Annotated in this window: 46 protein-coding genes and 2 pseudogenes (1 of these 48 running past the window's edge); 27 read left to right on the top strand and 21 right to left on the bottom strand. The window is 45.8% G+C overall.

Going from position 1 to position 57,671, the window contains the following annotated elements:
- Positions 1-8 precede the first annotated feature (8 nt).
- Together KHO06_RS25870 and KHO06_RS25865 are read left to right on the top strand one after the other, a co-directional pair.
- Positions 9-866 carry a hypothetical protein gene (locus KHO06_RS25870; RefSeq protein ID WP_212582892.1) on the top strand — a complete coding sequence of 286 codons (858 nt, stop codon included), beginning with the start codon at positions 9-11 and terminating at the stop codon, positions 864-866.
- An 88-nt stretch (positions 867-954) separates the two neighbouring features.
- On the top strand, positions 955-2,286 hold the full coding sequence (locus KHO06_RS25865) for an ATP-binding protein (protein WP_212582891.1): 1,332 nt from the start codon (positions 955-957) through the stop codon (positions 2,284-2,286).
- A 77-nt stretch (positions 2,287-2,363) separates the two neighbouring features.
- Here the strand turns inward: KHO06_RS25865 and KHO06_RS25860 are convergent, their stop codons facing one another.
- Together KHO06_RS25860 and KHO06_RS25855 are read right to left on the bottom strand one after the other, a co-directional pair.
- Positions 2,364-3,254, bottom strand: a complete 891-nt coding sequence (locus tag KHO06_RS25860; RefSeq protein ID WP_212582890.1) for an N-acetylmuramidase family protein — start codon at positions 3,252-3,254, stop codon at positions 2,364-2,366.
- A 202-nt stretch (positions 3,255-3,456) separates the two neighbouring features.
- The gene (locus tag KHO06_RS25855) at positions 3,457-3,702 is read right to left on the bottom strand and encodes a DUF3297 family protein (RefSeq protein ID WP_005374689.1); all 246 of its coding nucleotides are present in this window, start codon (positions 3,700-3,702) and stop codon (positions 3,457-3,459) included.
- 350 nt (positions 3,703-4,052) lie between these two features.
- Between KHO06_RS25855 and KHO06_RS25850 the strand changes: the two genes are divergently transcribed.
- On the top strand, positions 4,053-5,819 hold the full coding sequence (locus KHO06_RS25850; protein WP_212582889.1) for a hypothetical protein: 1,767 nt from the start codon (positions 4,053-4,055) through the stop codon (positions 5,817-5,819).
- A 30-nt stretch (positions 5,820-5,849) separates the two neighbouring features.
- Positions 5,850-6,854: a glycosyltransferase family 2 protein gene (locus KHO06_RS25845; RefSeq protein ID WP_212582888.1), complete on the top strand. Its 1,005-nt coding sequence runs from the start codon at positions 5,850-5,852 to the stop codon at positions 6,852-6,854.
- A gap of 20 nt (positions 6,855-6,874) precedes the next feature.
- On the opposite strand, the gene KHO06_RS25840 is transcribed toward KHO06_RS25845, so the two are convergent.
- The 9 genes from KHO06_RS25840 to KHO06_RS25805 form a co-directional block, all read right to left on the bottom strand.
- Positions 6,875-7,744, bottom strand: a complete 870-nt coding sequence (locus tag KHO06_RS25840; protein WP_212582887.1) for a hypothetical protein — start codon at positions 7,742-7,744, stop codon at positions 6,875-6,877.
- On the bottom strand, positions 7,737-8,378 hold the full coding sequence (locus tag KHO06_RS25835) for a methyltransferase domain-containing protein (protein ID WP_005429106.1): 642 nt from the start codon (positions 8,376-8,378) through the stop codon (positions 7,737-7,739). The genes KHO06_RS25840 and KHO06_RS25835 overlap by 8 nt, the downstream gene beginning before the upstream one ends.
- Positions 8,379-8,646: 268 nt before the next feature.
- The gene (locus KHO06_RS25830) at positions 8,647-10,122 is read right to left on the bottom strand and encodes a hypothetical protein (RefSeq protein WP_212582886.1); all 1,476 of its coding nucleotides are present in this window, start codon (positions 10,120-10,122) and stop codon (positions 8,647-8,649) included.
- Positions 10,123-10,144: 22 nt separating this feature from the next.
- Entirely contained in the window at positions 10,145-10,390 is a 246-nt protein-coding gene (locus KHO06_RS25825; protein WP_212582885.1) for a hypothetical protein, read from the bottom strand.
- Positions 10,391-10,675: 285 nt separating this feature from the next.
- A complete protein-coding gene (locus KHO06_RS25820; RefSeq protein ID WP_212582884.1) occupies positions 10,676-13,795 on the bottom strand; it encodes a hydrogenase expression protein in 3,120 nt (1,039 codons plus the stop codon).
- A gap of 522 nt (positions 13,796-14,317) precedes the next feature.
- A complete protein-coding gene (locus KHO06_RS25815) occupies positions 14,318-14,704 on the bottom strand; it encodes a hypothetical protein (RefSeq protein WP_077262672.1) in 387 nt (128 codons plus the stop codon).
- A 42-nt stretch (positions 14,705-14,746) separates the two neighbouring features.
- Positions 14,747-16,738, bottom strand: a complete 1,992-nt coding sequence (locus KHO06_RS25810) for a peptidase U32 family protein (RefSeq protein ID WP_212582883.1) — start codon at positions 16,736-16,738, stop codon at positions 14,747-14,749.
- 175 nt (positions 16,739-16,913) lie between these two features.
- A complete protein-coding gene (locus tag KHO06_RS26860; RefSeq protein WP_348638093.1) occupies positions 16,914-17,852 on the bottom strand; it encodes a hypothetical protein in 939 nt (312 codons plus the stop codon).
- 234 nt (positions 17,853-18,086) lie between these two features.
- Complete coding sequence (locus KHO06_RS25805; RefSeq protein ID WP_212582882.1) at positions 18,087-19,973, bottom strand: methyl-accepting chemotaxis protein; 1,887 nt, start codon at positions 19,971-19,973, stop codon at positions 18,087-18,089.
- 318 nt (positions 19,974-20,291) lie between these two features.
- On the opposite strand from KHO06_RS25805, the gene KHO06_RS25800 reads away from it, so the two are divergent.
- Positions 20,292-23,042: a M16 family metallopeptidase gene (locus KHO06_RS25800; protein ID WP_212582881.1), complete on the top strand. Its 2,751-nt coding sequence runs from the start codon at positions 20,292-20,294 to the stop codon at positions 23,040-23,042.
- A gap of 63 nt (positions 23,043-23,105) precedes the next feature.
- Here KHO06_RS25800 and KHO06_RS25795 read toward each other — a convergent pair whose 3' ends face one another.
- On the bottom strand, positions 23,106-23,432 hold the full coding sequence (locus KHO06_RS25795) for a 2Fe-2S iron-sulfur cluster-binding protein (protein WP_212582880.1): 327 nt from the start codon (positions 23,430-23,432) through the stop codon (positions 23,106-23,108).
- Positions 23,433-23,638: 206 nt separating this feature from the next.
- Here KHO06_RS25795 and KHO06_RS25790 point away from each other — a divergent pair, with 206 nt between their 5' ends.
- Both KHO06_RS25790 and KHO06_RS25785 read left to right on the top strand, forming a co-directional pair.
- Positions 23,639-24,067 (top strand): Spy/CpxP family protein refolding chaperone, encoded by a 429-nt coding sequence (locus KHO06_RS25790; RefSeq protein ID WP_011999098.1) that lies wholly within the window; start codon positions 23,639-23,641, stop codon positions 24,065-24,067.
- A gap of 224 nt (positions 24,068-24,291) precedes the next feature.
- Positions 24,292-25,035 carry an oligogalacturonate-specific porin KdgM family protein gene (locus KHO06_RS25785; protein WP_005429124.1) on the top strand — a complete coding sequence of 248 codons (744 nt, stop codon included), beginning with the start codon at positions 24,292-24,294 and terminating at the stop codon, positions 25,033-25,035.
- A 68-nt stretch (positions 25,036-25,103) separates the two neighbouring features.
- Here the strand turns inward: KHO06_RS25785 and KHO06_RS25780 are convergent, their stop codons facing one another.
- The gene (locus tag KHO06_RS25780) at positions 25,104-25,751 is read right to left on the bottom strand and encodes a MurR/RpiR family transcriptional regulator (RefSeq protein WP_038890412.1); all 648 of its coding nucleotides are present in this window, start codon (positions 25,749-25,751) and stop codon (positions 25,104-25,106) included.
- 172 nt (positions 25,752-25,923) lie between these two features.
- Here KHO06_RS25780 and KHO06_RS25775 point away from each other — a divergent pair, with 172 nt between their 5' ends.
- The 12 genes and pseudogenes from KHO06_RS25775 to KHO06_RS25720 all read left to right on the top strand — a co-directional run bounded on the left by KHO06_RS25775 (position 25,924) and on the right by KHO06_RS25720 (position 42,302).
- Positions 25,924-27,330, top strand: coding sequence for a fructose-specific PTS transporter subunit EIIC (locus KHO06_RS25775; RefSeq protein ID WP_045416206.1), 1,407 nt, complete (start codon positions 25,924-25,926; stop codon positions 27,328-27,330).
- 68 nt (positions 27,331-27,398) lie between these two features.
- Positions 27,399-30,026 (top strand): glycoside hydrolase family 38 C-terminal domain-containing protein, encoded by a 2,628-nt coding sequence (locus tag KHO06_RS25770; protein ID WP_212582879.1) that lies wholly within the window; start codon positions 27,399-27,401, stop codon positions 30,024-30,026.
- Between the two features lie 9 nt (positions 30,027-30,035).
- A pseudogene (locus KHO06_RS25765) lies at positions 30,036-31,732 on the top strand (alpha-amylase family glycosyl hydrolase).
- Positions 31,733-31,742: 10 nt separating this feature from the next.
- Positions 31,743-32,342, top strand: a complete 600-nt coding sequence (locus KHO06_RS25760) for a fructose PTS transporter subunit IIA (RefSeq protein WP_212582878.1) — start codon at positions 31,743-31,745, stop codon at positions 32,340-32,342.
- A 151-nt stretch (positions 32,343-32,493) separates the two neighbouring features.
- A complete protein-coding gene (gene manA, locus KHO06_RS25755) occupies positions 32,494-33,687 on the top strand; it encodes a mannose-6-phosphate isomerase, class I (RefSeq protein ID WP_212582877.1) in 1,194 nt (397 codons plus the stop codon).
- Positions 33,688-34,154: 467 nt separating this feature from the next.
- The gene (locus KHO06_RS25750; RefSeq protein ID WP_005429132.1) at positions 34,155-34,955 is read left to right on the top strand and encodes a tyrosine-type recombinase/integrase; all 801 of its coding nucleotides are present in this window, start codon (positions 34,155-34,157) and stop codon (positions 34,953-34,955) included.
- A gap of 391 nt (positions 34,956-35,346) precedes the next feature.
- Complete coding sequence (locus KHO06_RS25745) at positions 35,347-36,081, top strand: helix-turn-helix transcriptional regulator (RefSeq protein ID WP_005429134.1); 735 nt, start codon at positions 35,347-35,349, stop codon at positions 36,079-36,081.
- 332 nt (positions 36,082-36,413) lie between these two features.
- Positions 36,414-36,947: a fimbrial protein gene (locus KHO06_RS25740; RefSeq protein ID WP_005429136.1), complete on the top strand. Its 534-nt coding sequence runs from the start codon at positions 36,414-36,416 to the stop codon at positions 36,945-36,947.
- A gap of 68 nt (positions 36,948-37,015) precedes the next feature.
- Positions 37,016-39,481: a fimbria/pilus outer membrane usher protein gene (locus KHO06_RS25735; protein WP_212582876.1), complete on the top strand. Its 2,466-nt coding sequence runs from the start codon at positions 37,016-37,018 to the stop codon at positions 39,479-39,481.
- Positions 39,482-39,498: 17 nt separating this feature from the next.
- Complete coding sequence (locus KHO06_RS25730) at positions 39,499-40,254, top strand: molecular chaperone (protein WP_005429140.1); 756 nt, start codon at positions 39,499-39,501, stop codon at positions 40,252-40,254.
- Positions 40,254-41,294 carry an adhesin gene (locus KHO06_RS25725; protein WP_212582875.1) on the top strand — a complete coding sequence of 347 codons (1,041 nt, stop codon included), beginning with the start codon at positions 40,254-40,256 and terminating at the stop codon, positions 41,292-41,294. Before KHO06_RS25730 ends, KHO06_RS25725 begins: the two co-directional genes overlap by 1 nt.
- A gap of 12 nt (positions 41,295-41,306) precedes the next feature.
- A complete protein-coding gene (locus KHO06_RS25720; protein WP_212582874.1) occupies positions 41,307-42,302 on the top strand; it encodes an OmpA family protein in 996 nt (331 codons plus the stop codon).
- A gap of 112 nt (positions 42,303-42,414) precedes the next feature.
- Here KHO06_RS25720 and KHO06_RS25715 read toward each other — a convergent pair whose 3' ends face one another.
- A complete protein-coding gene (locus tag KHO06_RS25715) occupies positions 42,415-42,801 on the bottom strand; it encodes a DUF2541 family protein (RefSeq protein WP_005429145.1) in 387 nt (128 codons plus the stop codon).
- A gap of 125 nt (positions 42,802-42,926) precedes the next feature.
- Between KHO06_RS25715 and KHO06_RS25710 the strand changes: the two are divergent.
- Together KHO06_RS25710 and KHO06_RS25705 are read left to right on the top strand one after the other, a co-directional pair.
- A pseudogene (locus KHO06_RS25710) lies at positions 42,927-43,079 on the top strand (VOC family protein); the annotation flags it as partial.
- Between the two features lie 163 nt (positions 43,080-43,242).
- Positions 43,243-43,959 (top strand): GntR family transcriptional regulator, encoded by a 717-nt coding sequence (locus KHO06_RS25705; RefSeq protein WP_212582873.1) that lies wholly within the window; start codon positions 43,243-43,245, stop codon positions 43,957-43,959.
- Between the two features lie 53 nt (positions 43,960-44,012).
- Here KHO06_RS25705 and KHO06_RS25700 read toward each other — a convergent pair whose 3' ends face one another.
- A complete protein-coding gene (locus tag KHO06_RS25700) occupies positions 44,013-45,212 on the bottom strand; it encodes an enolase C-terminal domain-like protein (RefSeq protein WP_005429150.1) in 1,200 nt (399 codons plus the stop codon).
- Between the two features lie 286 nt (positions 45,213-45,498).
- On the opposite strand from KHO06_RS25700, the gene KHO06_RS25695 reads away from it, so the two are divergent.
- The 4 genes from KHO06_RS25695 to KHO06_RS25680 all read left to right on the top strand — a co-directional run bounded on the left by KHO06_RS25695 (position 45,499) and on the right by KHO06_RS25680 (position 49,911).
- Complete coding sequence (locus tag KHO06_RS25695) at positions 45,499-46,905, top strand: PTS transporter subunit EIIC (protein WP_224726968.1); 1,407 nt, start codon at positions 45,499-45,501, stop codon at positions 46,903-46,905.
- 73 nt (positions 46,906-46,978) lie between these two features.
- On the top strand, positions 46,979-47,944 hold the full coding sequence (locus KHO06_RS25690; protein ID WP_079401513.1) for a sugar kinase: 966 nt from the start codon (positions 46,979-46,981) through the stop codon (positions 47,942-47,944).
- A gap of 16 nt (positions 47,945-47,960) precedes the next feature.
- Positions 47,961-48,590, top strand: coding sequence for a bifunctional 4-hydroxy-2-oxoglutarate aldolase/2-dehydro-3-deoxy-phosphogluconate aldolase (locus KHO06_RS25685; protein ID WP_212582872.1), 630 nt, complete (start codon positions 47,961-47,963; stop codon positions 48,588-48,590).
- A gap of 196 nt (positions 48,591-48,786) precedes the next feature.
- Entirely contained in the window at positions 48,787-49,911 is a 1,125-nt protein-coding gene (locus KHO06_RS25680; RefSeq protein ID WP_212582871.1) for a carbohydrate porin, read from the top strand.
- 80 nt (positions 49,912-49,991) lie between these two features.
- Here KHO06_RS25680 and KHO06_RS25675 read toward each other — a convergent pair whose 3' ends face one another.
- Both KHO06_RS25675 and KHO06_RS25670 read right to left on the bottom strand, forming a co-directional pair.
- Positions 49,992-50,435: a polymer-forming cytoskeletal protein gene (locus tag KHO06_RS25675; protein ID WP_077201366.1), complete on the bottom strand. Its 444-nt coding sequence runs from the start codon at positions 50,433-50,435 to the stop codon at positions 49,992-49,994.
- On the bottom strand, positions 50,339-51,292 hold the full coding sequence (locus KHO06_RS25670) for a M23 family metallopeptidase (protein WP_038890476.1): 954 nt from the start codon (positions 51,290-51,292) through the stop codon (positions 50,339-50,341). The genes KHO06_RS25675 and KHO06_RS25670 overlap by 97 nt, the downstream gene beginning before the upstream one ends.
- Positions 51,293-51,388: 96 nt before the next feature.
- On the opposite strand from KHO06_RS25670, the gene KHO06_RS25665 reads away from it, so the two are divergent.
- Positions 51,389-51,568, top strand: a complete 180-nt coding sequence (locus KHO06_RS25665) for a hypothetical protein (protein ID WP_212582870.1) — start codon at positions 51,389-51,391, stop codon at positions 51,566-51,568.
- Between the two features lie 182 nt (positions 51,569-51,750).
- Positions 51,751-53,484, top strand: coding sequence for a hypothetical protein (locus tag KHO06_RS25660; protein WP_212582869.1), 1,734 nt, complete (start codon positions 51,751-51,753; stop codon positions 53,482-53,484).
- A gap of 85 nt (positions 53,485-53,569) precedes the next feature.
- On the opposite strand, the gene KHO06_RS25655 is transcribed toward KHO06_RS25660, so the two are convergent.
- The 4 genes from KHO06_RS25655 to KHO06_RS25640 form a co-directional block, all read right to left on the bottom strand.
- Complete coding sequence (locus KHO06_RS25655) at positions 53,570-54,754, bottom strand: multidrug effflux MFS transporter (RefSeq protein ID WP_212582868.1); 1,185 nt, start codon at positions 54,752-54,754, stop codon at positions 53,570-53,572.
- On the bottom strand, positions 54,751-55,380 hold the full coding sequence (locus KHO06_RS25650; protein WP_212582867.1) for a recombinase family protein: 630 nt from the start codon (positions 55,378-55,380) through the stop codon (positions 54,751-54,753). The genes KHO06_RS25655 and KHO06_RS25650 overlap by 4 nt, the downstream gene beginning before the upstream one ends.
- Positions 55,381-55,572: 192 nt before the next feature.
- Positions 55,573-56,580, bottom strand: a complete 1,008-nt coding sequence (locus KHO06_RS25645) for a LacI family DNA-binding transcriptional regulator (RefSeq protein WP_038890472.1) — start codon at positions 56,578-56,580, stop codon at positions 55,573-55,575.
- A gap of 257 nt (positions 56,581-56,837) precedes the next feature.
- On the bottom strand, positions 56,838-57,671 hold the 3' portion of the coding sequence (locus KHO06_RS25640) for a porin (RefSeq protein WP_212583446.1). The gene runs 252 nt beyond the window's last position; 834 of the gene's 1,086 nt are visible here — the last part of the coding sequence; the start codon falls outside the window, past its right edge; its stop codon occupies positions 56,838-56,840.

Below are 57,671 nucleotides of genomic sequence, written 5' to 3'. Positions count from 1 at the left end.
CTAAATGTATGTTTGCACAAAAAAGAATTAATATGACAAAGAATAGCTCGGTTAAAAATAAAAGGATGTATTGTGATCTTTTTAGTGTGAAGTATGGAATACAGAGATGTAATAGACTTGGAGGGGTTACTCAATTAAGGAAAATCCCTTCTGGTACAGAAACTATTATTGTGTGTCCAGCAAATCTTCACAAAAGCAAGCCTAATATTTATGACAAGATTGATGGTAGCTTGACAAGTAAAATATACAAAGAGTATCAATATGGTATTGGAACACATGTAGAGATAATCAGCAATCGCGATGGTGGGTACTATAAGGTTAAAATAGTGAGCAGTGGAGAAGAAGGATGGATGAAAGCTAAGGCGTTAGAGGGGGAGGATGATAACATTTCAGTTGATGGTTACAATGAATTTTCAATTTATTGTGATGCAATTAGGGATATATACGATAGCACGCTTTTGGTGTTGAATGATCGTACCAAAAGTTATTGGAATCAAACACTATTACAGTTTGCAAAAGAAGCTAGCTTGACTATAGGTGGTTTTTTTCTTCCTCCTGGTTTGGGTACTGCACTTGGACTTATACTACCAAAAAGCAAAAAAGAAAATGCACTTGAGAGAGCACATAAATTTAAAGCAAAGAATCAGAATGTATTAATATCTTATTACAACAAGGGTGACAAAATACTTAACCCCAAGCATGATACCGAGAGGGCTATAAAGGAGGTTTGGGGTGGCATGACTAAGGAGATTGAAAAGGTGACAGAGGGAGGCTCTAAGAATGCAGAAATTACACTAAGTATTTTTAATAGATTTAAAAGTGAGGTGGTGATGATGATTGATGCAATTGTAGATAAAGAGAAATAGAAATAGATATACTTTCTATGCTAGGTGCATGATGAGTTTTAAAATGCTCAAGGCGATTCTAGCCCAACGGTTATCTTTGGAGAAAAATATGAAAACCTCCACGGCACTCACGCAGTGCCGTTCTTTAATTCGTTTGCGATTAGAACAACGGTTCCAATTTGAACGCGAACCTCACAATACTTTAGCTATTGACGAGTTTCCGAAACTTCACCAACCCCATTCTTTATCTGGTGAGCATCTCGATATTGAACAGATTGCGATTGGTTTAGCGCTTATTCCTCACCTTCAACCCGAAACCTTTGAAATACTGATGCCGCCGAATGAACACACGCATCGGTTATATGTTGAGTTTGGGCTGTTGGAAAATGAAGGGGTGGTTTGGGCGACGGGGCAAACCTTGGCATTTTTGCTCGGTGAAAGTTTCGTTGAACACCGCCAAAACGTGTTTCAATGGTTGTCTGGTGTGAATGAGTCCAAGGCATATGAGCTGTTAAATCTGGATTTGGCTTCAGATTCATCGCCTTTAATGTGGCAACCACTGAAGTTAAAACCGGAGGTGCTAAACCGATATCTGCTTGGGGAGAATGCCAATCCACCTGCAATGGTGAATAATCTTGCCAGTTTGCTGACCACCTCTTTAGAGTGGCATTCCTTGGTATTGGCTGAATCTGTCTACGATGAGCTAGATGAAATCGAACTTTGGCTACAGCATGGCAGCGCATTGGAAAGGGAATGGCAACTGGAGGGCAAGCTAAGGCCGGGGTTTCGCGCCCTATTTTATGGCCCGCCGGGCACTGGAAAAACACTTACCGCGACTTTATTGGGAAAACGGACTGAGCGGCCTGTGTATCGGGTAGATATCGGTGCGGTTACGTCTAAGTACATCGGTGAGACTGAAAAGAACTTGGAGCAGGTTTTCGCCATGGCGGAAAAGTACAACTGGTTACTGTTTTTCGATGAAGCGGATGCGCTGTTTGGTCAGCGGGTGCAAACTAGCGGTGCCAACGACCAATTTGCTAACCAGAACGTAGCCTATTTGCTGCAACGCATTGAAGCTTTCACAGGCATTATTATTTTAGCGACCAACTTGCAGGATAATCTCGACGAAGCCTTCTTTCGCCGTTTTGAAGCCACGGTCTATTTTCCTAAGCCAGAGGAGAAAGTACGTCTGGCGCTGTGGAAAAACGCGTTGCCCGAAGATGAGCGTTTAGAACCCGATATACAGCTCACTCAATTAGCGTGTGATCATGAGTTAACTGGTGCTGAGATTATCAATGTGGTGCGTTATGCAGCACTTAAGGCTAGCAGTAAAGGCGTAAAGCAGATACTCGCGAGTGACTTGACGTTCGGCATCGAGCGGGTCAAACGTTTGCAACGCAGCCTCGAAGGCAATGCCGCGCGTCACTCCTTTTTTCGTTGAGATACTCTAGTGGGGTATATCAGTCTCGAAAAGACTGCTAGCTTGCCGACGAGGCAAGCTAGCAGTGTGATTGGAGATTAAGCGTAATTTAGGTAGGCCCGCTCAAGCTTTTTATCGTAGCTATTTTGCGCATAATCAGGGCCGTTATACAGACACGCGAAATATGGCCAATTCTTGGCTTTGAGCGCACGGTGAAGCTGAGAGTTAGATTGAATAAAACTAACGAACGATTGTAAGTGCTTCGATTCAGACAGAAACATATTACTGACGAAATCTTCGACATTATTGTAACCCGCAGCTTGATAATTGAAGCCCATAATTTGGTAGCGACCAAATGAGGTGGATAGAAGTGCCGCATGGCTATCAAGCTCAATTGCTTCTTGTAAACGCCCGTACTCTTTTTCTCCGCCTAAATACAATCCGCGTTGCCATTTTTTCGATGAAATCTTGGGGTGGGAGTCGTCAAATTTGTGTTGGGTGTATTTGGAAAACTTGTGTGCTTCAAATAAAATTTGCGGCTTGCCGCACTTCAAAAAGCCACAGCCGTTAGACTCTACGTCGGACACGGCTTTGATTGCTGCAATGCCGAAACCGAGCGACATAGAGGCATTTTCGAAATCCTGATCACAAAGCCCAATTTGAGGTGTGACGTCTGGCCAGCTGAAAGTAGGTGCAACGACTTCTTTTTCTTTTTGATATAAATGCTGTAGAGCTAAATGGCTTTTCCCACCGATATCTATTCGATAGTCGGGGTGCTTAAAATGCAAAATGTTACTTTGCAGTAGCCCAATAGCCAGACAAGTGGGGGAGTGATTGACGTCACTGTTTACCTCTCCATCCTCTCTCAATGGGGTTTTAAGGCCAATATGCTTGCTGACAAGGTTAAGTGCGTTTTGAATGCTAAGTACGTCTTGCCTTGCATTACTGGCTGATTTCCCAACTGACCAGACGAGTTTTATTGTGTTCATAATGATTCTCTATGTTAAGTCGAACCATAGAGAATGTATTATTGGTAGGTATGAATACCTCGGGGGGGGGGGGGGAGAGGTTGGAGTTTTAGCCGTTAGTGATTAAATGAAACAGAAACCAATGGTTTCTGTTTCTATCAAAACGAATACCCCATGTCGCTTGAGAGCAAAGTGATTAGTAGCATTCGTTTTATGAGTATGCTTACACGTAGTACGCTTCAACTTCGCCTTTTAGCTTGATAAGCATTGGGTTACCGAAACGGTCTTTTGCTTTAGGAGAAGCAATTTTTACCCAACCTTCGCTGATGCAGTATTCTTCTACGTCAGTACGCTCTTGGCCGTTGATACGAATACCGATTTGGTGCTCGAAGCATTCTTTGATGAAGAATGGGCTACGTGGGTTACCCGCTAGGCGATCTGGTAGAGCTGGTTTAGCTGTATCTGTCATTTTGTGTGACCTTGAAGTCATTAGAAAAAGTGCGCCATTGTAGTCAGTGCAAGGCGAGTGTTCAAGAATTGTTGGTGCGAGTTTGAAGCACATAACAATCACAACCATTCAAAATGCTCGTTTGGGTGGGCTTTTACCTCGTTCAAGCTGAGAGAGAGTAAACACGTGATTTCTGATGAGGTTGTCGCTTAATCTTGTTGTAACCAAGAGAATCCTTCGTGGATGTTTAGGAGCAACTATACTGACAACGGGTTTGGTCAAAATTGTTCAAGTACTTATGCGCCTTCAAACGGAAAGAGTCTTGTAACAAGAGGATGAATGATAAGTAGGTCAACAAGGAATGTGTACCTATGGAAACAACCGAGCAAGTAGACGAGTGCAACCAATCAAAGAGCAAGGTTCTCCCTCGCTCCGCTCTGATATTAGGGACGTTGCTTTTCGCTGCCGTGGTTGCACGTTTTTATGTGGCCTTTCGTTACGAAGTTAACTGGGATGAATTTTATTACCTTTCTTTTGTTCACCAATTGATTAACGGTGAAGCAATCAACAGTTTTCAAACCTTTCATATCCACTTCTTCACTTGGCTACAGCATGTGTCTAGCAATGAAGTTGATCAAATTATTGCCGCTAGATTAGTCATGCTCGTGTTTCAGTTGGGAACTGGTCTGTGCATTTATAAGCTTTGCCGACTTCAGTGCAGTGTCACGGGGGCTTTGTTTGCGGTACTTGCTTACTTTGCGTTCTCATTCAACGTCCGAATGGGGGCGAGCTTTAGAACGGATCCTATTGCGACCTTCCTCGTCATGATCTCTTTGTTCTATGTCTTTCGGAATCAACTCACTTGGCGCCTTTCGGTTGTCTGTGGAGTGCTTACCGCCGTCGCTCTGCTCATCACACTTAAGACTTCTTTGTATATTCCCATTTTCTTAATGACGGCAGTGGTTTGTTTTTATTGGGCACAAGATCGCGTGGGATACGCTAAACAAATTTTGATTTATGGCTGCTCGGTATTGGTGTCATTTGCGATTCTCTACAGTTGGCACTATTTCACCATTAGTGGTTTGAGTAGCGGGGCAGACGCGGGTTCTATGTTGAGTGCAGCGGATAAGACCATGAATCAAAGAGAGTTCTTTCCACGATGGTTTTATTTCCAGCATTCATTGGTGACGGACATTGGTTATTGGATCGCTTTACTGCTCGGTATCGCCTTTGCGGTGTTCTCTTGCTTTAATCAAGTTCAAATTGACCGTGCTACGTCTCTGAAGTTACTGAGTTTGGTACTGTTGCTCGGTACCTTATTGTTGTATCGAAATGCCTTTCCGTATTACTACGCCTTTATGTTAGCGCCGGTATGTGTGTTGTTTGCCGTTGCATGGGATGGGGTTCATCATTATCTGAATGATAAGGCCAGCCACATTTTTTCCATTATGATCCCAGGCCTATTCGCGGTTTCTATTGCGGTCAATGGCTTCGTTTTTCCGACGAAAAGCACGCTGGATTATCAACGCGACTTTATCGAGGCAATTCATAAGATCTTTCCTGAGCCTGTCGCTTACATCGATCGCTGTTCCATGATTTCCAGCTTTTCAAAGCAGGGATTCTTTATGAGCACTTGGGGCTATGAGGATTATCAAGCCAGAGGCATCCCTGTGATTCAATCCGCGATAGAAAATGCGAATCCCGTGTTTGTTGTGGCTAATACGCACTATTTAGATGTGCTTGGTGTAAATGCGCTTAACGTTAATCAGTCTAAAGAAGATGAACATGGCGGCTCGGAGCCAAAAGACTGGTTACTCGCGCAAGATAGTGAGGCATTGAAATCGAATTATATTCATCACTGGCAACAACTCTTTGTCGCAGGAAAAGTGCTGCATTTTACTCAGGCAGATGAGCTACAAGTGATTCGAATTCATATTGAAGGTGAATACACCCTTGAGGGAGAGATCGATATTTTGCTCGACGGACAAACATGGAACAGTGACCAAGTTCGTTATCTATCGAAAGGTTCATACCAAGTAAGTTCGGCCTCTGCTGGCGAGGCTGTGATGCGTTGGGGGGATCATTTACATCGGCCAGCGAGCGTCTCTCAATCACACGTATTGTTCACCGGGTTTTGAGCTTTGCTCTAGCATAAGGAAGGGGATTTGATGAAGCTGATAGTCCAGATACCGTGCTACAACGAAGCGGATAACATGGCCGCGGTCGTCCATACCATACCGCGAGAAATTGAAGGTATTGATAAGGTCGAAATTCTTATCATCGATGACGGTTCGACCGATGGTACGGCAGAGGTTGCTAAGTCATTAGGTGTCGATCACATCGTGATTAACCACAGCAACAAAGGGCTTGCGTACACCTTTCGTAAAGGGCTGGAAGAATGTCTACGTCAGCATGCGGACATCATCGTAAATACCGATGGCGACAACCAATACAACGGGGAAGATATTGCGTTGTTGGTCAAGCCCATCTTAGATCAGCAAGCTGAGATTGTGGTGGGCGATCGCGGTGGATACAGCAATAAACACTTTTCTTTTTTTAAGCGTTGTTTGCAAGTGTTTGGCAGCTTCGTGATTGCTAAAGCTACAGCATTACCAGTCAGTGATGCGGTGAGTGGCTTTCGTGCCATTAGCCGAAGTGCAGCGCAGCAAATCAATATTGTCTCTGACTTCAGCTACACCATCGAGATGTTGATTCAAGCCAGCGCTAAGCGTTTACATGTGGTTTCTGTCCCGATTCGAACCAATGAGAAGACGCGAGAGTCCCGTTTATTCAAAAGCATTCCGCAGTTCTTAAAAATGTCGGTATCGACGTTAGTGCGAGTCTACACCATGTATCGGCCATTGCAGGTGTTCCTGTTTATCGGTCTTGTGGCCATGGTTTGTGGTGTGATTCCTATTATGCGCTTCTTGTACTTTTTCTTTCATGGAGCAGGCGATGGTCATGTGCAGTCTTTGGTGCTTGGCTCAACGTTATTGATTCTCGGCTTCATCACGCTATTAATGGGGTTAGTTGCTGATTTAATTGGTTTCAACCGGAAGTTGACGGAAAAGGTATTGCACCGAATTGAAGTCTTGGAAGAGAAGCTAGAAAAGCAAGAACACACCAAAGAGGAAAACGAATTCGAGCACCGGAGAAAGCGCTCGGGAGAGTAGTCTGAGTAAGGGTATAAACGTTAATCGGTCGAAATCTTATGTCGTGGCCGACAGAAAGAAGCGATGACAAAGAAAAGCAGCTCGCCAAAAACAGTGATGATGCGTGAAAGCAGCACGGCGAGTAATAGTGTTTCTTGATGTGCTGTCGTGCCCAATAAAACAAGCAATACGGCTTCTCTCACTCCTAACCCTGCAGGTGCGCCAGGCGTAAGAAAACCGACGAGCCAAGCGATAACAAAATAAGCAATAAGCAGACTCCATTGTCCAGCCCCATCGTGAGTAGATAGGCTCAAATATACTGAAGAGAATAAGCTACCGGACAACGTAAAAAAGATCAGGTACAACCCAAACGCTTTTACACAGTCGATGCTCGATATTCGCAGCAAAATACCGGCTAGAACGGTATTTAAAGTGAAAAAAGACACAACACTGAGCCACGTTAGGCTAGGGAAGTAATAAGTGATGAGAAAGGTGCTGAAGGTACTCGCCGTCACTATCATTAGCCCGACTTCCCAAGCTGAGGATTTCAACAAGGTATGGTTGTTGATGCCTTGTTCCACGCCAAGGATTTGCCGATTGGCGAAATGAAAAACATTGCCCGGTAAGTATTTGGCGAGTTGGGACAATCCAAATACCCAAATCATGGAGTCACGCTTTAGCTGAGAGCCTAAACCAGACAACAAGAGCCCCCACGCTCGGGCTAAAAGTAAGTTACCGAACGCATAAAGTAAGACGCAGAAAGCCGTAATGAAGTAAGTTTGAGCGGAAAGGGACTTTATGTTTATTTGCTGAGAATAATCAGTGATTTTCGCAACGACGAACGCGATGGCAAACACAGTAATCAACCTGCCGAGCCACTTTAAGATGAGTTTTATTTTTCCCTTACTCATGTTCGACTCGTTGGCAGAGTACCATTGTCCAAGGAATCGGGGATCGCACTTCAAGAATCTCGAAATGCTGGGACAGCAGTGCTTTGAATGTCCGTTTTGACCAATGCTGAATATGTCCTGGCGTATTACCACCATCTTGTAGGTATTTTCCTCTCGCCATATTCAGTACTCGCCACAGTGGCTCTCGCGGGACACTGAAAATATAGTGGGAGGCGTTAAGTTGTTGGAGTGCGATGAGGGCTTGTTCTGGGTGCTCTAAATGTTCAAGTACTTCGCAGCAAACAATCATCTCAGCAGAGTCATGCGCTGCCTCAACGTCATAGACACTCTTCTGTTCAAATAGGTTTTCTTTTAGGTGACTAGACAGAGCATTTTCTTTCGCGAGTTGAATGACTTGATGAGAGAAGTCACTGCCCTTGGCATCAATACCTTGCTGCTGCCATTTGAGTACCCATACGCCCTCCCCACAACCTACTTCGTGTATTGATTGTGGTGCTACGTTGTTGACCAGTTCCGTTAAGTTACGGTCGAAGCCTTGCATCAACTTTCGAGCAATAGGGTTTTGAGTGTTGTACTTGTCGTAATAATTGCCAACGGGGATGCCTTGTTCTTCAATGCCTTTTGAAATCTTCATCCTTTGCCTTTCTGAGTGTTAAGCATGTTAAAAGTGCCTAGTAAAAGCATTAGCTAACAAGGCGTTACACGGCTTCTTATTAGTCTAGGACAGAATGGCAGTATTAGTGCACTGAGTGTCAAATTATCGAGTCGTATAAGTAAAGGATTTATCTCGGTAGGAGGATTGATGAGCCTAGGTAGAATTGAATATAGTTATCGCTTATTGGTGCGAAACTTATTGTTCGAGCTCGATGATGTGGCGATTGGATGCCACATCATCTTTTCTATTATTTTATGTGAATAGTTTTATTAAACTCGTCTTTGTGCATTAACAATATACCATCAGTCAATTCAATTTCCGTTGCATACGCTCTCACCCATGAGCCATCTTTTGATAATACGTTGTCTTTCAATGTGTTCATTACTGAGCCGTAATAACCAACAACCACACCTTTAAATTCTGGCCATCCTTCTGCTAATTCTTGGGTAAACTCTCCGAGAAAGCTATTGCTAGGGTCACCAAATAACAATTCCAACTCACCATTTTTTATATGTTGAATTGCTTTTTCTCTGGTAATGTTTTCTGGTCTTAATTGACAAGCACTCCAACAAAAATCAAGTTTAATTATTGATGATGGAGGTAACTTAAGATCTTTTAATTTCTTCACCAACTCAAAGGTGAATATCTCTTCACTCTCGTCAGGGGTTGATGCAAGACTGTCACCTTCAGGCCTTCCATGACCAACGACATGAACGATAGGTGACAAATCGGACGTATTGTCGTATTTGATTTGATAGTGGGTTTGATAAAACTCATCAACTTGTTCAAAGAAGGTTTGCGATTCTTCTTGTGAAATACCTCTGTTAGTCGCGTTAACTGCGATAATGAGATCCTTTTCTGTTTCCAAGATACTTGCGAATTTTTTTGCCTGATTGGCATTATTAAATAGGATGCTGGCGTTATTGTCGTTCGTATTGAACATGCCAAATGCTTCTGAAATAAGGACATCGAGATTTTTAGTAAACGGTGTGTAATAAAAGCGTGAGGTATCTATAAGCTCTGTGCTTGTCGCTTTGACGTTAACTATTGGTACATAGTCTGAGATGGTTTTGTCTTCTAAAATATGTACGCATCCATCTGATAGTTCGCTCGTTTGATAATCTCCCCAAGCATCCCCCGTAAGGTGCACTGTACCAATACTTTCTATCGGAGACGTCGCTGTGTTGCACTCAAAATGCTCTTGTCGGTGCCTTACAAGTAGGGGCTGGTGGCGGGTTTTTACGATGGTATCGAGTTCGAGTCTTGAGGCATTTTTATCTAGCCATCCCGCATCAATCTGACTAAGCGTTTTCACGGTTAGCTTTTCTTTTTGGTAGAAAACGTATTGGTTAGCAACCAGTGTTTGATTGACTTTATATGGCAGCACGCATGATGTGTAATGATGGTCAGAAACAAGCTCATTACTTAGATTGTCATCTCGGGAAAAAGTCACTTGAAGAGACCATTTTCCGTTACCTGTGACTTGATATTCCATGTGAAGCTTTTCATCTATGAAGTGATAGAAATAGCCTTCTGTTGCCCAAGCAAGGTGCGCCTCTACAGGTTGAATTGCGAGCTTGATTGGGACGAACTCTGCCTGAATACTGCTATTGCCTTTTGATGATGGCGTAATAATGTATGACTCAGCATGGCCCGCTTGAAAAAAGAGGTCTCGATATAGTCTTCTTTCTTCTTCGTAGAGGCACATTGCTGTTAATTGCACAGTTTTGTCCTCTTCAGTCGACTTATTCCATCGAGAGATAGCGTCTTCTTTTTTTTGTTTTGCTTAAACTAAATACACCTACGGTCAATGTATTTAGTTCTTCAAGTGAACAATGGATTTTAATATTAAATTCAAACTCAGGGGTAGGTTCTTCTTTTTCTTTAATGACTTGAGGAGAGGCGTGTTGAGCAGGGAGGGTTTCAACAGGTCTGTAACCACCACCAGAGCTTGTCGATGGTCTTTTTATTATTAATTTTTCTAAAGGCATGTGGATGTAATTGTTTTTATAAAAACAAAATATAATACTGTAATTTGTGTTTGTTACCTATGAAATAATATTCTGCTTAATGGGTTTTATTAAGTTATATTGATTTTTAGTTTAAAGTTTTGTTTTAAATGTTAGGGGTGTGAATTGTTTGTGAATAGAGGGTGGGATTTTTTTAATAATGTAGTTTCAAAGAGTAGTATGTATTATTTAAACAAAAAGATACCGCCTATCAAGACGGTATCGAATGTTATGAGTTTAGATGGTTAACGCTGATTAATCAGACTGTTACGAGCAACTGTCAATCAATGTCCAGCCTGAGTATGGGTCAGCAGGAGTGAGAGTCGAATCCGTCCAACGGTCGGCTTGATACAAGTTGCCTTGGTAGGTCACTTGTTCGCCCGGTTGATATTGTCTTTGCTCGAACTCTGGAATATCGGCACAAATGCCATCACCACCACCGCTGTTATCGCCAATCACTTTCAATGATGTTGAGTCTGAGGCATTTAGCTCGCCATCAGAAACCTGCAACGAAATCGTGAAGGTGAGGTCTGGGTCTGTGACCGGAGCCGTTACCACTAGCGTTTCGCTATTGGCGTCGCCGACAACTGTCAGGTCAGAAGGGACACTCCATTGATAGCTAATCGCGTCGCCATCTGGATCAGAAGCGTTAGCGGTGATGGTTACGCTTTCGCCGCTGTTTACCTGATAGTTCGGAGACAGTGAAACGCTTGGTGGATTATTGTCGACTGGTGGCTTATCGCCGCCGTCACCGCCCCAAATTGAGCCGTCACAATCGTTCCCAACCAAACATGTTGGGTTTTGTGCGTAAGCGTCGACTTTGTTGTCTAGCCAGCCGTTGTCCGTGCCGTTCGAGCCAATGGTAACGACCGCCGTAGTTGAGCCACCACCCCAAAGTAAGGCAAACACGTTGCTCGCTGGTAGATCTTGCATAGCCACATGAGACCAGTCGTAGCCCGCATCTTTTTCTAGCAATTCGCGAACGTTACTCGCACCGTTGTAAGTGGTTGGATTGAGCTGCTTGTCGAGTAGGCCACTGCGTACGTTATTGATGTCCGTTCCGATGCGCGCATCCCCCATAAAGTAAGAGCCGCCAGACGCTTCATGCTCTACGTTGATCAGTGTATTGCCTTCATCTTGAGTCGGCATGTGGCCACCTGGGATTTGCCAAATCATGGCCGGAGACTCAACGCCATCACTGATGGTTTTCACATACGATAGATAACGCGTCCAGCTGGTGGCGTTGTAAGCGTAGTTCGCGATCGCTTCTGAGCCGAAACCATCGCGCTCATACTTATCGAACACGATGTAATCTGGTTGGTAAGTGCCAGTGTAAACATCCAGCGAGTTGACGAAGTTCGCCACTTCTTGGCCTTTGTCAGCTGATTGGTCGTCTGTCTGGTGAATCCAGTTGGCAGAGCCTACCGCCCACAAGTTGATTTGCCAGCCGTAAGTTACGTCTTCTGCCAAGCCATTCATGATGAAGTTGAGTGACGCAATGTAGCCTTTCAGCGTGTTCTCGAATTGAGGCACGGCCACTGGTGGTTGATAACCGTAGGTCGTCTTCATGTAATCCAACGCACGAGCCAGTTGGTCATTCACATTGACCGCGCCAGCTTGGTTTAGGTCGTCCACATGACTTGGGTTTTTCTGTAGTTCACCGAGGAAGTCTGGGTTAAGCACAAACGACATTGGCGAGCTGCCATCACCAGCCGCGTAGTCTTGCGCCGCGATAGCTTGAGTAATGAAGGTCGCGTAATGTTTGTAGAGCAATTCATCATCAACTAAGTCTGTCCAGCTTGCACCACCACTTGCGTTTGCGGTGTAAACCACCATCACTGGTAGTACGTGATGGCCTGAAAGCTCTGAAGCGCTTTGTGCGTTCGCGTAGGTTCTATGCAGCGGAAGCTCGTCTTTCGGCAAGATCACGCCCGGATCACCAGAACCACTCAAGCCAGCATACTTGAAGATGGCATTGACCTTGGTTGCGCCGATTTCATTAGTGGTTTGTTCGCTGTCGTTCGTCACCGTGCCGTTTGCTACGTAGTCTGGGAAGCCTTTGACTGCAAGGCTCATCGCTTCGCGGAATGGCAGCGTTAGCAACAACGGAGCATCACTTTGCGTGACAGAGACAGATTCATCCCCGTCATAGGCGTAACGTGTGTCTCCAGCAAACACCGAATCGATTTGGATGTCGTACTCACCCGGCTTAACGTCGTCAGGTAAGGTGAATGGCGAGCTAGTAATCTCGTAGCTGTAGCGACTAGAGCCATCTTTCGCGACAAGGTTGAGCACAATTGGCATCGCTTCTTGAGGTAAGTCGACAATACTCGCTTGAACGGTAGTGAAGTCGTCACTCGCGATAGGCGTTTCAACGATGTTAGTGCTGATTTCCGTCGCCGTGTCTTTGTTGACCAAGACATCGAGGTTGTCGCTCGGTTGGTAAAGCACGTTGTTTACCGTAATAGGTGAGTAGGAGAGATCGTATTTGTGGTTATCAAGCAGTTTGCTGATGTCGATCTCGCCGCCAAATGGCACCACTAGGCTGCGTTCAACGTCTTGTGTGCCTGCCGCTTTCACGGTGGCATCTGTGGTTAGGCTTGCCGTAATGCCCTCCAGTGCAGGCATGGTGAGCGAGATGGTCGCGTAGTAAATAAACGCATCGTACTGCACGGAAACACTCGGCTGCGTTGCATCGCTATCGACCGTCACGGTTGAGGTTGGTGAGGAGGCGTGGGCAATCCCCATTTCGCTCGTTACATCTTGAGCGGTGACTTGATATTCGCCATCTTGGAGGTGCTCCAGAACAAAGCTTCTTCCCCACGGGACAGACACGGTCTCACTGTAGTTTTCACCTTCGACCAAAATCGATGCCGCGGCTAGGCTGGCGTGTGGTGCATTTGGTGCTTGTAGGGTGATTTTGCCTTGAAGTGCAGGATCATTCTTGATGATCACCTTCTCGACGTGCACGTCGTTTCCATCGATGTAATCACCATTGCTGGCATTGAGACCAAAGAAGATTTGAGCCGTTTGACCATCGTTTAGAATTTGTGACGTGCTGTCATGAGTAAAGACAAACGTATTGGGAGCAGGGCTGCTGACATTAAAAGGTGCGCCCCATGAACTATTCACCGTCGCGTCTTTGTCTGACGTTACCCAAATCTCTGCGTCCGCTAAATCTAATTGCTGGCCTGAGATATTTTTCAAATCGATCTGCGCTTGTGAGTACCACTGGTCAACCTGTGGCACGGTTATCGTGGCAGAGACCGACTCGCTTTGAGCGGCTGTTATAACGTTTTCTTGCGTTGCACCAAGAGCAGAGGTGGCCATGATTGGGGAACCCATGAGCACCGCTGTTACCATCAAACTGATTGTTGTTTTCTTCATTGTTGAATCCTCATCACTCGCTTTAAAAAAAGCTAAGTGACTGTCCTTGTTGATTTTCTATTCGTGAGGGATTTCCGGCGAGGACTTCAAACACTAAGCAAATGTCACAAAGAGAGGGAAGGCCCTTGATCTAACCACTGCCGAAATCATTTATATTTTTTGCTTACATCCAGTTACAAATGAAAAGAAACAACTCAAAATTTGAAGGCCGATTCAGAAAAAAATCACCATATGCACATGGTTTTATAAATTCAGCTAATTTATTGATTGGGATGAATATTGGTGTCGATTATTGGTGGCTAGAGTATTTACTTGATTAATGCTTTTGGTTGGGTAGGAGAGCATTGTTGGGGCGAATAAAATGAATTGCTAATACGATGAGAAAAAGTGGATCTTGAGCCCAAAAATAGGCTGGTACAGAGTCAGAATAAGCGGGATAAAGTGATAAATTGGATGGCGATTTTGGTGTTCAAAACGGCCATCCAAGAGGTAAAAATCAAGAGCAAAATCGCCTTGAAAGGGTTAAGGGCGATAAAACTTACTGTCGTTGAAAACATCACGATCACGCGGATCGTTCGATAGGAACATCCACATCTCTTTCATGCTTTGTTCAAAGAACTCTTCTTCAAATACCACCATAGAGCAATGTTCACCAAGTCCAACCGCGAAAGGTTCGAGTGCTTCAAACCCAATGCGTTCGATGTCTTCAATATCAATGAAATACAGCTTCTTATCGGTTCTTTGTTCGCTCTCTGTGGGCAATTTGCCTTTACCAAGTACAGAGAAGTTAAGCTCAACGGTTAAACCCGTACGGTTTTGTTTTAGCTCATAAACTGCTTCCGTTTGCGCTATCACGCTGTAGTTCAAATCATCAAAGTAGCTCAGTGTTTCTTGCTTCATTGGGTGCATAAGTCTTCCATAAATTGTGCAGTTGAATCTGATGAGATTCCGTTACAAGCCTTTCAAGTATTGAGCGTTTGCCGTTGGGTGAATCGCAGTATTAAGTGCTTCAACATGCTGCTCATTGTGTTCATTCAGTAGAGCGGTAAAGGCATCGATCAATTCAGGTTTGGTCATCGTGACTTTGGTTTCTGTCTGGATGTCGCGCAGGTCGATCAATACGTCAGTTAACAGTTGAGGCAAATCTTGCAGAACTTTTAGGTTCAACACGTTGTGCTCGCTGTAGATCGAGTTGTGACTGCCTTTTTGTTTTTGCACCACATACGGGTTGTCTTTTAGGTTGATGATCGATGTGCGCTTGTCACAACGCTTCAAACAACCTTTGTTGACCTTAATCTTGCGGCAACCTTCGGTTTGTTGGAACAAACACTGGCGACTGGTCAGCAGAGTGTTCGGGTGGTAAATGCTGTAGTAGCTGCGGATGTTGTGCGGGCGCTTAATGTGGCGCATCTGCTTCATGTTCAGCTCGTTAGAGATAAACGCACCGCTTGCGGCGAACTCTTCTTGCAAACATTTGAACGAGTAGGAGTTCACTGTGTTCATCTGCGGGCCTGCAACCCAACCTAATCCCAGCTCTTGAGCCAAAATGCCCACGCCAGAGTTGTTGGTGATCGACAATTCTGGCTTCACGGCTTCTAAGAATGCACGTGAGGCTTGGTAATCGTCACCAATCAAAATCGCAGGGAACCAAGGTTTCAATCTTGGGTTTGCTTGGAACAGCTCAATCATCGCATTCAGTTCACCCGCTAACCCCATTGGTAGCTGGAAATACACATCGGTATTGCTGTCTTCGCATAGTGCGGTATCTTCTAATGATGAAATCAAGACAGATAGCTTCGGAGCGCCTTCACGCATTGCTGGTTGAGGCAGCGCCGGCAAAGTCGGTACATCAATCGCGCCTTTTAGGCTGCTGCCAGAGGCTTGCGTTGAGGTCACATCAAAATTTTGAGTCTTCTCTGCAACCTTCTCAATGATTGCGGTTTTGTCGTTGTAGAGTTTCTTCTTCACGCCTTGTACATCATCGGCGGATTTGCATTTGTAGATCTTTGAGAAGTGTTTTACGGCGTGATCGCGAGGGTTGTCGATGTACATCGCTTTACCGAAATCGCCTTGCAAAAACGCGTTAGAGAAATCACGGTTAAATACGGTGTACAACTCTGTGGTGTCGTTCGACAATTCTACGCCATCACACAAGCGGTCGATCTGTTTACGCCAGTTGTCGACTACAGTGTAAACGTAGTGAGATTTCTTAATGCGGCCTTCCACTTTCAACGAATACACACCCGCATCGGCAAGCGCTTCTAAATCGCCAAATGCCGAGTTGTCCTTCATGTTGAGAGGGTAACTGTTGCCTGTTTTGGTGGTTTCGTATTGCTCGCGACAAGGTTGGCTGCAACGACCACGGTTGCCCGAAGCGCCGTTGCGTGCAGAGCTGATGTAGCAAATGCCAGAGAAACCAATGCAGTAAGAGCCGTGCACAAACACTTCCATCATCACGTCATGTTCACGACCAAACTGAGCCAGAGGCTTGATCTCATTGATGTTCAGTTCACGAGAGAGGTTCACGCGGCTCGCCGTCAACTGATTAAGGAACAAGATCTGCCCTTCGTTGTGCGTGTTGAGCTGGGTTGAAGCGTGTACGTCTAGATCTGGGAAATGATTCTTGAGAATGTAAGCCAAACCAAGATCTTGCACGATCACGCCATCAATCGCGGTGGTGTTTAATTGGCTGAGCAAACGCACGATGGCTGGGATTTCGCTTTCCAGAATCAACACGTTCAGAGTCAGGAAGATCTTACAGTTGTGCTGATGAGCTAGCATCAGCACGCCATTCAAGTTATCTAAAGTGAGGTTGGTGGCTCGGTTGCGGGCATTAAAACGGTCGAGTCCGCAGTAGATAGCATCGGCACCCGCAGCAATGGCTGCTTTGATGGAATCCAGATCGCCGCCCGGCGCTAATAACTCAAATTGATCGCGTGTCACTCGTTAGCTCTTACTCAGTAAAATAGGACGCGTATTTTATGTGCTTCACGGTTTTAATGTTGGACTGATTAACGCTTTATTAATCTGAATCAATTATTGGTTCGTGACGGATCTGCTGCAACGAGTAGAGGCACTGTTGCAGCGGTGAAACCAAGAGAGTTTGTCTTACTGGTTGCTAGGCTGCTCGTGGTCGAGGTCTGGCCATATGCGAGCAGCATTCACTTAACCAACCGTTGCGATGAGCGGCGTTGTAAGCTCCGCGACAGCAGCGTAACCAATCTTTTTTGGTCGAGAAGTACGATGCACTGCCTTTGCAGATTTTTAGCGTCCATTTTGAACGTGCAGAACGCATGTGGGCGCAGCACCTTTTCATCCAACCATTGCGGTGAGCGGCGAAGTAGGCGCCACTGCATCCTTCTTGCCATGCGGTTCGGGTTTTGTATTCAGCCGCGCTTCGGATGCAAGCGTCAAACGTCCATTTCTTTTGTGTTCTCGGGGCGCCCATATGAGCGCAGCACTGCTCCAGCCAACCTCGATTTCTGGCTGCTTGGTAAGCGCTTTTACAGGCACTGATCCACTCGGTGCGTGTTCCGAAGGCTCGCGCGCTTTTGACACAGGCGGCCAAATCCCATTTCAATTCGATGGGCTTCATATGCGTGCAGCAGTCGTTCAGCCATCCATTTCTATTGGCCGCGTTGTAAGCGCCGCTGCATCCTCGCTGCCAATCGGATCGCGTCTCGTATCGTTTTGCGTTTTCTGAGCAGGTTTCGAATGTCCATTTCTTACCGGTACGAGAAGGAAGCATATGAGCGCAGCAATCTTCTATCCAACCGTTTTTCCTTGCTGCGTGGTAGGCGCTCTTGCAGCCGTGATTCCATTCTGAACGAGTGTGGTATTGTTTGGCGTTTCGCTTGCACTTGTCGTATGTCCATTTGACGCCGACACGTTGCATGTGAGCGCAACATTGGTCGAGCCATCCATTACGGTAGGCCGCGCTGTAGGCTGCTTTGCATCCTTCACACCAGGCTGTACGTGTTTTGTAGTTCGCCGCACTTTGTTTGCACAGTTCTAGATTCCATTTGCCCCGTTTTTTGGGTAGGTCCATAAGATTCATAAGCGCACCCCTTCAAGTGTTCCTGAATAAGGTTAAAAAGCCGTTTCCCTGAAATATATTGCCCATCTCGCTCTCTAAGAAGCTTGCTGATGTCGATGGGTGATCATGTCGATGGTATTGCTCTTATGTACGGTTTTTTGGGGCTTTCGGGTCAATTTAAGCCCAATTTACACAAGGGAGAAACAACAAACCCCGCAACGTGGCGGGGTTTGGAATTGAGGTTTGAAGCGAGAATTACGCCAGTTTGAACGTTGCCACTTTCGAATTGAGATCTTCTGCTTGAGATTTCAGCTCAGACGACTGATTCATCGATTCCTCTGCCCCGATAACCAAGTGATCCGTGACGTCTTTGATGGAAGTAACGTTCTGGGTGATTTCATTGGTCACGTGGGTTTGTTCTTCTGCGGCGGTGGCGATTTGGGTCGCCATATCGCTGATCATTGCTACTGCCGAGTTGATTTCATCCAGCGCTTGGGAAGCACGGTCGGCATCTTCTACCGAACCTATTGCCAGTTCAGAGCTGCGTTCCATCAAAGTAACGGCACGCTGAGTTGTGCGTTGCAGTGTCTCGATGGTGGACTTGATTTCTTCTGTCGAAGTATGAGTACGTTGCGATAGAACACGAACTTCATCCGCAACCACAGCAAAACCGCGGCCTTGTTCGCCTGCACGTGCAGCTTCAATCGCAGCGTTCAATGCAAGTAGGTTGGTCTGCTCAGCAATGTCACGAATGGTCGATAGCACGGTATTGATGTCTTGAGCATGCTGGTTCAGTTCACTGATAACACCGCTGGCTTGGTTCACTTCCGAAGACAGGTTGTTGATCGAGTCTTTGGTGTTCACTACCAGTGAGTGGCCGTTTTGTGTGCTTACGGAAGAGTCCTGCGCCACTTTTGCTGTTTGCTCGGCATGAGAAGCGATCTCTTGCGTCGCAGAGGCCATTTCGGTCACTGCTGTTGCCACAAGCGTTATTTCTTGTTGCTGGTGGTTAAGCTCTTCAACCGATTGGTTTGCCCGTTTCGTGCTCAGCTCTGATTGATCGTTTAAGCTCTCCGCTTGATGACGAATATGGCCGATAAGCTGCTGAAGACTGGCAACGAACTGGTTGAAGTTTTCTGCCAATTCACCCACTTCGTCACGGTTCTCAACTTTGATGCGCTGAGTTAAATCACCGCTACCATTGGCGATTTGCGATAGGGCATTTGACACGTTGTAAAGCGGACGGAAAAGGATGTTACACAATAGGTTAAACAAGGCCACACAGATGATCACCACAATCGTAGTTGCGATGATTTGTCCCCAAACGGCATCGTAAAGTGGGGCGACCAAAGAGTCATTATCCAGAACCGTTACTGTGGTCAATTTGGTGCCATCGATGGCTTTCGCGTAAACCACGAAGTCTTTGCCGTTGATGGAGATGGTGCGTTCTTGTCCAGAGTTGGCAGCCGCGACGATGTCGCTGTTATTTAAGCCCAGCTTGCTCACGGGCTGGTTAAGCAGCTTACTGTTGTTGTGGGTAAAGATATTGCCCTGATCGTTGGCGATGAACATATAACCTTCACCAGGCAGAATCACTTGGTTCAGGCTATTTAGGATGTCACCGATTTCCACGTCTGCACCTAGCACGCTGGTTTGACCGTGAAGCTGGAGTGCTTTACCCAAAGACACTACGTTTGCACCTGTTGCCGCAGCAACGGTTGGATTGTCCATAAAGACTTTCGAAGGGTTTGCGATTGCGTTGGTGTACCAACCCCATTGGCGAGGGTCATCGTTACCCGGTGGCAATACAACACCATTCGCGTTGTCTTGAGAACCGTCTGGATACGCAAGGAAGACGTTATCAAACGCGGCAGAATCGCGAACCTGCTTAAGGTGCGTCACAATCGCTGATTTTTCAGCGTCTTGAGAAAGCGATGTGAGTGCCCGTTCTTTCGATAGTAGCCAGTCGCTTACGTATTGGTTGTAAGATGCGCTAGTACTTTCTAGGCGCTGAGCGACTTCAACATCAAGTCTTTGCAAAGCATCACGGAAAGACAGCCCCTCCACCAACACTCCCCCGAGGATGATGGCAGCACTGGCAGAGATCGCCAGTTTGTTCTTTAGAGATAGATTTTTAAGCATAAAGTTATAGTTGGCTCTTATATTTATAAAAATAGGTATTTAGCGGCGACATTATATTTTAGTGGTCAAAATAAATTCAGATCTATGTCGCGTATTTGAGTGGTACTGATGTTAATGCGCAAATATTCAACACAGTGCTTTGCCTTTTTGCGCTAACTTGTTTAAAAGAAAGGCGCTCCCTAACGCTTTGTAAATAATTCTTATTTTTATAAAGTGTGATGGAGATCTTACTATTCGGGCGTATATTTCATATTAAATATCAAGCATATGACGTGACCGATATATTGCCTCAATTAATCTTTATTAGGGACGATAGTTATGCGTAGCACGTTGTTATTCCCCGCCTTATTGCTGTCAGGGTGTGCTCTGACTCCTCAACCTACACTTCTCCAAGCCGATCCAAATTGGACGGTCGACCAGCTTGCCAATGGGATGAAATACCACATCTACCCAACTCAAGATGAGGAAGTTTCAGTACGTTTGATGATGAACGTTGGTTCGTTCCAAGAAGACGCCAACCAAAAAGGCTATGCACACTTTATCGAACACATGGCATTTAACGGCAGTACGCACTTTTCTGGCAATGATGTGGTGAAGTTGTTTGAAGCATCTGGTGGCAGTTTTGGTGCTGACATTAATGCTACCACCACTTACCAGCAGACGACTTATAAGCTCGACCTTGCCAACCCAAGTAAATTAGATGAAGCGCTTACGTGGATGCGCGATATCAGTGATGGTATTGAGTTTGACCCAACGCAGGTAGAAAAAGAGAAAGGGGTGATTCTAGGGGAGTGGCGACGCTCTCGTCCTGATGATAAAGCGTTAGCATTCAATGCTTATCAAGCTTCTATTGAGGGGACGCCTTATGCGGATCACGATCCAATTGGCACGCGCAGCTCAATTGAAAATACCACCTCTCCGGCGTTAAAAACGTTTTATGACAAGTGGTATCAACCGCAGTATGCCGAGTTGATCATTACCGGTAATGTCGATGTTGAGTCGATCACCAAGATCATCGAGAAAAAGTTCTCTAACTGGGAAAGCACCTCTGATATCGAGCTCGAAAATCGTCGTGATATACGAGTGAACAACGCTAACCGTATTCTGCCAAGTAGCCAGATGGAGTCGCCAAGCTTACATCTGATCATCGACCGAGACTCTGTCACGCGACAAACGGTGCAGCAGCAACATGCAGCGTGGCAAGATGAACTGAGCGCTCAGCTTATTCAACAACGTTTGCTGACGGTGTTTAATAACGCCGCTGAATCTTTCCAATACGTATATGCACAGCCTTACTCGTCTAATTATCACCGCATGATGTCGGCAGGTGTCTCGTTTGCTCCGGAGCGTCGCGACAATATTCAGCAAATTTTCCTCAATACACTGACGTCTTTGCGTGATTATGGTGTCACGCAACAAGAGCTTGAGAACGTAATGTCGAGTTGGTACGGCGAGCTGAACAACCTCGACTCGGATTGGGCGAAACGTAAGCCAGCAGGTTACGCAGAGGCTCGCGTATTCCAACTGGAGCGCGATTCGGTGTTCCAATCAAAAGACGGTTACAAGCAAAGCCTGACGAGTTTTGTGAAAGACAATGATCTTAGCCATGCCAACCAAGCTCTTGAAGATTTGCTTGCTGAGCCAGCTAACTTTGTGATTGGTTTGGGTAAAACGGAAAGTAAGCAGCAATTCGCTGGTGAGTTTGCATTGCTCAGCGCCGCTTATGCACAAGCTGGTGAAAAGCCGTTGGAAATGTACGCTAAGACAGATGGCTTTATTCAGCCGAGCCAAGAAGGTGACATTATCAACGTGCGTGAAGAGAAGGGCGGGTTCCAAGTTTACACCCTCTCAAATGGCATTGAAGTTTGGTTCCAAAAAGATGAAAAAGCCGCTAACCGCGCTTACGTATATTTAGTGAGCCAAGGTGGTAAAGCGGCACTTGATAAATCGCTCTATCCTGCTTTTGAAGTGGCGACAATGTCAGCAGCACGTAGTGGCTTAGGCGATTTCTCAGGCGCAGAGCTGGATAGTTACTTACGCAAAAACGACATTTCACTGTTCCCGATTCTGGGGCCGACGAATCATGGTATAGAGGTTATAGCGCCCAAAGCGCACCTAGCCAGTGCGATGAACGGTTTGTACAACGTGGCAACGCAAATTAAAGTCGATGAGCGCCAACTCGACGCGGTGAAGCGTGAGTATGTGCAGCAACGTCGCTCGTTCTTTGAATCACCAATGGGTAAATGGGTTAAAGCGGCGAATGAAAATGCCTACTTACCTAACAGTCGCCACCGCTTGCTATTAACTCATGGCGCGGATGAGGTAACCAAAGAGCAAGTATTTGCCGTGCATGATGCGTTATTTAAGGTGAATCGTGGCTTTAAAATGGTGATTTTGGCGGACGTTGAGCCAGAACAAATTACACCATTGCTGCGCAAGTACGTGGCATCCATTGACCTCAGAACAGGGGCGGCGGTGGATTATCATGTCGCGTTTCAACCTAACGCTAAAAGCCGCTTAGTGATGGCGGAAGGGAATGAGCCGTCGTCGTTGTACTTGCTGCGTTTAACTAACAAGCACGAGTCACCAAGAACCGCGCGTGATACGGTGATCGAGGACATGTTGCAACGCATTGCGGCAGCACGAGTAACAGATCAATTGCGTGAAGAAGCAAGCTTGGATTACAGCCCGAGTATTTATCCGATTACGCAAGACAGAGAGCAGGTTTCAGATTGGTTCTTTGAATCGCAAATCGATCCTAGAGACGTCAGTAAGATGGATGCACAGTTAGACAAGATCTTCGATGCGTTAGCGAAAAACATCACGCAACAAGAAGTCGATATTGCCGCGAAACAGCTTTCTGTTTCTATGAAGGACATGGATGACAATCCGGGGCAACGCAGCTGGGCATATACTCGTTATTTAGTACATGACTACGGATTAGATGTGTTGCTAGATGTTGATAAAGCTGCGCAAAGCGTGACGCTGAAAGAAGTGCAAGCCAAAGCACTTCAAGCGTTCGGCAGCAAAGCGAAACGCACCACCATTATCCTCAATCCAAAACAATAATCAGCAAAAGGGCGACTCAATGGTCGCCCTTTTTGTTTCCGAATTGGCAATAGAAACGTGCCTTTAGCCACACTGACAAGGCGTAGTTTCGCCCGTTTTGATTTGCTGCTTGTAGGCTTTTATCGCCTCTTTTCGCGCTGTGTCGAGATCAGGGCGACGCACCACCACTTTCATCCCCGATTTCGGTTTTACCTTACAGGCATAACGTGGCTTCCCATCAACTTCGACTTTGCAAGCATGGCAGCATCCGTGTTTACGATGGTTCTTCAAGCAAGGCGCGGCGATATTCACTTTGGCCTTACGTGCGACTTCAACCAAATTTTGGTCGTCAGGTGACAGAGTGATTCTATGGGTATCAATCTCGATGATTGCTGGGGTAAAAGTAAACATAAGCGCTTAGATTCAAGTTAAACAATGACTAAGACGTCAATCGTCGGAAAAAGACGAAGTCGTCACTCAATTGTTTTAAAGTTCCGTTCAATTTTTAACTTACTCAGTTTTGTGAACGAAAGTCTCATATTGATTCGATGTAGGAAACCATGTGGTATCGCCTCGGTCTCACCTAACTCCAAATTGAAGTAAAAAAGGTTCCCCCAATGAAACGCTACCTATTGTCGACAATTCTACTCCTAAGCAGCGCAAATGTATTTGCAGAATCTGCACCAGCGCAGCCTGCGGCACCAAAGCCATTTGGTCTAGAAAGCATCACGACTGAGCAACAAGCGAAAATCGAAGAGATTCAAATCAAACTGAGCAGCGAGCTGGCGGGTAATCAAGATCCTAAAGCGGTTCAAGAGAGCGCGAAGCAATTTGAGAAGTTAGTGAAAGCATCATCATTTGATGAAGTGAAAGCGACGAAGCTGATCAAACAAGCGCATGCAAAACAGCTTGATACACAATTGGCACAATTGAAAGCACAGCACGATATCTACAACGTACTGACAGCAGAGCAGAAAGCGACGTTAGAAAAGCGTCAGCAAGAGCAACTGAAGAAATTTGAAGCACTGCAAAAAGACGCTCAGTAAACACAGATTTTTATTTCCCCCTATTTAAACCAAGGCTCCCTAATGGGAGTCTTTTTTATGCGTTAAATTGCAGCGAAACAGAAGGAAAAAGCAGAATTTTAGTGTGATTCAAGTTCAAGTCGAATCGGCATACATCGATTGTACGATGATACTTTTTACAGTGTAAAACTCACGGGCATATAGTGGCGGCGAATCAGTTATTAACGACAATATAAAGGTCTAAAATGAAAACAAAAGCCCTACTGTGTTCTACTCTTGTTGCAGTGACAGCCCTACCTACCTTTGCTGGTGAGACCAAGCTGGATGTACGTTTTGGTCACAACACCGCGTCTGATATTCGCGATAGCCGTGTGAAATTTATGCATACTTTCGATACGGGTTTTTACTTTAGTGCCGAAGCCGCGCAAATCCACAATGATGGTTACTTTGCTGGTAATGACTCTAATGATCCAGATAAGAATGGCTTGAAGGCAGCGGCACAGGAATTTGAAGCAACTTACAAGTTTGATCTTGGTGAAGATTGGTATTGGGCGCCAGGTTTGGTGATGGTAACAGCCCCGAACTGGACGGAATACCGACCTTATCTAAAGCTTGGTACGACGTTTGACAATGGCGTGTCTCTAACGGGGCGTTACCGCTACAACTGGTCAAACGATGCGAATGGTAAAAACTACCTTGATGGTTCTGGTACCACTCGTGGTGCTTCTAACCAGTTTGATCTTTGGATCTCGAAAAACTTCGGCGATGTGGGTCTGATGTACAACCCTCGATACCGTTACCAAGATGGCGTAGATCAAGGCACTGGTCGAGATGATTACTGGGAGCACACGATCATGGTTAACTACAAGTTGAATGAAACTTGGACGCCATACATGGAGCTGGTTTCTGTCGATGAAACCTACGTGGATGAACAAGGTAACCGTGAGAACGATTACGCAGTGCGCTTAGGTTTTGTGATGAACCTGTAGTAACGAAAGAAATCAAAAAAAGCGGTCATTGACCGCTTTTTTTGATCGGAAATAAGAGCAGAGGCGAATTAAAAAGTGAGCAGCTCTTTGCCGATTTTATCAACGATATTAAGGATATGGATTTGCGACTCTCGACTATAGAGAGAAATACCATCCACTTGCTCCTCCAAAGGAATATTCAGGTGGCTCGATTGCGCTAATGTAGAGCCTTTTCGACTGATTCCCATCACCTTAAGACCTTTTCTTTTGGCGTTGTGCGCCATCTCTACAACGGCTTGTGTCTCCCCAGATTTACTGATTAACAAGAGCGTTCCGAGCTCAGCCCGCGTTAGCTGGTGGATATCTGTGATCACCAAGTGAGGAATATTCGCCAGAGAAAGAAAGCGCGACAAATAGTTCACACTCACAATCGATGCGCCGCGAGAGTACAGATACACAACAGGGGAGCCACTCAGTGTCTTTGCCACTTGTGAAATGACACTTTGCTCGCACTCTTCACCCTCTAGGTTTTGTGCCTGTTCTTTCAACTCATTTGCCAATTTATAGCGCAACTCTGTGTAGCTGGCATACCCCATTTTTTTACAAACCCGATTGACCGAAGTTGTAGTGGTAAGTGCCTTGTTGGCTATGGTTTTTGCCGAGATCTCATGCAGCTGACTAGCGTGCCCAATCAGATACTCGTAGATAACGCGCTCTATGCCTCGAAAAGTGTTCATCGCTTTTGACTATTATTGAGAAAACTGTCGGTATTACGCTTGAAAATGGCCGCGTTGTCTTTGCGTCGGATCACAGATGTATCGTGATACGTGAGTTGTATGAGGAAACAATATCTGAGCCGAGTTGGGGTTCATATACTGTCCGCAGTAAAAAATAACAAGGTATAGACCCATGAGTAAAAAGAAGCTGGTTGCAGTCACCGCCTGCCCTACAGGCATTGCACATACCTTTATGGCAGCTAAAAAAATCAAAAGCTGGGCTGACAAGCATGGCTATGAAGTCAAAGTGGAAACCCAAGGCAGCGATGGTGTGAAAAACCGATTGACTGCTCACGACATCGCAACCGCTGATGGTGTCGTGCTAGCCGTTGACGTACCCATCATGGACATGGAGCGCTTTGATAATGCCAACCCATTAAAAGTGCGAACTCAAGAGCTGATCAAACATGTGGATGCTTTGTTGCCAACGGTTTTCCAACGTGGCAAAGAAAAGTCGGCGGCATTGAGTGAGCTTCCAATTGAAGAAAAGCGCTCGGCGTATCAAGTTGCGATCGGCCACATCATGACAGGTATCAGCTACATGCTACCTGTCGTGGTTTTAGGCGGTCTTCTCATGGCGGTTGCCAAGATCACCGGTGAGTTCATAGATATCTCCGGCACTCCGATTCAAACCTTGGATAAATTGGGCTTCATGACCATTAAGTTCATGTACCCAATCTTTGCTGCATACCTTGCCTATTCTATCGCTGGTAAACCCGCTCTGATTCCTGCCTTTATTGGCGGCGTGATGAGTGACGAAGTGTACAAACGCTTTTTCGACCTAGAGGGGTGGGCGCCTTCTGGCTTCTTTGGCGCCATCGCGATTGGTTTCCTGGTTGGTTATCTCGTACGTTTCTTGAACGACACGATCAAAGTGAAATCAGAGCTTACCACGTTAAAAACCATGCTTGTGGTCCCGGCGATTACGGGTGTGGTGATGGTGCTGACGATGGAATACGTCATCAATCCATTCTTTGGGGCTTTGAACATCGCCATGATCAACCTGTTTACCGAAGCGGGTGATGCTGGTCGCGGCATTTACTCGATGGTTATTGCGGCAGGTACTGCATTTGACTTGGGGGGACCAATCAACAAAGCCGCAGGCTCGGTGGCGTTAGGTCTCAATGGCATGGGCGAAGGTTTTGATTTGATTGCCCGTGAATTGGGCATCGTTATCCCGCCTATCGGTGTTGGCCTTGCTGCCTTACTTGATGGCAAATTCCGTCCGCGAGTGTTCTCTCCAGAAGAGCAAACCGTCGGTAAAACGTCTTTGATGCTGGGCTTAATTGGTATTTCAGAAGGAGCGATTCCATTCATCCTAAAGAACCCGAAGATGATTCCAATCATGATCTTAGGTTCCATCATCGGTACGCAGTTAGCCGTAGTGCTGAACGTATTCCAAAGCTTGCCATTACCGGCAGTATGGGGATGGTTCCTATCGTCTGATCCTGTGAGCTACACCATTTCTGTTATTGCCGGCTCTCTGTTTATTGCTGTGGCTCTGCTGCTTTGCACTAAACCTCAGCCTACTCAAGCTTAACCATTTTCAACGGAGGAAGACGCATCTTCCTCCAATAAAATTCAGACCAAGATTTAGAGACAACGCCAATGGCTAAAGTACACGTAATTCCTCACACTCACTGGGATCGTGAGTGGTATTTCACCCAACAGGATAGTGATGTACTCGCGACTTACAATTTTACCAAAGTAATTGAAACGCTTGAAAACACCGAGGCTTATACCTGTTACCACTTAGACGGCCAGTCCTCTATTGTGGAAGATTATCTTAAAGTCCTACCTTACATGCAGGAGCGCATGGCTAAATTGGTTTCAGGGAAGAAACTGTTTATTGGACCATGGTACACACAAACCGATACCTACAACGTCGCCGCAGAATCGATCATCCGTAACTTGAAATACGGTATGCATATCGCTGAGGAACTTGGCCACAGTATGAAGGTGGGTTACTTACCAGATACCTTCGGTCATAACGCGCAAATGCCTACCATTTTTAAAGGCATGGGTATCGATAACATTATCTTCTGGCGCGGTATTGACTATGACCAGCAGGTCGAAAAATCGCACTTCTTCTGGCGTTCGACTGGGGGCGACGAGATCTATGCTTACAACCTAGTTCATGGTTATGGCGCAGCGAAGAACATCAATGCGACGCCTGATCATCTGGATAAGAAAATCTTCCCGATGGTAGAAAAGATCAAATCACTTTCAGGTTTGGATGAAGTGTTGATTCCATCGGGTGGTGACCAAGTGAATATCGACCCTGAGTTACCAAAAACCTTACAAGCCGCGACTGAGCGCTCGGGTAAAGATGTTTACGTGATTTCATCGATGGAAGCGTTTGTTGATGTGTTACGTGATAATGACCAAGCGTTTGAGACGTACCAAGGTGAGTTCAAGTTGCCACGCTACACGCGCATCCATAAAACCATTGGTTCAGTCCGTTATGACATCAAGAAACTCAACTTTGAAATTGAACAGTTCTTGTTGAAGAAGCTTGAAGTGGTGATCGCTATCGCGAAGGCTCAAGGTATTACCGTACACACTGAGTTAGTCGATATCGCTTGGAAAAAAATCCTTGAATGTCATGCCCATGACAGCATGGGTGGATGTAATAGCGATGCCACCAACGCCGATATCATGCATCGTCTCAAGCAAGCGGAAGAGATTTGTAACGGCCTTTACAATCTCGTTATCAAAGAGATTGCCAGTGCATGTCATGATGATGAGTTGATGTTATTCAACGGTCAAATGACGCCTTACAACGGGATGGTCAAAGCGGTTGTATTTAGTGCGAGTGAGAACATTTCGGTTCTGGATTCTGGTCAGCCTCTACCGATTGAAGTGCTCAAGAAAGAAACATTGAGTGGCGGTAAGATCATTGAGGTAACGAAAGACGGCGAGAAGGAAGTCGACGTACCACCATACTACCGATTCGAGCTTAATGTGTTTGTTTCTGAATTACCTGCAATGGGGTATCGCGTTTTTGAAGTTCAAGCTTGTGAGCAAGCCAATGCAGAGCAAGTGAACAGCGAGCAAACGGTGATCGAAAACCAAGCATTGCGAGTTTCTTTAGAGCAAGGTCAATTGCGCTTAGAAGACAAAATTAATGGCCGCGTCATCGAGCAATTATTGACGTTTGAAGAGCAAGCCGACGATGGCGACTCCTACGATTTCTCACCACTGGAAGGTGATACACCAAACTACAGCACTTCGCTTGAGTGGTTGTCATGTACGGTTGGTGAAACGCAACAAAGCTTATCTGTTCGAGCAACGTTAGTAGTGCCGCAAGATCTGACGGTACGACAAAGTGGTGAGCAGAATAGACAAGCGGTCTTCGACATTACGATGAGTTTGGTTAGTGGTGAGTCCCAGCTTCTGTTTGATATCAACACAGTGAACAACACTTGCGATCACCGTGTACGTGTTCTGATTAACTCAGATCTTCAGACTGATACTTCGATCAGCACTCAACCTTTCGCACTGATGGAGCGTCCTGTTGCTCCCGACCTAGCGCAATGGCGTGAAAAGTACCGAGAGTGTCCTGTCGATATTGAAACCACAGATGGTTCTGTCGCGATTGCTGAGTCGGAGCGAGCTTTGATTATAACGGGACGTGGCCTTAAAGAGTTTCAGGTATTGAAAGGCTCAGAAAGCGATAAGATCGCACTGACTTTGTTTAAGTCGACCGGAAGACTTGGTAAGGATGACTTGTTATGGCGTCCGGGGCGTGCATCTGGCATCAACAACACAGTGGTATATACGCCTGATGCTCAACTGCAAAAAGCGATGAGCTTTAGCTTTGCTCTGGCTCTGTGTGATAACGCCCAGCACAAGACCATTCGTCAGTTAGAACGCCGTTATTTGGACCTACCTTTTGGGTACCAAAAACAATCGCTGAATAGTTTTGAAAATCGTCTCGAACGCTTCCAAGTTCGCTTTGAACCGAGACAGCATTCACCTTCATTCAGTCTGTTCTCATTACCGCAAGCGCTGGAACTGTCCAGCTTAGGGCACTCTTTCTACCGTGATAATGCGATCATTCTGCGCGTGTTCAACCCAACTGAGAGTCCAATCGAGCTTGACCTTGATTCGCTGAAGCATTTTGCAGACGTTGAATTGGTGAACTATCGCGAGCATCCACTCAATGGCGCTTACATTGTGCGCCCGAATAACAGCTTAGATGTGCGTTTAACGCTTGGTAACAAAGAGAAGTAGGAGAGAATCATGATTGCTAATTCGATTTACAATAAAGTTGCCAAGCTATATGGCGAGGCCAGCGCGACAGAAATTACCGATGATATTCTTGCTCTAATGAAAAAGTGGCAAGACAAAGCACCGCAATATCAAAATTGGGTGGACCAAGGTACCTCTTACTTGATCACCTATGGCGACAGCTTTTCTGCTCAAGCGGAACCCACGCTGGCGACGATGAAGACATTCGCTGACCGCCACTTGAAAGGGGCATTGAGCAACATTCATATTTTGCCAATGTTCCCTTACACCTCGGATGATGGTTTTAGTGTGGTTGATTACCGTCAGGTGGATCCTAATCTCGGTAATTGGGAGCAATTGAATGCACTATCTGAGAACTTTGACCTGATGTACGACTGTGTCATCAACCATATCTCTAAGAGCAGTGATTGGTTCCAAGGTTACCTAGCGGGTGATGCTAAATACCAAGACTACTTTGTAGAGTCTGATCCGAGCCTTGACTATTCAAGTGTAACGCGCCCCCGTGCGTTGCCGCTCCACACTCCGTTTAGCAAGGCGTCGGGTGAGACTGTACATGTGTGGACGACTTTCTCGGACGATCAAATCGACATTAACTTCCACAGCCCGAAAGTGCTTTTAGAAAGCATCGATATCTTGTTGATGTACGCGGCGAACGGTGGACGCTCGATTCGTCTTGATGCGATTGGTTTTATCTGGAAAAAGCTCGGAACCACATGTATTCACCTAGAAGAAGCGCATGAAATCATCAAGCTATGGCGAATCATTCTGGATGAAGTGATGCCAGGGGCATTGTTGATCACTGAGACCAATGTGCCGCACAAAGAGAATGTATCCTACTTTGGGGCTGGCGATGAAGCGCACATGGTTTATCAATTCCCACTGCCGCCATTAACGCTGCACGCTTTGATGAGTGAAAATAGCGAGACATTGACGCAATGGGCGACTTCGCTGACAAATGAAGCGATGGCGCGACTCGCCCAAGGTGATAAAACTACGTACTTTAACTTCCTTGCTAGTCATGATGGGATTGGGGTTCGCCCAACGGAAGGCATACTGACGGATGAAGACCGCCAAATGATGTGCGCGCAAGTCGAGCGCAAAGGCGGTCGAGTGAACTACAAAATAACGGTGATGGAACCCAATCGCCTTATGAGCTGAATATTAACTACCTCAGTGCGATTACCGAGCCGACTGACAGCATTGACGACAAAGCGAAGAAGTTCATCGCAGCTCAATCTATCTTACTGTCATTCATCGGTGTACCCGCGATTTATTACCACAGCTTGTTGGGTAGCGAAAATGATGTGCAAGGTATGCTCGATTCAGGGATTAACCGACGCATCAACCGTGAAAAATTGGATTTATCTAAGCTAGAAAGTGAGTTGGCAAATGAAGACTCTCTGCGCTCAAAAGTATTCAAGTCAATGACGCACTTGTTGAACCTTCGTCAGCAATACGCCGCATTTTCACCACAGGCTTCGCAACAAGTCTTGAATTTGGGTGATGGTATCTTTGCATTGCAACGTGGCGATGGTGAAGAAGCCATTCGATTTGCGGTTAATCTGACATCACAAGCTCAAGCTGTTGTGTTAGCGGATTCTGGCTTTGACCTGATTAGTGAACAGTTGATGCCAACAGAATTTGAGTTGGCGCCGTACCAGTTTGTTTGGCTGACACAGCAAAAATAAGGAACACATCATGAAACTTGCCCAACTTACAACTCCTGAGCTGATCATGCTTGATGCTGTGTTTGAAGATCGCTTCAGCGCCATCAATGCACTGACGGACAAGCTTGAACAAACAGGCAAACTTACTAATAAAGCACAATTTCTTGAAGCGGTATTAAAGCGCGAAGAGGAGGGACCGACGGCCCTCGGAGAATACTTAGCCGTGCCTCATGGCAAGTCAGAGGCAGTGAAAGAGCCCGTCTTCGCATGTGCATTTGTCAAAGATGAGCTGATGTGGAAAGGTCTAGATGGTGATGAACCAGTCAACATGATTTTCTTGTTAGCGATTCCGCCAGCAGAGGCGGGGTCGACACACATGGAGGTGCTCACTACGTTGACTTCATCGCTGGTTGATGATGACTTCCGTGACCAGTTACTCGCTGCGCGCACTACTCAAGAGATCATGGCGCTATTTGGAGAAGATGATGCTGAGAGCGAGCCTCAAGTTACTCAATCAGAAGAAGAGACGGCGCAACAGGATAATGTCGCAAAAGACATCAGCCATATTGCTTACCCGGTAGTACTAGGCGTTGGTGTCATCATCTCGGCATTTTTGTTCTTACTGCTTTAATCGAATCGTTGGCTGGTGGATCTTATGAAGCCAGCCAAATCAAAGAGGGAAAAGTCGCAATGTAGATTTGCAACTTTTCCTCGTTGTGTATCCCTCGTTTTAAGTCACGCTCATTTTGAGTGGGGGTTCGTACATCCAAAATTTCGCTGATATGAAGAAAAATCTATTTAAACTAGAGAATGTTATCCAAAATTACGCCTGGGGAAGCCAATCTGCGCTCACCGAGCTATTCGGTATTGAGAATCCAACATCTCAACCGCAAGCTGAACTTTGGATGGGGGCTCACCCCAATGGCTGCTCGCGATTGGTCGGCTCTGAATTAACCTTGGCACAACTTATTGAGCAATCTCCGACGCATGCGCTTGGGGACTACACAGATCTGCGCTTCGGTCAGTTGCCATTCTTATTTAAAGTATTGGCTGCCGCTAAGCCGCTCTCGGTCCAAGTGCACCCTAAGTTGTCTAAAGCAAAAATCGGTTTTGAGAAAGAAAATCGCGTTGGTTTGGCACTTAATGACTCGGCTCGCAACTACAAAGATGGCAACCACAAACCAGAGTTGGTTTACGCACTTACTTTCTACAAGGCGATGAACGGATTTCGTCCGGTTGAAGACATCATCTCTTTGTTTGAGCAGGCGAGAATCACGGTTCTTAAACGAGCGTTGGAGCAGCTTAAAGCATCTGCTAATGAACAGGGATTAAAGTGCTTCTTTGCTCGGGTTATGAGTTTAGCGGGGGAGGAGAAATCACTTGCGTTAAAGCAATTAAACCAAGCCATAAGCGCACCTTGCCGAACACTGAAAGCTCGGGAAGCGTTTGAGCTAATTCGTGAGTTTGCTACTGAGTTTAGTGATGACGTTGGTCTGTTCTCTCCACTCATGTTGAATATTGTTGAGCTAGAGCCAGGTGAAGCGATGTTTCTTCATGCTGAAACGCCGCATGCTTACGTTCAGGGTGTTGGCTTAGAGCTGATGGCTAACTCTGATAATGTGCTTCGCGCGGGCCTCACACCAAAGCACATGGATTTACCTGAGCTGATGGACAACACTCGTTTTGAAGCCACCGAATTGGAAAAGATTCGTCTCTCTCCTATTGTGAAAGAGCACAAGGTGGGGTTCCCTATCCCTGTCGAAGATTTTAACTTTGAATTGCTTTCGTTATCCCATAAAGCACTGACGGAGTTCGTCCGTGGGCCAGAGATTCTTTTTTGTTTGCAGGGAGAGGTCTGCGTCATTAGCCAAGGGGAACACGTGACCTTGCAGGCTGGGGAGTCTATATTTGTTTGCTGCGCGGCACAGCAGTATCAAATATCTGGAAGCGGGCAGTTAGCGAGGGCTTTCAACTAATCGAAAAACATCGAGAACAACACTTAGTAGGATCTGTTCTCTTGCAGCAGATCCTACATAAACCACGCCTTAAGCCGTGTGACCTTCCTTCCATAACCTTCCTCTTTGCGCTTGATCACAAAAATACACCAACTGCGTCACCGAAATGCCGTTCATATCACCAAATAAACCGCCATCTTTTTGATAAAAAAGTCAGTATGGTTAGCAAATTAGATCATTTATCAAACTAAATTATGGATTTAGCCATCAAACCACCATTGTGAGTAATTGAAAACGAGTTGATATAGTCGTTAGAGTGAATACGAATGGGATGGCATTCGGCGAGCCATTGTTAATTTGTGTTATTAAATAAATATACCCCATCGTTTTTATTGAGAACATGTTATTAGGTACAGTTCTTATTTGGGGTGTTTATGTTTGCTTGGTCTATATTTTAAATATAAATGATTATAACGGAAGGTATATGCATGAGTACTGTGCAAGCAATTAGCGATAAGCGCGTTGTAAAGAAAGCAGAAAAATACCTTAAGCGTCATCATGACGAAGTTTATTGGCTGATATGGCGAATAGGCATTGAAACGGGATTACGAATTACCGATATCACCAAGCTGAGCTACGACAATATTAATTTTGAATCTGGTGAAGTGACAGTAATTGAGAGTAAAGGGACACTTGCTCGTCAAGCTAGAGCGCGTCATAAAGTACTGAAAAGCGTTAAAAATGAATTGCTCAACTATTACAAACGTGATCATGCGAAGCTGTTGTCTGTTTACGTTTGTGATTACCGGAACATCGTTGATCTGGTCCCTCGCAGCTGGAAGCACAGTATTGAAGTGAGATTGGAAGAAGCGACAAAGAGCGCACCGGTCAAAAAGCGAGTGGCTTATCTCAGTTCACGAACCTTGACCGCGCTGAAAAAGCGTCGAAAGTTATGGCAGGGCAAGGACAGCGGCCTGATTTTTTCACGGGCGACGTTAGCCAGTAACCGAGCCAAAAGGCAACGTGGCGTTATCTCAAGGCAAGCTTGTTGGCGCGTATTCTCGTGCTTATCTTGCTGCATTGAGGAGTTACGTCAGCACAAAATTGGGTGTCATAGCTTACGTAAAATCTTTGCTCGTCACCTTTATCATTCCAGTGATATGGACATCGGCTTGGTTGCCACCATCATTGGGCATCAATCGGTCTCAACCACACTGAGGTACATAGGAATATCCGATGAAGATACCAGGCGGGCGCAATTGCGGCTGTTTGACTACTTCTTTGCTTAGCTAATCGCAAAACCATTTACCCACCTTATACATTGAGGAAGCCAGAGCGACCTCAGGATTTCTAGTGCCTTGCACCTTAAACTCTCACAATTAGGGGGGATTTTTCACGCCCATTTATTGGGTATTTCTATGGCAATCCATTCGTTTTCTATAGAAAACTGATTGCTCTTAGCAAAACGCTTCCGCAATACGGTATTCGTTCTTTACCATTGAATCAAAATGCTTTTTTGAGTCTTTCCTTTTATTTTTCAGGAAGATGACCTCAACTAACTTGGGGCATATTCTATCTTTCGTGAACTTCAAACGTACAGAGCATGTCCATATTGCCTAACTTTTGCATGCCTATTTAACTGCTTGATTCATAAGTCAATTAAGGCATTTGGAGGTAAAGGTGGAGACGAACTTTTCTCAACACCTTCGAATCACACGAAAACGCAGAGGGTGGTCACAGAGAGAGTTAGTTGAACGGCTACGTCATTTCCCTTTCTCCTTGTTTGTCGGTTTGGATGTTAACGCATTATCTCGCTGGGAGAGCGAGAAGGTACAACCAACGGCAGAGCGTATGGTTCAAATTCTAAGAGTGCTTGAAAACAGTGTAGATGAACTCAAATCATGCTGCTTTCCTAACAAACCTCAGTTGATAAAAAGGTTTGAACGTTTTCGCTATGGAAACTATGGCTTGGTTCATCTTCCTGAGGGAAATGGAAAGTGGCGGCGTTTGAATGAAAAGGGCAGTGGGCGTCAGTTTTTAAAGCAACTTTGCGCTATCACCGAATATGAGCGGTTTTTAAGTGGCAGAGAGCTCACAGAGCAATGGTCAGTGGCTGGGTGTGCCTTGGCGTCCATCACCTATCGAGTGGAAGGGGATGCATTCATTCTCATGCATTCAGAGAGCCTTACCTACTTGGCTTTACTCTCTTCAATAGAGCGCTTAATTGAGCTTTTGTACGCGAGTCGAGCTCGGCTTTTTTTGATGGTGGCACCAGAGAAGAAGGCGCTCAAAAAAGCCAGGGTTCTTCAGTTGGAAGAGGTGAGTGCAAAGACAGGAGTGTTTTCTGCGGGGGCAGATTACGTCTTAGGCGAGCTATTAACACTCCGCTCTTGGAACCACTCAAACAACGCTTAATTTTCACGGAGTAGATACTGAGTAATAACTATCTTCGAGTAAACGTTTAATTGGATGAATGTGAAAGGGAACAGATAAATAAATTATAGGCTCATGACAAGAATACCTTAATTTCTTGATGAAAAGGAGCGATCAGCCTAGGGAGAAATTAATGGTTTAGATTTAAGTATATTTCACGCTAACCAAAAATAATCAAGTTTGTATCTTTATACAAATACATCGATTTGGAAATAATATTATTCCATCCGCATATTAATTAAAAACCAAATTGCACACATAGGAAATAGTGATTTCTTATCTGCATTTATTCGCTAAAAACACGGGATTTAAAAATGAAAGCTAAATTCATTCGCTCATCAATCGCAGCAACTTTTCTTTTTGGACTAATGTCTGCAACACCTGCTTTGGCAGAAAACACGACTAACGTTTACTTTAAAGGTGAAATCGTAGAATCAGCATGTGGTCTATCTCCAGACAGCATCGACCAGACGATCCAACTTGGTCAACAGCCTACACACATCTTTAAGGCGAAAGGCGATCGCTCTACGCCAGTGCCTTTCCAAGTGAAGTTGACGGATTGTGATACGAGTGTGGCAACAACAGCACAATTCACATTCGATTCTAACCCAGATACAACCGGTAACCTATTCAGCGTAGAAGGCGGCGCGACGGGCATTGGTGTGCGTATCCTTCACGATGGTAACCCAATCAACAACGGTGACGTAGCGGCAAGCAACGTACTGATCGACGGCACAAACATCGCGTCGTTCTCTGCGGCATATGAAGCGAACGTAGACGTGACAGCAACGCCTGTAACTGCTGGTGTTGCAGAATCATGGGCGCTATTACGCGTGACTTACCTATAAGCGGTTGCTGAGAGAGCTTTGGCGTTTTGCCAAAGCTCTCGTTCTAATAAAAAACACTGGTTGATAAAATGCGTCGTCATTTACTCGGTTTAATAATTGTACTTTCCTTTCCTTCTTTTTCTTACGCGACCAGCTTCAATAATTATTTTATAAGAAGTGAAAACAGTGTCGATTTAAGCAAGTTTTCGAATGCGAACTTTGTGGAAGACGGTAAATATGAGCTAGAGGTTTATATTAATGGAGAGTTCTTAACCAAAGAAAATATTGTCTTTAATAACAATAAACCCTGCATCTCAGATGCATTAATGAACAGTCTTCCTCTAAGCGAACGAGGATATAAAGTCTATAAAGAAAACGCGATATCCGTCGGTGACGCAGTATGCTACCAACTTGAAGAAGTTGGCTATACCAAGGTGGCATCGGATCTTGGTAAAGCTCGCTTAGAGATCACCACGCCTCAAGAATACATCGCCAATGAGTACAAATACGGCTTTGTCCCAGATCGTTTGTGGGATGATGGTATTGCCGCGCTCTATCTGGATTACAACGTTAACTACTTTTCTAGCCAACAAGACGATGAAAACGGTTGGAATGATGACCTATCCACCTATGGCATTGTGGGGCTAAATGCTGGAGCGTTTCGCTTCCGAGCAAACTATCAAGCTTCCAACAACTATTCGGGTGAATTCACCTCACTGTATGGCTATGCGCCGATCCGCAGCATTAAGTCGAAGTTGACGTTTGGTAATACTCAGTTTGGTTCGGACGTTTACGACTCGTTCCAGATGACGGGCGTGCGCCTGCAAAGCGATGATCAAATGTTGCCATCGAACTTGCGTGGCTACTCTCCGGTTGTTTCTGGCACGGTCAACACCAATGCGGTGATCACTATTCGTCAGCAAGGCAATGTGCTTAAAGTGGTGAACGTAAATGCAGGCCCGTATCTGATAGATGATCTCTCACAAGCCTCTCAAGGTACGTTGGATGTCGAAGTCAAACAGGCTGATGGTACGATTCAACGCTACCAAGTGAACGGTGCGGACGTCACGTATCTGACGCGACCAAATCACCTACGCTACAGCCTTTCTGCGGGTGTGCCGGACAGTGACTCTTACGAGATCACGCCAGAGTTCTTTTCTGCAGAAGCGTCCTATGGTGTGAACAACTACCTGTCGCTGTTCTCTGCGACACTGCTGTCTGAAGATTATCAATCTTACACTATCGGTAGTGGTATCAACCTAAATTACTTGGGCGCAGCTTCCTTCGATATCTCTACTGCGCAAGCCAAGTTGGGTGATGACAGTGATGCATCTGGCTTGTCTTATGGCTTTACCTACAACAACACCTTGACCGATTTCGGCTTGGGTTTGCGTGTGGCTGGTTACCGTTTTTCTGAAGAGCAGTACTACGAATTTGATGAATATTTAAGGTCCTATGATGACCACACTTCGTCCATCATCTATGCCGCGAACAACAACCGTAAAGATGAAAAGTACATCGCGCTGACTCAAAGTTTTGGCTCAACCAGTGCGTACGTCTCTTACTCCTCAAATAACTACTGGGACGATCGCCGTGACAGTTCTCGTTACGACATCAATATATCGCATCCGCTGAAGATCAACGGGATCGACTTGTACTTGACGATGAATCTCTACCAGTCGAACGACTCTTACCTGAGCTACGACTACGAGTCGGGTATTAATGAGTACTCGCCGAGTATCGATGAAAAAGGTTGGTCGCTGGGAATTTCTATCCCTATTGGTGGCAGTAACTCTGTCTCAGTACAAACCAACTCTCGAGGTGGAGACTACTCTCAAAGCCTTGCTTACTCGGGCTACAACAACGATGACGGTTCGAACTATCGCGTTGCTTACGATGTTTATGAAGGTGAATCCAACGGGGTAAGTGGTAACTACAATCGCGACTTCTCGTTCATGTCCACTTCTGTTGGTGGCAGCTACAAAACCAATTCATACAGCCAAGTGAATGCCAACGCGATGGGCACGGTGTTGCTTTCAAAACATGGTTTGGCGTATAGCGCACTTAACTCAGGCACATCGCGCATTCTCATCGATTCGAATGTACCAAACGTCACCATTAACGGCAGCAACAACGAAGAAACCAATGCGTTTGGCTTGGCGTTGATTAACGGTGTGACACCTTATCAAAAGAGCTACAACACCATCGATTACAAATCACTGCCTGATGATGTTGAGGTGCTTGGAAGCGTGAAAAGCATGGTGCTGACCGAAGGCGCGATTGGCTATCAAAAAATTAAAGCACGTCAGGGCAGTAACTTTATGGCGCGCTTGCTAAGCGAACAAGATATTCCATTTGGTGCCTTGGTTTTTGATGACGAACTTGATCAAGAGATTGGCATTGTTGGGCAAGACTCAACGGCTTATCTGGTCGGCGTCAATCTCGATTCACAGATCAGTGTGAGTTGGGGGGATAACCAAAGCTGTCACTTAGTCATTGATGACTCGATTCTGAATAGTCAAGAAGTCATCCGTTCCGTTCATTGTGATAACTAATTAGTAGTTGAGAAATTATGAAAAATTCAATTTTGGCCATCCTGTGTTGTTTGATGGTCTCAGCATCAGCGAATGCTGCATTGGCTCTAGACCGAACTCGTGTTGTTTATGAAGGCGACTCGAAGGTGGAAACGGTAAGAATTAAAAACCCCGCCGACATTCCATTCTTGGCGCAATCTTGGTTGACGGACATGGATGGTAAGGATGTAGAGGACAAATTCATCGTTGTCCCACCGGTGTTAAGGATTGAGAGTAAAGATTACGCCATGTTGCGCATCAAGTCGTTACCTACTGCCTCTCAATTACCTCAAGACAGAGAGACGGCTTACTTCTTACATGTTCGTGAGGTGCCACCTTCTGAGGATGAGAAAAGTGCTGATGAAAAAGCCGACACGGCCACTGGTTCTATCCAAATTGCGATTGAATCGGTGATCAAGTTCTTCTACCGACCAGCGAGCCTGAACAAGATTAAGCGTGTTGATAAAGCGGTAGCTAGCGCGACCAAAATTAAGCGAAAAGGCAGTAATAAAATCGTCTTAGAAAACGGCTCGCCATTTTATGTGACCTACTCGGAGTTACTGGTGGGCAAATCGAGCAAAGCCGCGGGATTTAAACCCGTGATGCTAGCGCCGTTTACCAGCAGAACGTTGAAAGTAGAAAAAAGCGACCGATACGAACTAAGCCATATCAATGATTATGGCGCTACAGTAACGAACACGTTCTATTGCAACTCGCAAGATATCTGTACAGCTAAAGACGAAAGTGAGGGGTAATGATGAGAGCGTTATTTCTAACACTTTGTTTGCTTGTTACGGGGCTCTCCGTTGCTCCCAATGCGTGGGCGTTAGCCTGCTATAGCACAGAAGCCGGTGGTAGTTTTGGTGGTAGTGGTCCTGGTGGTGTAAGTAGTTTCTACATTGACCCTTCTGCATCGGTACCCATTGATGCCCCTGATGGGCAAGTGGTATGGCGTGGCCCGTCTCAAACGGTGAATGTTACTTGCTATAAAGATGCGACGAATTTCCCTCACCTGAAGGATTTCCCCGAACAAGTGTTCTTTTGGCCTGGTAAAACGGGTGATACCGTCGTCCCGAATATTCCCGGTATTAAGGTGGGGTTTCGATATGAAGGCCGAGATATTTATGGCGTAAAAACGGCGGTCGATGGCTTTAGGGTTCCTGAGTGTGGTGCTAGCGAAGATAACAACGCCTGTGAATCGCGCACTAAAACTTCCAAAACCATTACATACCAGCCCATCATTGTTACGGGGCCGGGGGACTTCTCTGGATATAGCGCGCCGGTCAACATTTTCCAGTTAGATGGGGAGTTGGGCTACAACGGTGCGTATGCGAACTACCGCAGCGTGATTCAGAACATGGACATTCTTAAGCCTTCTAAATGTTTGGTTGAGCTGGAGATCAAGAACAATAACATCGACTACGGGCGCATTGGTGTAGACGATATTGTGCAAACCGAGCCTCGTCCTCTCACTATTATCGTTCGCAACTTAAAGTACGGAGCCGATTGCCCATCCGTTAAGCTGCGTGGCTATTTTGATAACGTTCGTGATCTGACCAACCGATCTTATGTCCCTGTCTTTGATGAAAGCGGCAAAGAAATCAAATCCTATGGCATCAAGCTGTACACCCCAAGTGGTGAAGAGGTGCAACTTAATGAGCCTGTCGGTGATGGCTATGAAGTAGAGCAAGTCGGCTATGACCGTTATCTTGCCAAATTGGTGCCTTTTGACTCTGACAATATCAAGAAAGGGAAGTTTGAAGGAATGGTGGTGTATACCGTTTCTTACTTATAGGGGGGAAGGCTTGTGAATTACAAAAATACGATTTTGTTCGCGCTGTCTGTATTCGCGCTTACTCCGGCTTTTGCCCAAGAGGCTCGGCAAGTCGAGGAACCTGAGAAAGGCGTAATCGATACCTTGGTATCAAATGGTTTGTACTTTCAAATAGGAGGTGGGCTTGCCCAGTTTCAGGACGAACAGTACAAACACGATAACGACATCACCAGTTTGAAATACAGTTTGGGTATCACGACAGAACCTTTAGATTATGAGATAGGTTATCGCAGCTTATCGGACGGCAATGGTTTTGACATGAAAGGCTTGGATATTCTCGCCAAACACAAATGGTCATTATGGCGCGATGGCGGGTTAATTGCTGGTGTGGGTGGCTACGTCTACAACGCAGACATGGATAAACCTCAGTTGGATTCACCGACAGAAACCAGTGGTGTGGCACCGTATCTATCGGTGGGCGGTTACTATGCTCTGAGTGAGTTTATTGATGTTTCTGTCCAATTCGACAATTTATTCAATGTGAGTGTGCTCGATCAGAACTATGACAAGAAAGATACCAAGCAGTTACGTCAGGTGAATTTGTCTCTGGTGTTGCATCCATGGTCAAGCAGCAGCTATGACCCTCAACCAATCGAGCACATAGAAGACGCACCTGAAGAGCAAACCGTGATTCTCGCTGAGAACAGTCCGGTTTACAGCTACGATGACGCATCATTGAATCTGCAAATGGAAACGCAACTGATGCAAATGGCAAGTCGCATTGCTGAACTGGAAAGTTATGAAGTGGTGGTAACTGGAGGAGCCGATAGTAAGCCTGCGTATTTGGAGCACAATACTCGTTTAGCAGAAGAGCGAGCGAAAGTGGTCGCTGACTTCTTGATTTTACATGGCGTGAAAGCGGAGAACATTCGTCTTGAGACGTCTGTCATCGAACAAGAGCGCAGTGAACAAGACGCGCGGAAAGTGGAAGTGATGGTGAACGGAACTGAATTGGTTTCACCGCAATAACGACAGTAAGAGCACTCTAACCACAAATAAAAATCCCTCACCAATCGGCGAGGGATTTTTTGTATTCGGTAAGGATGAGGTTGGTTTTCATCCCTTTTGAATCTCGTAACGATTAATCGTTCTTTTCTTTACCGTAAACGCGAACGCCCGCTTTAGAGCCTTCAGAGTTACCGTAAACTTCGATGTTTTTCACACAGCGGCGGTAACCAAAGTAACGCCAATCTGTCATCTTGTCTTTCTTCAAATCACGGTGGAAGCGAATGGTTTTCTCATCACCGTTTTGGAAGCGTACAACGACCTTTCTTAATTCTAGGTCTTTCTCTGCTTTTACTTTGATCGCGTTAGTGTTGCGGCAAATCACCATCGGGATTTTTGCAGCTAGGTTACCGTGCTCAAGCAAGATAGTACGACCTAAAGTAAATTTATCGTCTGCATGTGCAGGAGCGATAAGTGTTGTTGCAGCCAATGCTGCCGTGATAATAGCGGTATAAATTTTCATTCAAATAATCACAAAAACACAGGAGCGCGAATCATAGTCGAGAGGAATGAAAAACAGCTAGCAATATTTTTCCTTGTGAATGAAATTTCACACTCCGCTGACTTTGATTGCATAAATGTGAGAATTTTTCTTGTGAAGATTGTGCGGTAGAAGAATCACGAGTGTTAGCCGCAGGTGGTAGCATTCAATCGCCAAAGATGTCGATAGGGGATTATGGCTTTATCACATTGGCGTTTGATACTGAGGGCAACCTATTTGGCCTTCACTCCAATAAGTGATGATTGGGTAGTTAGGGGCATGATGCTGTCCTTTTAAATCGTCATAAATACATAAAATAATCTGCGCACATTCTCTATTTTGTCTCTAAGTTTCGGTATTTGGATTATATTGATAAGTAAAAGATGGTATAAATTACCCATTGTCGATAATAATTGAATGCTTATGAAGAAATACGAAGAATTGGTTCAAGATATCATCAGTAAAATTTGCCAGAACGTCATTGATGTGAAGTTACCGTCTGAGCGTGAATTGGCGGAAAAGTATGATATTTCTCGTTTTTCGGTACGAAAGGCGCTGTCCAAACTTGAAGCGATTGGCATTGTGAAATCCAAAGTGGGTTCAGGTTATTTCGTTAATACCTCAATTATTGGCTCGCCACTCATCTATAACTCTGTCACTGAAAATAAATTTGGTGAGATCTCATACAAGAAGATAAAACTGAATAAACGTTTACCCACTACGCATGAAATGCAGATGTTTTCTATCGAGGAAGATGAATACCTGTGGAATATTAAACGGCTGCGATTAATTCAGGGTAAAGTGACACAGATTGAGGAAACAAAATTACCCGTAAGTATGTTTCCTAAAATAACCGACGAGATTATTGAGAGTTCATTGCAAAAACACGTATTGTCTCTAGGCTTAGAAATCGACAGTTATTTAACGAGTTATCAAGCAATTAACGTGTCAAAAGAAGATGCATATTTACTCGATTGTAAACGCAATAGTTCAGCAATGAATATTACTAATCGAGGGTTTTTAAAAACAGGTGAAGTCTTTGTGGTGAGCGATATTATTGATATTAATTACCAGTGTACTTATCACACCAAGTTTAACCCCGAGAGTCTTAATTATCGAGATCAAAACGACCGCGAATAGCGGTCGTTTTTTTTAGGTCTGCATTTAAAGCCGTCGCTAGGACAAACGAAGCTTTAAGGGGTGTGAATACTGCCGTCTGGCAAGCGGCTTTGCGTCCACTCATGTGGGCGGTACTCAACAGGGAAGTCTTGCGCTGCTTCGCAGTCCATCTCCACACCGATACCTGCAATTTCAGATGCGTATAGATAGCCGTTGATTGGCTCCGCCGCATTCGGGAATACGCGTTGTGTATTGGCTTTGTATTCCACATGCTCTTGAATCGCAGCGTTGTGCAGATGCACATTTAAGTGAGTATTCACTGCGGCGCCAATCGGCGTCATATCTGGTGGGCAATGCCAAGCAATGCGAACGCCAAAGCTCTCGCAGAAGTGACCGAGTTTCAGTGCTGGCGTGATGCCACCGATTTGCGACACGTGGCAACGGATGAAGTCGACACGGCGATTGATGATCAATGCCTTCCACTCTTCAGGGTTGTTAAACAGCTCGCCCAGCGCCAGAGACACGCTCGATTGATTGCGAATATTATCCAACCATTCCGTTTGGCTTGGCGGCAAAATATCTTCAATAAAGAACGGGTTATACTGCTCGACTTGTTTTGCGAATTGAATCGCTTGGTTCGGGAACAAACGCTCGTGCACATCGTGAAGAATATGGAATTGCTTGCCATATTTCTCACGCAGGTTTTTGAACATTTCTACCGTGTTTTCAATATATTGGTCTTGGTCGTAGTAAGAGCCTTGGGTTGGGTTTTGTGCCGTCTGAATATTTTCTGGCACACCACCGTAAAAGCCTAATTGACAACGAATATGTTGATAACCTTGCTCTAAGTATTTATCGACTTGCTCATACAAACCTTCCATCGTGTCGCTGGTAGCATGAGTATATACTTGAATAGCATCACGAGACTTACCACCAAATAATTGATGAAGCGGCATATTAGCTAATTTCGCTTTAATATCCCAAAGTGCCATATCAACACCAGAAATAGCATTGTTGATCACAGGACCATTGCGCCAATATGCATTGACCATCATCATTTGCCACAGATCTTCAATATTATTTGCATCTTTGCCGATTAATAATGGCTTAAGGTATTCATCAACCATGGTTTTTACGGCCAATGGTCGTTGTTGGAATGTCGCACAACCATAGCCCGTTACACCAGATTCTGTTTCTACAATAACAGTAATCAGGTTATGTCTGTCCGGTTTGGTAATCACGCACTCAATATTTGATATGGTATTTTTGTTCACTTCAAACTATCTCTGGTTAACAGGATTTATTTTATATAAGCGTGAAAAAATACAAATTACAAGCGGTAAATTATGCTTAAATTTAACTGGTTCGTTCCTGTTTTGAATTCGGCAAGAAAAACGAACCAATTGGCTAAAAATGCCGAAAATTTAATTTTTAGTCTTTTTAGTGTGAGTTTTATCACTAATTTGTCGATTGGATAAATATGACCAGTAGCTAAGATGAGCGCAGTGAATGAGCAGACAAAGCACATAGGAAAGTATGATGCAATTGACACAAACAAACATGGCAACTGGCGACGCGTCGTCAGGCAAGGCAGACAGCTTTAGCATGAAACTACAAGAATTGGTCGCAGCACTTGGCGGCAACGAGAACATTGCTAACATCACCCACTGCATGACCCGCTTGCGTTTCAAGCTGGTGGACGAATCGAAAGCCGACAAAGCAAAACTGGAAGCCATTCAAGGCGTAAAAGGCGTGGTGCTTGGTCAAGGTCAAACCCAGGTGATCATCGGTGTTGACGTTGAAAAGTGGTACTTAGCGCTGTCTGGCGCGAGCGCTGCACCGGAAGATGCAGAAATCGAGCAAGAGAAAGGTAAGCTATTCCAAAACGCAATGCGCGTGGTGGCGGGTATCTTTGGTCCTGTCGTGCCTGCGATTGCGGGTTCGGGCATGTTGATGGGGCTGCTATCGGGCTTGATTGCGACCAACGTGATTTCAGAAAGCTCGGATACGGTGTTCTTCTTCCGTTCGATTTCTCTCGCGGTATTTTTCTTCCTACCTATGTTAGTTTCTTTCTCTGCGGCGAAAGTGTTTAAAGTGAACGAATACATTGCGTTAGCAGTTGCTGCAGCAATGATGTCGCCTAAGTTATTGGAAAAAGCGACCATTCTTTCTGAAGCAGGAAACACCCCAGAGCTGAACGTATTTGGTGTGATTCCAATTGAGCTGCTTAACTACGGTGGCGCGATCGTGCCTGCGATTCTAGCGGTTTGGGTACTGTCCAAAATCACCCCTATGGTAGATAAGTTAGTTCCTGCTTCTGCCAAACCGGTATTCACGCCGCTACTTGCTTTCACAGTGACGTCAACGGTTGTGCTATCTGTTGTAGCCCCAGCGGGTATGTGGCTAAGTAACGGTGCAGGTTGGGTAGTGAGCTCACTATTAGAGGTCTCTCCAACACTGACGGGCTTCGTGTTTGGTTTGACTCGTCCAATCACCATCGTATTTGGTATTCACCACAGCATGACACCAATCAGCTTGAATAACTTCGCGCTGTACGGAAAAGATTTGCTGATGCCGATTATGTGTCTGGGTAACCTAGGTATTGCAGGCGCGACGATGGCGATTTGGTACAAGCAACGCAAATACGCAAGTAAAGAGCAGTCTTCAGTGACAGTGAGCTCAGGTGTCACCGCTATTCTTGGTATCACAGAGCCAGCGCTATTCGGCGTACTGACTAAGTACACCAAAGCACTATTCATGGCGAGCTTAGCAACAGGTATCGTTGGCGCGATTTCAGTGACTATCGATACTCACTTAACAAGCTACATCCTTTCTTCGGTATTCAGTCTGCCAGCTTACTTGGCAAGTGGTACTCAGAACTTTATTCAAGCGGTATTAGGCGTGATTGGTGTGTTTGCACTGTCGTTCGCAATGACCATGATGTTCGTACGCATCGATAACAAGTAATCCTTTCTTCTCTCTATGTAGACCTGTCTTGTCTCACATCGACAGGTCTGATCAGCATGCTTAAGAAACCGTTATGAAGACAATCGCAATACTTGGGGAATGCATGATCGAGCTGAACGGCAAGCCGTTTGGTGACATGCAACAGACGTTTGGTGGTGACACTCTTAACGCTGCGGTTTACCTCAGTCGTTCTTGCCAAGCCTTAGGTGCATCACAACCAGTGCAGGTGCAATACGTGACTGCCATGGGTACAGACCCACTGAGCAATGGCATGGTTGCACGCTGGCAGCAAGAAGGTGTTGGTACGGATTTCGTTTTGACAGACGAAACGCGTACCCCAGGTTTGTATCTGATCCAGTTAGATGACCAAGGCGAACGCACCTTCCTTTATTGGCGTAATCAATCGGCTGCACGTTACTTGCTCCAACACGCTCAGTTTGAACGTGTGGCGGAGTCACTCAAGCAGGTTGATATGGTGTTTGTGAGCGGCATTAGCCTAGCTATTTTGCCTGAGCAAGATCGTATCCAACTGGTTGAGCTTTTGAGTCGCTTACGAGAATCCGGCGTTGAGATTGCTTTTGACAGTAACTTCCGCCCGGCCCTTTGGCCGCAAGATAAATTGCAGACCGTGCAAGCATGTTATCAAGCCATGTATCAAACCACGGATATGGCGCTAGTGACTTTTGATGATGAGCAGCTTATTTGGGGAGATGTGACGGCTTATGGCACGATCAAGCGTTTGCAAGCCCAAGGGGTGAAGAATGTGGTGGTCAAGCTCGGTGCAGAAGGCTGTTTAGTTGCAGATACAGATCAACCTGCGCCTTATTCAGTGGCGACGACACCGGTAGAAAATGTCATCGATACCACATCGGCAGGCGATTCATTTAATGGTGGTTTTCTCGCGACGTACTTGTCTGATGGCAACATCAAACAAGCGTGTATGAATGGGAATACCCTCGCAGGCACCGTGATTCAACACAAAGGCGCCATCATTCCACGATTGGCAACCAATGCGGCCGTTGCTCAGTTCAAAAAATAGATATACAGGAAACCACATGTCGAATTTAAAAGCTCAATTGAAAGCGTTAAAAGTGATCCCAGTGATCGCCATTGATCGCGCAGAGGACATCATCCCACTGGGTAAAGTGTTGGCAGAAAACGGTCTGCCAGCAGCCGAAATTACGTTTCGCTCCGATGCCGCTGTCGAGGCCATCCGTCTATTGCGTGAAGCGCAGCCAGACATGCTAGTTGGTGCTGGCACGGTGCTTAATCGTGAGCAAGCCATCGCAGCCAAAGAGGCGGGTGCGACTTTTGTTGTCTCGCCGGGCTTTAACCCAAACACCGTTCAGGCTTGCCAAGAAATTGGTATTGATATCGTACCTGGTGTGAACAACCCAAGCGCAGTTGAAGCGGCGTTAGAAATGGGACTGACAACATTGAAGTTCTTCCCGGCAGAGGCTTCTGGTGGCGTCAATATGGTGAAAGCACTGTTGGCCCCTTATGGTGATGTAGAAATCATGCCGACTGGGGGTATCAACCCTTCGAATATTAAAGACTACCTAGCCGTGCCGCGCGTGCTGGCATGTGGCGGTACTTGGATGGTCGACAAAAAACTTATCGAAGCGGGTAAGTGGGAAGAGTTGGCTCAGCTGACGCGCGAAGCGGTCGCGCTGGTCGCCGAGTAACGATACCACTTGTCACGATATACAGTTGCGACTCTAAATTTGGTCTAGCCCCGGAGCTTGGGGCTAGCCACGAAATCTAACTTCTAAAAATAAACCAATTTCTCTAAGCCTTTCTTTTCAAGAAGAAGGGGCGGGGTTTGCTGTCTCTGAAATCAGCACTTTTACACAATAAAATCTAATACATATAGGGTTTAACATGAACAAAGCACTGAAACTATCTCTGAGCGCTATCGGCGTATTCTCAGCACTATCGGCAAATGCGGGCATCAGCATTGTCGACAACGAAGAAGGTAACTTTTCTATCGGCGGTGACGTTGAATTGAACTTCAACTATCAAGATCGCGAGTCGAACGATTCTGGTGATCAAGAATTCAACCAAGATGGTCGCGTACTGATCGAATTCGCGGGCGAGAAGTTCACCAGTAATGGTCACTACGTTGGCGTAAAAGCACAGCCTCTGTTTGAAAGCACGGGTGACGTAAACCTTGATGATGCATACTTCGAGTTTGGTAAAAAAGACAGTTGGGCAATCAAAGCAGGTCGTTTTGAAGCTTATGATATGTTCCCTGTTGGTTTGGATGTATTCCTAGAGTACTCAGGTGATACCTCTAACGAGCTTTACACAGATGGCTCGGCTTACACCTATCAAATGAAAGAAGCGCGTGGCCGTGGCTCTGATGGTCAGCTGATGTACAGCCAAAACTTTGGCAATCTATACTTGGAGCTGAGTACAATGATCGGTGATCGTTCAGATCTTTTCCATGAAGGTACCGATGGCGGAACATACCACGGTCAAGCCATTACAAGCAGCAAAGACTCCTTCTTAGTACGCCCTGTTGTTGCATACCAGATGGGTGATTTCAGCCTAGCGGCATCGATGGAAACCAACCTTGTTTCTGATGCTGTAGTGACAGACCAAGGCGTCGACATTTCTGATCGTACCGGCTACGGCTTAACGGGTAACTGGACTAGCGGTGATTGGTCTGTGAATGCAAACGTGGCTTACCTAGATGCGGTTGACGAAAACAACTTCTCAACAGGTGTTAACGCACTTTGGAAAGGGCTAGGTATTGGTTACGTTTACGCGATGAACGAATACGAAAACCAAGAGATTCAAGGCTGGGCAGAAGGCGATGTGAAGGTATCTACCCTTTACGCTTCTTACGAGTTTACGGACGTACTAGAGGTAGAGAACTTCTCAGTGCTACTGGGCTCTTACTACACAACCGTTACCAATAATCTTGATGCAACTTCGTCAAGTGAAGCGTTCAAAGAAGAAGACGATTTCGGCGCTCGTGTTCGCCTGTTCTACGAATTCTAATTTGGTCTAGCGCAAGCATAGCAACCACTCAAAAGGGCACATTCCGTGCCCTTTTTCTCGTCTATATTTAGCACTTTTATTTATGCAGTTTTGCGATCTGATGACTTGTCCGTTTTTGCTGTTGTCTCTCTCGCTTCAGTAGACTTATCTTTTAGCGTCACGACTTCTTTTTCTGGCAGTTCTGCGGCTTCTCCGAAGAACTTACCACCCGGCTCAATACTTAGATTGTTGCTCCAAATTTTGCCACTGACTCGGCCTTTTGCTAGCACTTGAATGTGTTCTGCATGGCAGTTTCCATCCAGCAAGCCATTGACGATCAGTTGTTTAGCGTAGATGTCGCCTTTAACACGGCCGCTTTCTGCTACGACCAATGTGCCTTCGACATGCAACTGACCTTCGATGATGCCATCAACCTGTATGTCACTTTCTACTTTGAGTTCTCCGCTAACAGAACAGCCTTTGGCGATGAGAGTTGAAGCTGATGAGCCACTCGTTGTTCCACGGTTTTGATTAAAGATTCCCATCGTATTCTTCGCTCCTTGGTAAAAATGTCTTCAAAATCATTGAGGTGCCAATCCACGAATGGCCTCGGATCTAAGGCTCGTCCAATAAATCTCACCTCGTAATGAAGGTGAGGACCGGAAGAGAGCCCGGTATTGCCTGAAATGGCGATGAGCTGCCCTTTTTTAACAAACTCACCCGTTTTAACCTTGAACTCTTTTAAGTGCGCGTAAGCGCTCGAAAAACCAAATGAATGCTGTAAACGCAACAAGTTACCGTAACCTTTGTTACTTCGACGGGCCGCTTCTACAACGCCGTCGGCAGAGGCATATACTTTGGTGCCAGTGTTAACTGCAAAGTCGAGTCCTCGGTGCAGCTTGGCCTGCTTGGTGACAGGGTGAATACGCTTGCCAAACCCCGATGAAAGGCGTGCTTTACCCACTGGAGAGCCGCTAGGGATTTGGTTTAGCATCACCATTCTGACATTGGACGTGATCGCGGCGGTATCAAAGCGCGCATCTAGACTTTCAGTGTTGGATTCGTTGGCGACACCGAGTACTTTCTCCAACTCGCCCAAACGTTCAGAAACAAGTTGGACGCGCTCTTCTCGTTCAGAGAGGTCGTTCTCAAGCTCTGACTTCAGTGTTTTTAGCTGACTTAACTCTTGTCCCATATTGCGTGAATGCTCGGATAACTTTGCTTGTTCAAGCACCGCCTCATCCACTTGAGAGTAGAGGTGATTCACCAACATCGCTGTCGCTGCTAACCCCAAGGCGAATACCGCCAAGCACGTTTTAAAGTTACGCTGCATGGCTTTGCTGAAGTACCAATGCTTAGAGCCATTGATGGTCGAGATAGAAATAGTCAGCTGGTCTTTCATGGCAATATATAGGGCAATAATGGTGCGATATTCGTTATTGATAGCTCTGACTGTAAGTAAAAGCACCGTCGTCTTCTAGAGGAGGAATAGACGGAAATGTCAGGTCGTGAGCTGTTTTCAGACAATAAAGAAAAGTTTGCAAATGGATTTAATAATGCACTGAATTTGGACGGTGGGGTATGGCATCTCATTATTTTTATTGAGCTACTTGCTAATAGTGTGGCCGCGGAATTTAACTTACTTCACGGTTCGTCTTATAAATGTTGGATATTTTAAGAAATTGATATTCAGCAAATTGATAACTTTGTTTGTGCGTTTATGATGGCGTTGCATGCAAATAAATACCTGAATACTGGAATGAAGTTTCTCATCCTTTCAAAGCGTTTATTTAAGGCTTAATGCTTACTCAAACCAGCAGGTTGGTTTGGGGAAATAAAACCAAGACAACGGAGTTGGTCGTGAAAAAATTATTATTAGCTACTGCAGTGGTCGCAGCAGCCGGTGGTGCCGCATATGTGTACCAAAACAATCTTGCCCAAGGTGAATCTTCAAGCTCGCTACTTGCTCAAGTGCCTGCTGATACCTTGTTGATTACCTACCAAACGGAACCTTTTAATCACTTCGAGTACATGAATGCGTTCGGTACATCACAGCAGCCACCAATGGGAGAGTTGTTTTCTGAAGAAGAGCTGACTCCTGGTTTAGAGTTTGCGGTTAATTTCTTGGATGCGTATATGGCAGCGGCGTCTTCTCCTGAGAGCTTAAAAGCCTTCTTGGGTACGGGCGATATGGTCAACCCAATCATGTACACCCTAGGCCTTGTTCCTGTTTATAAAGTGCAGTTGGAAAACCCTGCAGCGCTTTGGAAAACGCTGGATGATCAAGAGCAACTGGCGGGCATTCAACATGAACTTGTGAAGCTCGATACCGTGGAGTTCCGTCGCTATGAGCTAACGGATTCGCAAGATCCACAACTGGGTATTGGCCTTGCGGTGGCAGTGGTTAACAACGTACTGACCGTGACTTTCGACATTCCTGAACTTGGTGTTGAAAACCCACTTAAACTGGCATTTGGTCTAGAAGCTCCGAAGAGCAGCATCGTTGATTCTGGTCGCCTCGAAGCGGTGCAAACTAAGTACGGCACGAACAACAACTCATTCGGGATTTTCGACATTCGTGAGATCATTAAAGGTCTAACGACACTTGATGGCAACCGAATGGCGCGCCAACTTAAGAATGTCGATTCTGACCCAACTTTAGAGCAACTGCGTTCTCCAGCTTGTCATACCGAGTTTACTCAAATAGCAAACAACTGGCCGCAGATGGTGGCGTTTGGAGAGTACAGCTCTGGTGATGACAAAGCTCGCCTAAATGGTAGCTTTGTTGTTGAATCGAAGAACCAAGTGATCCTTGAGGCGCTGCAATCTATGCGTGGCGTATTGGCAGAATCCAACGGTGAACAGAGCATGTTTAGCGTGGCATTAGGCCTAGACGTTGCTACTCTGGCTCCTGCGATTGGTAAGATCTGGACAGATTTAACCACGCCTGAATACCAATGTTCGCTTCTGGCACAAGCGCAAAATGAAATGCGTGGTCAAAACCCAGCTCCGGCGATCAGCATGGGTGCTGGTATGGCAAATGGCCTGAAAGGCTTGAGCATGGAAATGTTCGGCCTAGATGTGAACATGAATGGCCAATACGGACCTGAGCTAGGTCAGGTGGATGCGATCTTGTCCATCTCAGCAGATGATCCAAACATGTTGCTGCAAACGGCACAAATGTTCATGCCTGAACTAGCGCAGATTCAGATCCAACCGGACAACCAACCGGTGAATATTGGCGGTCTGCTTGAACCATACGCAGGTAAACCAATGGACGTGTTTGCTCGTCTCAACGGCAGTCACTTAACGCTTTACAGTGGTGATGCGTCAGCAGCAGCGAGTGAGAAAGTTATGGCTCAGCCGCTAACAGCGAATGGCCTATTGAGCTTCACTATGGATTCGGACCGCGTATTAGAAGTGATTGAAACGGCATCTCAAGTGTCTGGCGAGCCAGTACCAGAAGACGTGAAGATGAGTCTACAAGGTGAACTTATCGGTGGTATGTCTTTGGATGTAACCAAAGATGGCATTGCGTTTGACTTTGACTACACAAGCTCAACCAAGCCACAAGTGAAAGTAGCGCAGCAATAAGCGTGATTCACTGGCTTCAAGCTCGAAGCATTTTTTCATAATCAAAAGGCGACCTCGGTGTCGCCTTTTTTGTTTATCTTGCTGATTATTGCTCTGAACGTTGCTCAGTGGCAAAGCCTCGCAAAACATTGGTTAGTGTAATGAGCGCGAAGACCACAATTACCAATGACAGATGCCACGCTTGGCTTAATCCGAGCTGCACCAATGCCATACTCACAATGGATGACACCACCATTTGGCCGCCGCCCGACATCGCTGCAGCTGCCCCCGCTTGTTTCTTGTATGGCTGCATGACCATGGCTTGAGCACAAGGTAGCGCGATAGCATTGCCTAAAATCATCAACAGCTGGCCAAGCATCAAATACAGCGGCTCAACAGGGCAGAAGAACAGCCATGCTGCGGAACTTACGTGCAGGATTGGCGTGACCAATAGCATCTTTTTTGTGCCGATGATTGGGCGCACACGGTTGCAGATACTGGTGCCGCAAATCATGCCGAACGCCGGAATCAATGCCCACATCGCGTATTGATCGGATGTCATGCCGATTTGGTTTTGCATGATGAAAGGCATCACCGAAACGGTCGTGATCATCAAGCTGAAGTTAAGCCAACCAATACTGGCAAAGCTCATAAAGTAACGAGAAGTCAGTAGGTCACGATATTGCAGCAGCATCTTTTTCGGTGATGGTAAGGCTGAGGTTTGTGTGATGGTTTCTTGGAAGCGAAATACGATCACAGTCCAAGCCAACAATACGTAACCCAACAGCGAGATAAACACCATAGTCCAGCCGAAGTGGGCGTTAATGAAACCACCAATAACAGGAGCAACTAACGGTGTAATAGAAGCAGCCATCGCAATGTAGGACAAAGCGACAGGGAGCTCAGGACCATTAAAACGATCACGAGTAGACGCTCGGGCTAACACCGCGCAACAGCCTGTGCCTAAACCTTGCAGAAAACGACCTGCTACCATGCCAGTGAAAGTGTGGCTTAGGAAGATGATCATCAATAGGCCGAGCATGGCAATCAACAAGCCAGCCAACAGCACCTTTTTTCGGCCCAATGCATCGGATACCGGGCCATAGATAAACTGTGAAGGCCCAAAACCTAGCAAGTAAACACTGACTAACAGCTGAGCTTGGTCGAGGGAAATATCGAAATCTTTCGCGATCCAAGGCAGGGAAGGGAACACCAAGCCCATGCTGAGCTGGCCAACACTGATGATAAGACACGCCAGCAAGATGGTTTTAAATTCGAATGGTCGACTCATGATTTTTCACCATCACCACGGCGACGCAAGCTTCCTTCTTCATCAAAATCATTCAGTTTGGCTTTCACACGTTTGACCGTCGATAGGCTGACTTCACATTGCTCAGCCACGCTCTGTAGTGTGTTTCCTTCCAGAAGCAAGGTCGCAATGTGCTGATGTTTTGCTTTGTCTGCCGGACGACCACGAAACTTCTGTTTCCACATCTCAGGGTTGTCTTTAATTGCTTTACGGCCTTGTGCTGCGGCAAATAGACGGTGTTGAGTTTGTACTTGCCCATAACCAGAAAGCAGAGAGAGTAATGTTTGGGTTTGAACTGAATCTGGCTCAAATGTTAGTGGCTCACAAACGGTTTTGAGGGTGACGCCTTTATCAAGCAGTGTCTGAATTGTGCTCAATGCTTGGCTGAAATCGCGGCCAAAGGCGGTTAGCCACCAAAGCACCACTGTGTCACCGGATTGAGTGGCGTTTAGGAGTTGTTGAAAGGCTTGTCGCTCGGCTGGTGGTGTGCAGCCGCGTACTTTGTCTTCAAGGATTGCCGCCTCTGGAGCACTGGATTTCAGGGCTTCAAGTTGCTCGGGATAAGCTTGGTTTTTGGGTGAGCGGCGCGTATAGATAAAGGTATTCATGGTCGTAAAGTGCCTCTTATGAATGGCTCATATACTGTAATGGTTCATAAATATATATTGGTTCATTAATTCTTACAACACCAAATGAACCATTGGTTCGAAATCTTAGAAGTAGAAGTAAAAGATGATGGGCAAGAGAAATAAGAAATGCGGAAATAAAAAAGCCAACCGCTTGGGTTGGCTTCTCTGGGATTAGGCTTTGGTGGTGCTGCGCTCTATCAATTTGACTGGCACCATCATCTTCACCAAGCTGCTGTTTTTATTGTTGATTTGATCAACGATAATTTTCACACTCTCACGCGCTAGACGACGGAAGTCTTGGCGGAAAGTAGTCAGTTGGTAGCTCAACCATTCCGTTTGTGGAATGTTGTCGAAGCCGATGACTTTCAGATCTTGAGGGATACGAATACCACACTCAATACGCGCAATGTCCATTACCGCCATTGCAAGGTTGTCGGTTGCACAGAACACGGCTTCAGGACGATTCTTATCGGCTAGCATCGCACGTACTTTATCCAGCGAACTTGCGTAGTCGTAGCTCGCTTCAATGATGCGTGGTGTTTTACCCGTTAAGTCTTCAAACTCAGAGCTGAAGCCACTTTGACGCTCGTCGTTGGTAAAGGTTGGCACTTCACCCGTCAGGTAAACCGCGTTTTTCACCCCACTTTCGTGCAGCAGTTGTGCCGCTTGTTGACCAGCTTCGTAGTTGTCACTGATTACGTAACTGCTCTTTGTGCCTTCTACGACTCGCGCGTACTGAACGATAGGGATATTGAACTCTTCACACTCTTCATACAGTGATTTGTTGAAGGTAGCGGAAGCGGCAATGACACCATCTACGCGGTATTGGAAGATGTTCGGGATTGAGTGGTTGTCTTCATCATCCACTTGCCATGGAATCAACACCGCTGAGTAGCCTTGCTTCTGCAATTCACTTGAAATCAATTGAAGTGTTTTCATGTGGATAGGGTAGTCCGCATCTGGGAATACCAAACCGATCAACTTAGATTCGTTGGTGGTCAAGCTACGTGCAAAAGCATTTGGACGGTAGTTTAGGGCTTTCGCGGCTTCGAAGACCTTTTGCTTGGTCTTTTCAGATACTGAGCTGCCCGGAACAAACACACGCGATACAGTAGATTGAGAAACGCCAGCCAGTTTGGCAACGTCCTTCGATGTTACGGTTTGTTTTGCAGGATTCATGTGAGTGGATTCATAAGTCAGTTTAACTGTGACTAGGTTAACACAAATAGGTACGTAGTCATAAAGAGAAATAAATAAGATTGAAGCAAATAAAGGGTTGGGTTGCCTTTGGTGGTGCAATTTGGGTAGTACCCAAGTCGCATTTCATGTTTTGCATATGAAAAAAGCCTTACCCAAAAAAGGTAAGGCTTGCTCTTATTTCCCATTTCCACTAAATCGAATAAGTTACGTAACCGGAATAACTTATCTCGTGGTTATCAGAAGTAGTAGCGAATACCTGCCGCGAATTGATCATCACGGTTTTCGAATTTGCTGCCATCGTACTGATCTTTACCTAGGTCGAACTGGTATTCAGTCCAAACTAGGAATTTGTTTTTCTGGAAGTGGTATTCAAGACCAGGGATCAGCAAGTTACGCTCGTAACCTTGCGTCTCGTCACCACGATCTTCCATGTAGTTGTAGTTCAACGTTGGGCGTAAGCCGTTGTCGAAGTGGTAGTAAGTGTAGATTTCGCCACCTAGGGTATCGAACATTACGTTTGTACCACCTTGGCTCACTGCTTCCCAGTTTTCGCCAACGTGGAAAGTCGCACCCGCGTAGAAGCCACCGTTGCTGTAGTTTGCGCCCAATAGCATGATGCGCATGTTGTCGCCGTTTTCTACGCCAACTACGCTTGCGTCTAGATCCGCAACTTCATTTTGATGGTAAGCCGCACCAAGTGTTACGCCATCAACCGGTTTGTAAGTGATCGACGCACCCATGCCGTTTTTCAGTGAGGCTGTCGCATTGCTTGCTAGAGCAACATCTTCACGTGTGGTTTGGTAAGTAAAGCCGTAGCTCACTTTTTCATTGATGGAATTGCGGTAGGTAATTGAGTTTTCCGCACGACCAGCACCGGATGCGATACCCCAGTCCGCTAGGTTGTAAACACCTGAGCCACGAGTACCGAATACACGACCTAAATCGGTGTACCATGCTACGTCGTAGAAGGTAGACCACTGCTTAGTACCTGCAGCAATCTTGCCGTATTTGTCATGTTCCACACCTGCGTATAGCAAGCGGTCGTAAATGTTGTCACCGTTCGCGCCAGA

Origin of the sequence: Vibrio sp. B1FIG11 (assembly GCF_905175335.1) — a bacterium.
Lineage (GTDB): Bacteria > Pseudomonadota > Gammaproteobacteria > Enterobacterales > Vibrionaceae > Vibrio > Vibrio campbellii.
The sequence above is the reverse complement of the archived record's forward strand: the minus strand, read 5'-3'. Positions and strand labels throughout refer to the sequence as shown.

What these genes read in the sequence shown, in the direction of transcription:
- KHO06_RS25870 (WP_212582892.1), top strand. Translation starts at nt 9, where the DNA reads ATGTTTGCACAAAAAAGAATTAATATGACAAAGAATAGCTCGGTTAAA.
- KHO06_RS25865 (WP_212582891.1), top strand. Translation starts at nt 955, where the DNA reads ATGAAAACCTCCACGGCACTCACGCAGTGCCGTTCTTTAATTCGTTTG.
- KHO06_RS25860 (WP_212582890.1), bottom strand. Translation starts at nt 3,254, where the DNA reads ATGAACACAATAAAACTCGTCTGGTCAGTTGGGAAATCAGCCAGTAAT.
- KHO06_RS25855 (WP_005374689.1), bottom strand. Translation starts at nt 3,702, where the DNA reads ATGACAGATACAGCTAAACCAGCTCTACCAGATCGCCTAGCGGGTAAC.
- KHO06_RS25850 (WP_212582889.1), top strand. Translation starts at nt 4,053, where the DNA reads ATGGAAACAACCGAGCAAGTAGACGAGTGCAACCAATCAAAGAGCAAG.
- KHO06_RS25845 (WP_212582888.1), top strand. Translation starts at nt 5,850, where the DNA reads ATGAAGCTGATAGTCCAGATACCGTGCTACAACGAAGCGGATAACATG.
- KHO06_RS25840 (WP_212582887.1), bottom strand. Translation starts at nt 7,744, where the DNA reads ATGAGTAAGGGAAAAATAAAACTCATCTTAAAGTGGCTCGGCAGGTTG.
- KHO06_RS25835 (WP_005429106.1), bottom strand. Translation starts at nt 8,378, where the DNA reads ATGAAGATTTCAAAAGGCATTGAAGAACAAGGCATCCCCGTTGGCAAT.
- KHO06_RS25825 (WP_212582885.1), bottom strand. Translation starts at nt 10,390, where the DNA reads ATGCCTTTAGAAAAATTAATAATAAAAAGACCATCGACAAGCTCTGGT.
- KHO06_RS25820 (WP_212582884.1), bottom strand. Translation starts at nt 13,795, where the DNA reads ATGAAGAAAACAACAATCAGTTTGATGGTAACAGCGGTGCTCATGGGT.
- KHO06_RS25815 (WP_077262672.1), bottom strand. Translation starts at nt 14,704, where the DNA reads ATGCACCCAATGAAGCAAGAAACACTGAGCTACTTTGATGATTTGAAC.
- KHO06_RS26860 (WP_348638093.1), bottom strand. Translation starts at nt 17,852, where the DNA reads ATGAATCTTATGGACCTACCCAAAAAACGGGGCAAATGGAATCTAGAA.
- KHO06_RS25805 (WP_212582882.1), bottom strand. Translation starts at nt 19,973, where the DNA reads ATGCTTAAAAATCTATCTCTAAAGAACAAACTGGCGATCTCTGCCAGT.
- KHO06_RS25800 (WP_212582881.1), top strand. Translation starts at nt 20,292, where the DNA reads ATGCGTAGCACGTTGTTATTCCCCGCCTTATTGCTGTCAGGGTGTGCT.
- KHO06_RS25795 (WP_212582880.1), bottom strand. Translation starts at nt 23,432, where the DNA reads ATGTTTACTTTTACCCCAGCAATCATCGAGATTGATACCCATAGAATC.
- KHO06_RS25790 (WP_011999098.1), top strand. Translation starts at nt 23,639, where the DNA reads ATGAAACGCTACCTATTGTCGACAATTCTACTCCTAAGCAGCGCAAAT.
- KHO06_RS25785 (WP_005429124.1), top strand. Translation starts at nt 24,292, where the DNA reads ATGAAAACAAAAGCCCTACTGTGTTCTACTCTTGTTGCAGTGACAGCC.
- KHO06_RS25780 (WP_038890412.1), bottom strand. Translation starts at nt 25,751, where the DNA reads ATGAACACTTTTCGAGGCATAGAGCGCGTTATCTACGAGTATCTGATT.
- KHO06_RS25775 (WP_045416206.1), top strand. Translation starts at nt 25,924, where the DNA reads ATGAGTAAAAAGAAGCTGGTTGCAGTCACCGCCTGCCCTACAGGCATT.
- KHO06_RS25770 (WP_212582879.1), top strand. Translation starts at nt 27,399, where the DNA reads ATGGCTAAAGTACACGTAATTCCTCACACTCACTGGGATCGTGAGTGG.
- KHO06_RS25760 (WP_212582878.1), top strand. Translation starts at nt 31,743, where the DNA reads ATGAAACTTGCCCAACTTACAACTCCTGAGCTGATCATGCTTGATGCT.
- manA (WP_212582877.1), top strand. Translation starts at nt 32,494, where the DNA reads ATGAAGAAAAATCTATTTAAACTAGAGAATGTTATCCAAAATTACGCC.
- KHO06_RS25750 (WP_005429132.1), top strand. Translation starts at nt 34,155, where the DNA reads ATGAGTACTGTGCAAGCAATTAGCGATAAGCGCGTTGTAAAGAAAGCA.
- KHO06_RS25740 (WP_005429136.1), top strand. Translation starts at nt 36,414, where the DNA reads ATGAAAGCTAAATTCATTCGCTCATCAATCGCAGCAACTTTTCTTTTT.
- KHO06_RS25735 (WP_212582876.1), top strand. Translation starts at nt 37,016, where the DNA reads ATGCGTCGTCATTTACTCGGTTTAATAATTGTACTTTCCTTTCCTTCT.
- KHO06_RS25730 (WP_005429140.1), top strand. Translation starts at nt 39,499, where the DNA reads ATGAAAAATTCAATTTTGGCCATCCTGTGTTGTTTGATGGTCTCAGCA.
- KHO06_RS25725 (WP_212582875.1), top strand. Translation starts at nt 40,254, where the DNA reads ATGATGAGAGCGTTATTTCTAACACTTTGTTTGCTTGTTACGGGGCTC.
- KHO06_RS25715 (WP_005429145.1), bottom strand. Translation starts at nt 42,801, where the DNA reads ATGAAAATTTATACCGCTATTATCACGGCAGCATTGGCTGCAACAACA.
- KHO06_RS25705 (WP_212582873.1), top strand. Translation starts at nt 43,243, where the DNA reads ATGAAGAAATACGAAGAATTGGTTCAAGATATCATCAGTAAAATTTGC.
- KHO06_RS25695 (WP_224726968.1), top strand. Translation starts at nt 45,499, where the DNA reads ATGGCAACTGGCGACGCGTCGTCAGGCAAGGCAGACAGCTTTAGCATG.
- KHO06_RS25690 (WP_079401513.1), top strand. Translation starts at nt 46,979, where the DNA reads ATGAAGACAATCGCAATACTTGGGGAATGCATGATCGAGCTGAACGGC.
- KHO06_RS25685 (WP_212582872.1), top strand. Translation starts at nt 47,961, where the DNA reads ATGTCGAATTTAAAAGCTCAATTGAAAGCGTTAAAAGTGATCCCAGTG.
- KHO06_RS25680 (WP_212582871.1), top strand. Translation starts at nt 48,787, where the DNA reads ATGAACAAAGCACTGAAACTATCTCTGAGCGCTATCGGCGTATTCTCA.
- KHO06_RS25675 (WP_077201366.1), bottom strand. Translation starts at nt 50,435, where the DNA reads ATGGGAATCTTTAATCAAAACCGTGGAACAACGAGTGGCTCATCAGCT.
- KHO06_RS25670 (WP_038890476.1), bottom strand. Translation starts at nt 51,292, where the DNA reads ATGAAAGACCAGCTGACTATTTCTATCTCGACCATCAATGGCTCTAAG.
- KHO06_RS25665 (WP_212582870.1), top strand. Translation starts at nt 51,389, where the DNA reads ATGTCAGGTCGTGAGCTGTTTTCAGACAATAAAGAAAAGTTTGCAAAT.
- KHO06_RS25655 (WP_212582868.1), bottom strand. Translation starts at nt 54,754, where the DNA reads ATGAGTCGACCATTCGAATTTAAAACCATCTTGCTGGCGTGTCTTATC.
- KHO06_RS25650 (WP_212582867.1), bottom strand. Translation starts at nt 55,380, where the DNA reads ATGAATACCTTTATCTATACGCGCCGCTCACCCAAAAACCAAGCTTAT.
- KHO06_RS25645 (WP_038890472.1), bottom strand. Translation starts at nt 56,580, where the DNA reads ATGAATCCTGCAAAACAAACCGTAACATCGAAGGACGTTGCCAAACTG.